52 protein-coding genes and 3 pseudogenes (2 of these 55 running past the window's edge) are annotated in these 56,335 nt (G+C 61.1%); 28 read left to right on the forward strand and 27 right to left on the reverse strand.

The genetic code is table 11. The features are described 5' to 3' along the window. Together tusC and tusD are read right to left on the reverse strand one after the other, a co-directional pair. A protein-coding gene (gene tusC / locus GV819_RS18410) for a sulfurtransferase complex subunit TusC (RefSeq protein ID WP_161757473.1) crosses the window boundary here: on the reverse strand, positions 1-78 show its 5' portion. It extends 285 nt beyond the left edge of the window; only the first 78 of its 363 coding nucleotides appear in the window; it begins with the start codon at positions 76-78; its stop codon lies off the left edge, out of view. Between the two features lies 1 nt (position 79). Next, a complete protein-coding gene (tusD, locus tag GV819_RS18415) occupies positions 80-472 on the reverse strand; it encodes a sulfurtransferase complex subunit TusD (protein WP_161757474.1) in 393 nt (130 codons plus the stop codon). Between the two features lie 182 nt (positions 473-654). Between tusD and GV819_RS18420 the strand changes: the two genes are divergently transcribed. After that, the gene (locus GV819_RS18420) at positions 655-1,404 is read left to right on the forward strand and encodes an SDR family oxidoreductase (protein ID WP_161757475.1); all 750 of its coding nucleotides are present in this window, start codon (positions 655-657) and stop codon (positions 1,402-1,404) included. Positions 1,405-1,415: 11 nt separating this feature from the next. Here the strand turns inward: GV819_RS18420 and GV819_RS18425 are convergent, their stop codons facing one another. The 4 genes from GV819_RS18425 to GV819_RS18440 all read right to left on the reverse strand — a co-directional run bounded on the left by GV819_RS18425 (position 1,416) and on the right by GV819_RS18440 (position 4,063). Next, a complete protein-coding gene (locus GV819_RS18425) occupies positions 1,416-2,120 on the reverse strand; it encodes a YoaK family protein (protein ID WP_161757476.1) in 705 nt (234 codons plus the stop codon). 56 nt (positions 2,121-2,176) lie between these two features. After that, positions 2,177-2,512, reverse strand: coding sequence for a DUF6388 family protein (locus GV819_RS18430; protein WP_161757477.1), 336 nt, complete (start codon positions 2,510-2,512; stop codon positions 2,177-2,179). 68 nt (positions 2,513-2,580) lie between these two features. Further along, the gene (locus GV819_RS18435; protein ID WP_161757478.1) at positions 2,581-3,018 is read right to left on the reverse strand and encodes an RDD family protein; all 438 of its coding nucleotides are present in this window, start codon (positions 3,016-3,018) and stop codon (positions 2,581-2,583) included. Positions 3,019-3,154: 136 nt separating this feature from the next. Beyond that, positions 3,155-4,063, reverse strand: a complete 909-nt coding sequence (locus GV819_RS18440) for a LysR family transcriptional regulator (RefSeq protein ID WP_161757479.1) — start codon at positions 4,061-4,063, stop codon at positions 3,155-3,157. Positions 4,064-4,188: 125 nt separating this feature from the next. Here GV819_RS18440 and GV819_RS18445 point away from each other — a divergent pair, with 125 nt between their 5' ends. The 10 genes from GV819_RS18445 (at position 4,189) to GV819_RS18490 (ending at position 15,067) form a co-directional block, all read left to right on the forward strand. Further along, a complete protein-coding gene (locus GV819_RS18445; RefSeq protein ID WP_178124922.1) occupies positions 4,189-5,337 on the forward strand; it encodes a muconate cycloisomerase family protein in 1,149 nt (382 codons plus the stop codon). 10 nt (positions 5,338-5,347) lie between these two features. Next, entirely contained in the window at positions 5,348-5,638 is a 291-nt protein-coding gene (gene catC / locus GV819_RS18450) for a muconolactone Delta-isomerase (RefSeq protein ID WP_011062149.1), read from the forward strand. Positions 5,639-5,690: 52 nt separating this feature from the next. Continuing rightward, complete coding sequence (gene catA, locus GV819_RS18455; RefSeq protein WP_161757481.1) at positions 5,691-6,620, forward strand: catechol 1,2-dioxygenase; 930 nt, start codon at positions 5,691-5,693, stop codon at positions 6,618-6,620. 153 nt (positions 6,621-6,773) lie between these two features. Further along, entirely contained in the window at positions 6,774-7,730 is a 957-nt protein-coding gene (locus GV819_RS18460) for an AraC family transcriptional regulator (RefSeq protein WP_161757482.1), read from the forward strand. A 645-nt stretch (positions 7,731-8,375) separates the two neighbouring features. Beyond that, complete coding sequence (gene benA / locus GV819_RS18465; protein ID WP_161757483.1) at positions 8,376-9,740, forward strand: benzoate 1,2-dioxygenase large subunit; 1,365 nt, start codon at positions 8,376-8,378, stop codon at positions 9,738-9,740. Beyond that, positions 9,737-10,225: a benzoate 1,2-dioxygenase small subunit gene (gene benB, locus GV819_RS18470; RefSeq protein WP_161757484.1), complete on the forward strand. Its 489-nt coding sequence runs from the start codon at positions 9,737-9,739 to the stop codon at positions 10,223-10,225. The genes benA and benB overlap by 4 nt, the downstream gene beginning before the upstream one ends. A gap of 10 nt (positions 10,226-10,235) precedes the next feature. Further along, on the forward strand, positions 10,236-11,249 hold the full coding sequence (gene benC, locus GV819_RS18475) for a benzoate 1,2-dioxygenase electron transfer component BenC (protein WP_161757485.1): 1,014 nt from the start codon (positions 10,236-10,238) through the stop codon (positions 11,247-11,249). 251 nt (positions 11,250-11,500) lie between these two features. Next, on the forward strand, positions 11,501-12,274 hold the full coding sequence (locus GV819_RS18480) for a 1,6-dihydroxycyclohexa-2,4-diene-1-carboxylate dehydrogenase (protein WP_161757486.1): 774 nt from the start codon (positions 11,501-11,503) through the stop codon (positions 12,272-12,274). 198 nt (positions 12,275-12,472) lie between these two features. Continuing rightward, a complete protein-coding gene (locus tag GV819_RS18485; protein ID WP_161757487.1) occupies positions 12,473-13,798 on the forward strand; it encodes an MFS transporter in 1,326 nt (441 codons plus the stop codon). A 63-nt stretch (positions 13,799-13,861) separates the two neighbouring features. After that, the gene (locus GV819_RS18490) at positions 13,862-15,067 is read left to right on the forward strand and encodes a benzoate/H(+) symporter BenE family transporter (protein ID WP_161757488.1); all 1,206 of its coding nucleotides are present in this window, start codon (positions 13,862-13,864) and stop codon (positions 15,065-15,067) included. 222 nt (positions 15,068-15,289) lie between these two features. Here GV819_RS18490 and GV819_RS33270 read toward each other — a convergent pair whose 3' ends face one another. The 4 genes and pseudogenes from GV819_RS33270 to GV819_RS18510 all read right to left on the reverse strand — a co-directional run. Further along, the gene (locus GV819_RS33270; protein ID WP_256667532.1) at positions 15,290-15,562 is read right to left on the reverse strand and encodes a hypothetical protein; all 273 of its coding nucleotides are present in this window, start codon (positions 15,560-15,562) and stop codon (positions 15,290-15,292) included. 419 nt (positions 15,563-15,981) lie between these two features. Continuing rightward, positions 15,982-17,013, reverse strand: coding sequence for a hypothetical protein (locus GV819_RS18500; protein WP_161757489.1), 1,032 nt, complete (start codon positions 17,011-17,013; stop codon positions 15,982-15,984). Between the two features lie 92 nt (positions 17,014-17,105). Beyond that, a complete protein-coding gene (locus GV819_RS18505) occupies positions 17,106-17,591 on the reverse strand; it encodes a hypothetical protein (protein WP_256667533.1) in 486 nt (161 codons plus the stop codon). Between the two features lie 253 nt (positions 17,592-17,844). After that, positions 17,845-18,069, reverse strand: a pseudogene (locus tag GV819_RS18510) (ATP-binding protein); the annotation flags it as partial. On the opposite strand from GV819_RS18510, the pseudogene GV819_RS18515 reads away from it, so the two are divergent. After that, positions 18,052-18,786 (forward strand): annotated as a pseudogene (locus tag GV819_RS18515) (LTA synthase family protein); the annotation flags it as partial. The pseudogenes GV819_RS18510 and GV819_RS18515 overlap by 18 nt on opposite strands. Before the next feature lie 123 nt (positions 18,787-18,909). On the opposite strand, the gene GV819_RS18520 reads toward GV819_RS18515, so the two are convergent. From GV819_RS18520 to GV819_RS18540, 5 genes and pseudogenes are all read right to left on the reverse strand, one after another. Beyond that, positions 18,910-19,287 (reverse strand): DUF6124 family protein, encoded by a 378-nt coding sequence (locus tag GV819_RS18520; protein ID WP_161757491.1) that lies wholly within the window; start codon positions 19,285-19,287, stop codon positions 18,910-18,912. 443 nt (positions 19,288-19,730) lie between these two features. Continuing rightward, positions 19,731-19,859 (reverse strand): annotated as a pseudogene (locus GV819_RS18525) (DNA/RNA helicase domain-containing protein); the annotation flags it as partial. An 85-nt stretch (positions 19,860-19,944) separates the two neighbouring features. Continuing rightward, entirely contained in the window at positions 19,945-21,927 is a 1,983-nt protein-coding gene (locus GV819_RS18530; protein ID WP_161757492.1) for a DUF3732 domain-containing protein, read from the reverse strand. Beyond that, positions 21,911-22,414, reverse strand: coding sequence for a three component ABC system middle component (locus GV819_RS18535; RefSeq protein ID WP_161757493.1), 504 nt, complete (start codon positions 22,412-22,414; stop codon positions 21,911-21,913). The genes GV819_RS18530 and GV819_RS18535 overlap by 17 nt, the downstream gene beginning before the upstream one ends. Beyond that, positions 22,411-23,601, reverse strand: coding sequence for an ABC-three component system protein (locus GV819_RS18540; protein WP_161757494.1), 1,191 nt, complete (start codon positions 23,599-23,601; stop codon positions 22,411-22,413). Before GV819_RS18540 ends, GV819_RS18535 begins: the two co-directional genes overlap by 4 nt. A 450-nt stretch (positions 23,602-24,051) precedes the next feature. Between GV819_RS18540 and GV819_RS18545 the strand changes: the two genes are divergently transcribed. The 3 genes from GV819_RS18545 to GV819_RS18555 all read left to right on the forward strand — a co-directional run bounded on the left by GV819_RS18545 (position 24,052) and on the right by GV819_RS18555 (position 26,269). After that, positions 24,052-25,017: a hypothetical protein gene (locus tag GV819_RS18545; protein WP_161757495.1), complete on the forward strand. Its 966-nt coding sequence runs from the start codon at positions 24,052-24,054 to the stop codon at positions 25,015-25,017. Beyond that, entirely contained in the window at positions 25,017-25,703 is a 687-nt protein-coding gene (locus GV819_RS18550; protein WP_161757496.1) for a hypothetical protein, read from the forward strand. Before GV819_RS18545 ends, GV819_RS18550 begins: the two co-directional genes overlap by 1 nt. Positions 25,704-25,789: 86 nt before the next feature. Next, positions 25,790-26,269, forward strand: a complete 480-nt coding sequence (locus GV819_RS18555; protein ID WP_161757497.1) for a DUF4265 domain-containing protein — start codon at positions 25,790-25,792, stop codon at positions 26,267-26,269. Between the two features lie 409 nt (positions 26,270-26,678). On the opposite strand, the gene GV819_RS18560 is transcribed toward GV819_RS18555, so the two are convergent. From GV819_RS18560 to GV819_RS18580, 5 genes are all read right to left on the reverse strand, one after another. Further along, positions 26,679-27,446 (reverse strand): amino acid ABC transporter ATP-binding protein, encoded by a 768-nt coding sequence (locus GV819_RS18560; RefSeq protein ID WP_161757498.1) that lies wholly within the window; start codon positions 27,444-27,446, stop codon positions 26,679-26,681. Further along, on the reverse strand, positions 27,443-28,102 hold the full coding sequence (locus tag GV819_RS18565) for an amino acid ABC transporter permease (RefSeq protein ID WP_161757499.1): 660 nt from the start codon (positions 28,100-28,102) through the stop codon (positions 27,443-27,445). The genes GV819_RS18560 and GV819_RS18565 overlap by 4 nt, the downstream gene beginning before the upstream one ends. A 10-nt stretch (positions 28,103-28,112) precedes the next feature. Continuing rightward, complete coding sequence (locus tag GV819_RS18570) at positions 28,113-28,760, reverse strand: amino acid ABC transporter permease (RefSeq protein WP_161757500.1); 648 nt, start codon at positions 28,758-28,760, stop codon at positions 28,113-28,115. A gap of 63 nt (positions 28,761-28,823) precedes the next feature. Next, on the reverse strand, positions 28,824-29,612 hold the full coding sequence (locus tag GV819_RS18575) for an ABC transporter substrate-binding protein (protein ID WP_161757501.1): 789 nt from the start codon (positions 29,610-29,612) through the stop codon (positions 28,824-28,826). 278 nt (positions 29,613-29,890) lie between these two features. Next, positions 29,891-32,938: an aminotransferase class III-fold pyridoxal phosphate-dependent enzyme gene (locus GV819_RS18580; RefSeq protein ID WP_161757502.1), complete on the reverse strand. Its 3,048-nt coding sequence runs from the start codon at positions 32,936-32,938 to the stop codon at positions 29,891-29,893. A 137-nt stretch (positions 32,939-33,075) separates the two neighbouring features. Here GV819_RS18580 and GV819_RS18585 point away from each other — a divergent pair, with 137 nt between their 5' ends. Further along, positions 33,076-33,516, forward strand: a complete 441-nt coding sequence (locus GV819_RS18585; protein ID WP_161757503.1) for an Lrp/AsnC family transcriptional regulator — start codon at positions 33,076-33,078, stop codon at positions 33,514-33,516. A 340-nt stretch (positions 33,517-33,856) separates the two neighbouring features. Here GV819_RS18585 and GV819_RS18590 read toward each other — a convergent pair whose 3' ends face one another. Continuing rightward, positions 33,857-36,037, reverse strand: a complete 2,181-nt coding sequence (locus GV819_RS18590) for a TonB-dependent siderophore receptor (protein ID WP_161757504.1) — start codon at positions 36,035-36,037, stop codon at positions 33,857-33,859. A gap of 278 nt (positions 36,038-36,315) precedes the next feature. Further along, positions 36,316-36,564, reverse strand: a complete 249-nt coding sequence (locus tag GV819_RS18595) for an Arc family DNA-binding protein (RefSeq protein ID WP_161757505.1) — start codon at positions 36,562-36,564, stop codon at positions 36,316-36,318. 316 nt (positions 36,565-36,880) lie between these two features. Here GV819_RS18595 and GV819_RS18600 point away from each other — a divergent pair, with 316 nt between their 5' ends. After that, entirely contained in the window at positions 36,881-38,533 is a 1,653-nt protein-coding gene (locus GV819_RS18600) for an alpha/beta fold hydrolase (protein ID WP_161757506.1), read from the forward strand. Positions 38,534-38,638: 105 nt separating this feature from the next. Here the strand turns inward: GV819_RS18600 and GV819_RS18605 are convergent, their stop codons facing one another. Further along, positions 38,639-40,030 carry an aldehyde dehydrogenase family protein gene (locus GV819_RS18605; RefSeq protein ID WP_161757507.1) on the reverse strand — a complete coding sequence of 464 codons (1,392 nt, stop codon included), beginning with the start codon at positions 40,028-40,030 and terminating at the stop codon, positions 38,639-38,641. A gap of 101 nt (positions 40,031-40,131) precedes the next feature. On the opposite strand from GV819_RS18605, the gene ptrR reads away from it, so the two are divergent. Further along, positions 40,132-41,010: a putrescine utilization regulator PtrR gene (gene ptrR / locus GV819_RS18610; protein ID WP_161757508.1), complete on the forward strand. Its 879-nt coding sequence runs from the start codon at positions 40,132-40,134 to the stop codon at positions 41,008-41,010. A 32-nt stretch (positions 41,011-41,042) separates the two neighbouring features. Here the strand turns inward: ptrR and GV819_RS18615 are convergent, their stop codons facing one another. The 3 genes from GV819_RS18615 to GV819_RS18625 all read right to left on the reverse strand — a co-directional run bounded on the left by GV819_RS18615 (position 41,043) and on the right by GV819_RS18625 (position 42,884). After that, positions 41,043-41,405, reverse strand: coding sequence for a hypothetical protein (locus GV819_RS18615; RefSeq protein ID WP_161757509.1), 363 nt, complete (start codon positions 41,403-41,405; stop codon positions 41,043-41,045). Positions 41,406-41,467: 62 nt separating this feature from the next. Further along, complete coding sequence (locus GV819_RS18620; RefSeq protein ID WP_161757510.1) at positions 41,468-42,088, reverse strand: LysE family translocator; 621 nt, start codon at positions 42,086-42,088, stop codon at positions 41,468-41,470. Between the two features lie 70 nt (positions 42,089-42,158). Continuing rightward, complete coding sequence (locus tag GV819_RS18625) at positions 42,159-42,884, reverse strand: lysostaphin resistance A-like protein (protein ID WP_368668910.1); 726 nt, start codon at positions 42,882-42,884, stop codon at positions 42,159-42,161. 192 nt (positions 42,885-43,076) lie between these two features. On the opposite strand from GV819_RS18625, the gene GV819_RS18630 reads away from it, so the two are divergent. From GV819_RS18630 to GV819_RS18675, 10 genes are all read left to right on the forward strand, one after another. Further along, on the forward strand, positions 43,077-43,595 hold the full coding sequence (locus tag GV819_RS18630) for a sigma-70 family RNA polymerase sigma factor (RefSeq protein WP_161757511.1): 519 nt from the start codon (positions 43,077-43,079) through the stop codon (positions 43,593-43,595). Positions 43,596-43,604: 9 nt separating this feature from the next. Then, entirely contained in the window at positions 43,605-44,606 is a 1,002-nt protein-coding gene (locus tag GV819_RS18635) for a FecR domain-containing protein (protein WP_161757512.1), read from the forward strand. A gap of 230 nt (positions 44,607-44,836) precedes the next feature. Then, positions 44,837-46,645 (forward strand): ABC transporter ATP-binding protein, encoded by a 1,809-nt coding sequence (locus tag GV819_RS18640; protein ID WP_161757513.1) that lies wholly within the window; start codon positions 44,837-44,839, stop codon positions 46,643-46,645. Then, on the forward strand, positions 46,639-48,399 hold the full coding sequence (locus GV819_RS18645) for an ABC transporter ATP-binding protein (RefSeq protein ID WP_161757514.1): 1,761 nt from the start codon (positions 46,639-46,641) through the stop codon (positions 48,397-48,399). The genes GV819_RS18640 and GV819_RS18645 overlap by 7 nt, the downstream gene beginning before the upstream one ends. 15 nt (positions 48,400-48,414) lie before the next feature. Further along, the gene (locus tag GV819_RS18650) at positions 48,415-49,356 is read left to right on the forward strand and encodes an ABC transporter permease (RefSeq protein WP_161757515.1); all 942 of its coding nucleotides are present in this window, start codon (positions 48,415-48,417) and stop codon (positions 49,354-49,356) included. Beyond that, positions 49,353-50,303 carry an iron chelate uptake ABC transporter family permease subunit gene (locus tag GV819_RS18655; RefSeq protein WP_161757516.1) on the forward strand — a complete coding sequence of 317 codons (951 nt, stop codon included), beginning with the start codon at positions 49,353-49,355 and terminating at the stop codon, positions 50,301-50,303. The genes GV819_RS18650 and GV819_RS18655 overlap by 4 nt, the downstream gene beginning before the upstream one ends. Beyond that, a complete protein-coding gene (locus GV819_RS18660) occupies positions 50,300-51,091 on the forward strand; it encodes an iron ABC transporter ATP-binding protein (protein WP_161757517.1) in 792 nt (263 codons plus the stop codon). The genes GV819_RS18655 and GV819_RS18660 overlap by 4 nt, the downstream gene beginning before the upstream one ends. After that, complete coding sequence (locus GV819_RS18665; RefSeq protein WP_218579764.1) at positions 51,078-52,082, forward strand: siderophore ABC transporter substrate-binding protein; 1,005 nt, start codon at positions 51,078-51,080, stop codon at positions 52,080-52,082. The genes GV819_RS18660 and GV819_RS18665 overlap by 14 nt, the downstream gene beginning before the upstream one ends. A 198-nt stretch (positions 52,083-52,280) precedes the next feature. Continuing rightward, positions 52,281-54,788: a TonB-dependent receptor gene (locus GV819_RS18670; protein WP_256667534.1), complete on the forward strand. Its 2,508-nt coding sequence runs from the start codon at positions 52,281-52,283 to the stop codon at positions 54,786-54,788. Positions 54,789-55,088: 300 nt separating this feature from the next. After that, on the forward strand, positions 55,089-56,006 hold the full coding sequence (locus GV819_RS18675; RefSeq protein ID WP_161757518.1) for an arginase family protein: 918 nt from the start codon (positions 55,089-55,091) through the stop codon (positions 56,004-56,006). Between the two features lie 97 nt (positions 56,007-56,103). On the opposite strand, the gene GV819_RS18680 is transcribed toward GV819_RS18675, so the two are convergent. Continuing rightward, a protein-coding gene (locus GV819_RS18680) for a hypothetical protein (protein WP_161757519.1) crosses the window boundary here: on the reverse strand, positions 56,104-56,335 show its 3' end. 263 nt of this gene lie beyond the right edge of the window; 232 of the gene's 495 nt are visible here — the last part of the coding sequence; its start codon lies off the right edge, out of view — the gene reads right to left on this strand; it ends in the stop codon at positions 56,104-56,106.

Here is a 56,335-nt window from a genome sequence, read left to right on the forward strand (position 1 = left end):
CACGATGTCCAGTGCCTCGCGGGCACCGGGGCCGGACCAGGGCGCCTGGCGGCTGATCAACAACAGTGACTTGGCCATCTCACGACCCTCCAAAACAGATCAAGCGGTCGGCGGCCTGTACCGCGTCGTGCAACTGGCCGAGCCCGGACAATTCCCAGGGGGCCTCGACATTCACCGCCCCACGCTGATAACGCTTGGCTTCATCGCCGTTCAACACGCCGCGACGCAGGGCTGCAGCGATGCACACCACGCCGTCGAGCTGGTGCTGGCTGACGAACTCGCGCCATTGCCGGGGCAGGTCCTGTTCGTCCTGGGGCGTGACGACGCTGTTCGAGGCGTTGTGCACGCCGTCCTGGTAAAAGAACAGCCGGACAATTTCATGCCCGCCGGCCAGCGCCGCCTGGGCGAACAGCAGGGCACGGCGCGAGGAGGGCGCATGGGCGGCAGAGAACAGGGCGATGGCGAACTTCATGACGGACTCTTCGGGTAAACCTGGGCGCCATGATAAAGCTTTAGCGCCGCCGCGGCTAAACCCCTTTGCGTACAGGCTGTTGCCGGGCTGGCGGGACATATCGGGTAACGCTTGTCCGGACCGCTCGCCAACATCGGGGGATAGACTCACGCCCTCAATCTATCTCGGACAAGGAGCAAGGGATGTTGGATCTGAAATCAGCGGTAGTCGTGGTCACCGGTGCCGGTCGCGGCCTGGGAGCGGCGCTGGCCATCAGCCTGGCGGACTTGGGCTGCAAGCTGATCCTCTGTGGACGCAATGCCGCGGCCCTGGCGGATGTCGGCGCGCAAATCCTGGCACGCACCGGCAACTCGGCCGAGCAAGTGGTGGTGGACCTGGCCAACATGGACAGCGTCAAGGCCGCGCTGGCCGAGATCCACGTACGCCAGCCCCAGGTCGATGTTCTGATCAACAACGGCGCCATGTGGCTGGAGGCCAGCGAACAGCCCCACAGCTCCAGTGAGGTGCTGGGGGTAATCGATGCCGCGCTGAGCGGCACCTACCTGCTGACCCAAGGCCTGCTGCCCGCGCTCAAGGCGTCGAAGCGCCCGGACATCGTCACCATCGGCTCCATCAGCGGTTTGCCCAATGCACCGCTGCACAGCGTGTCGTTGCCGTTCTACGCGGCCAAGCACGGGCAACTGGCCCTGGCTGACGGTCTGCGCCAGGTGCTCAAGGGCACGCCGGTGCGCTCTCTGTGCGTGCACCCGCCGTACCTGGAAGACATCTCGCCGCTGGATGAACAATGGCAACAGGTGCCCGACCGGCAGAAAGGCCAGAAGGGTACTAACCGCGATGTAGTGGAAGCGGTGGTCTTCGCTCTGACCCGGCCACGGCATATCAGCCTGTCGTCGATCGTCATCGACACCGACGACGGTGGCTTGTTCAGTTGATGGCGTTGGGCTCAACGACCGCTGTACTGGCGCTGCCAGCGCCTTGGAATACGCAGTGACACCAGCCCCAGCAAGGCCGAAATCACCGCGCTGACATACAGCGCCTGCAAGCCCAGGCGCTGTTCCAGCAAGGCTCCCAGTACCGCGCCGGCGAACATGCCGGCCCAGGGCACCAGTTGCACCCGCCAGCCGTTACGCCGCTCGCCGAGCAACCAGCGTCCGAAGCCGCGGCCGAAGCGCGACAGCGCGCCGGTAACGTAGGTCAGGCCAATCGGCAGTCCGTTCACTTCCTCCACCGCAGCATTGAGCATGCCCATGGCGATGATTGCCGCCAGTATTGCCGGCAACTGGCTGTCGGTGGACCCACTGGCCGCGATGCACAGCAACGCGGCGATACACAGCAGCAGGGGCAGGGCGCGGTGCCCACCCAGGCGGCTGACCATCACCCCCAGCGCGTTACCGGCGACAAAGGTCGCCACCAACAGGCTCAGGCGCAGGATCAAGCCCAGGTCGCCGTCGCTGATGGCCACCGCCAGGCGTGTGGTGTTGCCGCTCATGAAGGAGACGAAATCCCCCGTGGCCATGAAGCCGATGGCGTCGGTCATGCCGGCCAGTACCGAGAGGCAGGCCACGAGGGCGAGGCCGATCCGGCCGCGCCATTTTTGCGCGTGTTGCAGGGCCGGATCATTAGCTGGGCGGGCGGTGGAAGGCAGCATCGTCGAATTCTCCTGGTCAGGGACTGCGGGGGACGTGTGCGGGTCAATGCACGAGATCAGGCTTCAGGGTCGAGGCCGTGCAGCGTGCAGTACTCCAGCCATGGCAGGCCGGCCATTTCCGCCACCTCCTTATGTACCGCCTGGCGTCGGACCTGATACTCCTCGGCGCTGGTCGCGGTCATTTGCAGGCTCAGCTCCCAGGCGAACAGACCCTGGCGTTCGGCCTCTGCTTCGAATGCCTCGTGCAGGCGCTCTTCACGATACTGCTCCGGGGTTTCGCCACGGGCCCGGGCTTCGAGGGGATTGAGGTGGTCGAGTTGCTGGGCCAGTTCGGGCCGTTGTTCGAGGAATTTACGCAGGGCCAGTTCATGGGGTTGATCGTTGCTTGCCATTGAGACTCCTGGAAAGTGCGCCCGTGTTCAGGCGCGATGCTGGATGCGGTACAGGTGATGCCAAACGCTCAAGGCTGGACGGGCAGAGGTGTCGATAAACCACGCAACTGCGCCAGGTCCTTGCGCGGGATGACATAGGTGCGCGCCAGCATATCGCCTACGCGTTGGCAGCGGCGCGAATTGGCGCAGACCAGCAAGGTGATAAGGCTGATGGCCGCCTCGATCTGGCGGGTCGCCGAACGGATCAGCACCTGCAACAGTGACGGCGCCTGGCCGACGCCATTGATCACCTGCAGGCCGCACAGGGTTTTGCCCAGCGTGCGGCCGCGCAACAGGTATTCGCTGAGGAGGAAGTACAGGTTCCAGATCGCCATCATGGCCAGGTCCGTATGGTAGAAGCCGCCTACAGCCAGGCTCAAGACCAGCCACAGCAGCACCGTCAGCGCGCTGTCCAGCAGGTAGGCCAGAATGCGCCGGGTGATCAGGCCGGTTCTCGATACTTCCATGTACTGCTCCACAAATTACGTCATGTATTGAGCCGCGTATTGTACGGTCTAAAGACCCGGTGGCAGCGGCAAGTTTCAATTTACCAGCGACCAGCCACGACTTGGCCGCGTTTCGATGCGGCCGGAGGTTGTGCTTTCAGATGCTGGCAGAATCTTCGCGGCCGATCTCGCTGCGCAGCTGGGCGATCAGGTGCAAGCAGTGGGTGAGGCCCGGTGACGGCTCGCCGACCCGGCGGCTGAGGATGATCGGTGACGTGGCCTTGGGCTCCAGCAGTGGGCTGAAGCCAATGTCGTCGCGGTGCAACACCTGCACCGAGGCAGGCACCAGGGTGATGCCCAGGCCTGCGCCCACCAGGCCGATGGCGGTCTGCAGTTCATTGGTCCACTGCGCCACCTTCAATTGCAGGCCATGGCCGGCGAACAGCGCGATCACATGGTCGGCATAGCTCGGGCGCGGGTTGGCGGGATAGAGCACGAACGGCTCGGCGGCCAGTTGTTCAAGGCTCACCGGTTGCCCCAGCAACGGATGCCCGGCGGGCAGGGCGGCCACCAGCCGGTCCTCGGTCAGCACCTTTTGCACGATGGCCGGGTCGTCGATATGGATGCGTCCGAAGCCGATGTCGATGCGTCCCGCCTTCAGTGCTTCCACCTGCTGCAAGGTGGTCATCTCCGACAGCCCCAGTTCCAGCTCCAGGGTCTCGCTGCTGCGCAGGCGGCGGATCAGTTGCGGCAGCACCCCGTATAGGGTCGACGGAGCAAAGCCGATGCCCAGCCAGGTCTTGTGCCCGAGGCCAATGCGCCGGGTGTTGTCGCAGACCTTGCCCAACTGCTCCAGCACCCGGTTGGAGTGCTCATAGAAAAACCGTCCGGCGGCGGTCAGGCGCAGCGGCCGGGCACGTTCCAGCAGCAACACCCCCAACTCGTCTTCCAGTTGCTGGATCTGCCGGCTCAGGGGGGGCTGGGCGATGTGCAGGCGCTCGGCGGCACGGGTGAAATTAAGGGTTTCTCCCAGCACCTGGAAGTAACGCAGGTGACGCAGCTCCATGGGACCTCCGTGGACGATAGTTGAATACCTATTAGGTATCGAGTCAGACCAATTCTATATTGGCCCCCCGTAAAAAGCCGGGACAGAATCGATCGTAGAACTTCAAGAACCTGACGGGTATGGAAATGCACGCTTCTGCCATTGAATCGATCGAGACGATCATCGTCGATCTGCCGACCATCCGCCCCCACAAACTGGCCATGCACACCATGCAGAACCAGACCCTGGTGCTGATTCGCCTGCGCTGCGCCGACGGCATCGAAGGCCTGGGGGAGTCCACCACCATCGGTGGCCTGGCCTATGGCAATGAAAGCCCGGACAGCATCAAGACCAATATCGATCGCTTCTTCGCGCCGCTGCTGGTCGGCCAGGATGCCAGCAACATCAACGCCGCCATGCTGCGTCTGGAGCAGAGCATCCGCGGCAATACCTTCGCCAAGTCCGGGATCGAAAGCGCCTTGCTCGACGCCCAGGGCAAGCGCCTCGGGCTGCCGGTCAGCGAACTGCTGGGCGGCCGCGTGCGCGATGCCTTGCCGGTGGCCTGGACCCTGGCCAGCGGCGACACCGCCAAGGACATCGCTGAGGCAGAACAGATGCTCGACCTGCGCCGCCACCGCATCTTCAAGCTGAAGATCGGCGCCGGTGAAGTGGACCGCGACCTGGCCCACGTGATTGCGATCAAGAAGGCCCTGGGTGACCGCGCCAGCGTGCGGGTCGACGTCAACCAGGCCTGGGACGAATCGGTGGCGCTGCGTGCTTGCCGGATTCTCGGCGGTAATGGCATCGACCTGATCGAGCAACCGATCTCGCGCAACAACCGCGCCGGCATGGTGCGCCTCAACGCCATCAGCCCGGCACCGATCATGGCTGACGAATCCATTGAGTGCGTGGAAGACGCCTTCAACCTGGCCCGGGAAGGTGCGGCTTCGGTGTTCGCCCTGAAGATCGCCAAGAACGGCGGCCCTCGCGCCACCCTGCGCACCGCGGCGATTGCCGAAGCGGCGGGCATCGGCCTGTACGGCGGCACCATGCTCGAAGGCGGCATCGGCACCCTGGCTTCGGCCCACGCTTTCCTGACCCTGAACAAACTCAGCTGGGACACCGAACTGTTCGGCCCATTGCTGCTGACCGAGGACATCCTCGCCGAGCCGCCGGTATACCGGGATTTCCACCTGCATGTCTCAAGGGCGCCGGGCCTCGGCCTGAGCCTGGACGAAGAGCGCCTGGCGTTCTTCCGTCGCGACAAAACCACCCCCGTGCTGCATCACACCTGAGGAGGGCACCATGCTATTCCACGTCAAGATGACCGTGAACCTGCCGGTCGACATGAACCCCGAGCGCGCTGCGCAACTCAAGGCCGACGAGAAAGCCCTGGCCCAGCGCCTGCAGGCCGAGGGCAAGTGGCGTCACCTGTGGCGCATTGCCGGGCTGTACGCCAACTACAGCGTGTTCGACGTCGACAGCGTGCAGGAACTGCACGACACCCTGATGCAATTACCGCTGTATCCGTACATGGCTATCGAAGTTGACGCCATGTGCAGGCATCCTTCCTCGATTCATGAGGATGACCGCTGAGTCCGTTGCCAGAGCGTTAGCCACTCTAATAAATACAAGATGAGGATCGATCATGAACGTGCGTATTTCCCACACTGCCAGCGCCCAGCAGTTTCTCGAAGAAGCCAGCGGCCAGTTCACTGAAGGCGGCAACCCACGGGCCAAGGCCATCATCTACCGGATCCTGCGGGACTCGGTGAACATCATCGAAGACCTGGAAGTGACCCCGGAGGAGTTCTGGAAGGCGGTCAACTACCTCAACGTCCTCGGTGCCCGCCAGGAAGCCGGATTGCTGGCCGCCGGCCTGGGCCTGGAGCACTACCTGGACCTGCTGATGGACGCCGCCGATGAGCAGGTGGGCAAGACCGGCGGCACCCCGCGTACCATCGAAGGCCCTCTGTACGTGGCCGGCGCGCCGCTGTCCCAAAGCGAAGCGCGCCTCGACGATGGCATCGACCCGGGCGTGGTGCTGTTCATGCAGGGCCAGGTCACCAACACCGCAGGCCAGCCCCTGGCCGGGGCCATCGTCGACGTCTGGCACGCCAACACCGGCGGCACCTATTCCTACTTCGACGGCACCCAGTCGGAGTTCAACCTGCGCCGGCGCATTGTCACCGACGCCGATGGCCGCTACCGTTTCCGTAGCATCGTGCCGTCCGGCTACGGCTGCCCACCGGACGGTCCTACTCAACAACTGCTCAATCAACTGGGTCGTCACGGCCAGCGTCCGGCGCACATCCACTTCTTCATTTCGGCGGACGACCATCGCCACCTGACCACCCAGATCAACCTGGATGGCGATGAATACCTGCACGACGACTTTGCCTACGCCACCCGCGATGAACTGATCGCCAAGATCACCTTCAGCGAAGACCAGGCCCGGGCCAAGGCTCTGGGCGTCAGCGGACGCTTTGCCGAGATCGAGTTCGATTTCACCCTGCAATCTTCGGCGCAACCCGATGAGCAGCAACGCCACGAGCGGGTGCGCGCCCTGGAGGCCTGACCCCATCGTGCTGCACCGAGCCACGGGCTCCCTTCGGGGCTCGTGGCTTTTGCCGTTGTGTGCGAGTTGTTTGTGCCTTGCGTGATCTGCCTGCATTGGCGGCGCTGGTGCCGTGAAATGCGCCCCTATAAGAACAATCAGAGTGACCCGGTTATGCAAATGCATCTGTTGACTGAGCGCAGTAGCGTGTTTGTCCAAGCCGATCCTTATGCCGTGTCCGGCTACGTCAACCAGCACGTGGGCAGCCACTGCATCCGCCTGCCGCGGGCCGGCCATCCCCAGGCCAGCCTCAACCACCGTTCCCTGGCCAGCCTTGACCTGTGCAGCATCAGTTACGGCGGCAGTGTGCGCGTTACCTCGCCGGCGCTGGAAAGCATCTACCACCTGCAAGTGCTGCTGCGCGGGCATTGCCTGTGGCGCGGCCCGGGCGAGGAACACTACTTCGCGCCCGGCGAACTGCTGCTGATCAACCCCGACGATCCGGTGGACCTGACCTATTCCGATGACTGCGAAAAATTCATCATCAAGATCCCCACCCGCCTGCTGGAAGCGGCATGCGAGGAACAGCGCTGGCAGTACCCGGGGCAGGGCGTGCGCTTTCTCCAGCAGCGTTACCAGTTGCAGGACCTGGAAGGCTTTATCCAGTTGCTGAGCCTGCTGTGCGGCGAAGCCGAAGCCCGGGAAAGCATGCCCAAGGTCCAGGAGCACTACGCGCAGATCCTGGTCAGCAAGTTGCTGGGGCTGATGCAGACCAACGTCCAGCGCGGTGCCTTGGGTGCTTCGGCGGCGACCTTCGAACGCATTGCCGACTACATCGAGCGCAATCTCAAGCAGGACATCGGCTGCGCAGAGCTGGCGCAACAGGCGCGCATGAGCCTGCGCTCGCTGTACGGCCTGTTCGAGCGCAACGCCGGCACCACGCCGAAAAACTACATCCGCCAGAAGAAACTGCAACGGGTCCACGCTTGCCTCAACGACCCTGAGAGCCCGGTGCGCAACGTCACCGAACTGGCCCTGGATTTCGGCTTCCTGCACCTGGGTCGCTTCGCCCAGAGCTACCGCCAGCAATTCGGCGAACTGCCCTCCGACACCCTCAAGCGTCGCCACTGATCCCAGGCATCGGCCTCTTGTAGGAGCTGGCTTGCCAGCGAAGGCGTGCGTGAGGGCGATGCAAGGCTTGAGGGCTTCTTCGCCGGCAAGCCGGCTCCTACACACGACCATTTCAGATCCGGCCCGTAGGAGCTGGCTTGCCAGCGAAGGCGCGCGTGGGGGCGATGCAAGGCCTGAGGGCCTCTTCGCCGGCAAGCCGGCTCCTACACACGACCCTTTCAGATCCGGCCTGTAGGAGCTGGCTTGCCAGCGAAGGCGCGCGTGAGGGCGATGCAAGGCTTGAGGGCCTCTTCGCCGGCAAGCCGGCTCCTACACACGACCATTTCAGATCCGGCCCGTAGGAGCTGGCTTGCCAGCGAAGGCGCGCGTGAGGGCGATGCAAGGCTTGAGGGCCTCTTCGCCGGCAAGCCGGCTCCTACACATGACCATTTCAGATCCGGCCCGTAGGAGCTGGCTTGCCAGCGAAGGCGCGCGTGGGGGCGATGCAGGGCTTGAGGGCCTCTTCGCCGGCAAGCCGGCTCCTACACAGTTCGCCGTCGGGGCCTTTGCAGAAAACGGATACAGGTCTGCACGCAACGGCTATTGCCCGCCCAACCCCCGCCCTAGCATGGAGCTGCCTGAACAAAAACAATGGAGGCGGTGGCCATGACCCTGCGACCCGAATACCTGCACTCCCTGCTTGAAGAAGACCGCGACCAGGGCGTCTACCGCTGCAAGCGCGAGATGTTCACCGACCCCCGGCTGTTCGATCTGGAGATGCAGCACATCTTCGAGGGCAACTGGCTGTACCTGGCCCACGAAAGCCAGATCCCCAACCCCAACGACTACTACAGCACCACCATGGGCCGCCAGTCGGTGTTCATTGCCCGCAACAAGAACGGCGAACTCAACGCCTTTATCAACGCCTGCAGCCATCGCGGTGCCATGCTCTGCCGGCACAAGACCGGCAACAAGGCCTCGTTCACCTGCCCATTCCACGGCTGGACCTTCAACAACTCTGGCAAGCTGCTCAAGGTCAAGGACCCGGCCGCCGCGGGCTACCCGGCCAGCTTCAACTGCGAAGGCTCCCACGACCTGACCCGCGTGGCGCGTTTCGAGTCTTACCGCGGCTTCCTGTTCGCCAGCCTCAACCCCGACGTGCGGCCCCTGGCCGAGCACCTGGGGGAGTCGGCGAAGATCATCGACATGATCGTCGATCAGTCCGCCGACGGCCTGGAAGTACTGCGCGGTTCCTCCAGCTACATCTACGAAGGCAACTGGAAACTCACCGCGGAGAACGGCGCCGATGGCTACCACGTCAGTTCGGTGCACTGGAACTACGCCGCGACCCAGAACCAGCGCAAGCAGCGCGAGGCCGGGGAAGACATCCGCACCATGAGCGCCGGCAGCTGGGCCAAGCAGGGCGGTGGTTTCTACTCCTTCGACAAGGGCCACATGCTGCTCTGGACCCGCTGGTCCAACCCCGAGGACCGGCCGCTGTACGAGCGCCGCGACGAATTGGCCCAGGACTTCGGCCAGGCCCGTGCCGACTGGATGATCGAGAACTCGCGCAACCTGTGCCTGTACCCCAACGTCTACCTGATGGACCAGTTCAGCTCGCAGATCCGCATCGCCCGGCCGATTTCCGTGGATCGCACCGAAATCACCATCTACTGCATCGCCCCCAAGGGCGAGAGTGACGCAGCCCGGGCCCAGCGCATTCGCCAGTACGAAGACTTCTTCAACGTCAGCGGCATGGCCACCCCGGATGACCTGGAGGAGTTCCGCTCCTGCCAGATGGGCTACCAGGGCAGCACCACGGCGTGGAACGACATGTCTCGCGGTGCCGAGCACTGGGTCGAGGGCGCTGATGAGGCGGCCAGGGAAATCGACCTGCATCCGCTCCTCAGCGGCGTGCGCACCGAGGACGAAGGGCTGTTCGTGATGCAGCACAAGTACTGGCAGCAGACCATGCTCGCGGCGCTGGAGCTTGAAGCCTCACGCCGGATTGACGTGGAGGCTGTGCAATGAATATTTCCTACGACGCCGTACGGGATTTCCTCTATCGCGAAGCACGCTACCTGGACGACAAGGACTGGGACAGCTGGCTGGAGCTCTACGCCCCGGACGCCACCTTCTGGATGCCTTCCTGGGACGACAGCGACCAGTTGACCGAAGACCCGCAGCGGGAAATCTCGCTGATCTGGTACGGCAACCGCAGCGGCCTGGAAGACCGGGTGTTCCGGATCAAGACCGAGCGCTCCAGCGCCAGCATTCCCGACACCCGCACCTCGCACAACCTGAGCAATATCGAGTTGCTGGAACACGGCGACGGCTGCTGCAAGCTGCGCTTCAACTGGCACACCCTGAGCTTTCGCTACAAGACCGTGGACAGCTACTTCGGCAGCAGTTTCTACACCCTGGACATGCGGGGGGAAAACCCGCTGATCCAGGCCAAGAAAGTCATCCTGAAGAACGACTACGTTCGCCAGGTCGTCGATATCTACCACCTCTGAGGCGACTGCCATGAGCCATCAAATCGCACTCAATTTCGAAGACGGCGTGACCCGTTTCGTCAGCGCCAATGCCGGTGAAACCGTGGCCGACGCCGCCTACCGCCAGGGCATCAACATCCCCCTGGACTGCCGCGACGGCGCTTGCGGCACCTGCAAGTGCTTTGCCGAAGCCGGGCGTTACGAGCTGGGCGAGGACTACATCGAAGACGCCCTGAGCGCCGACGAAGCCGAGCAGGGTTTTGTCCTCACCTGCCAGATGCGCGCCTTGAGCGACTGCGTGGTGCGGGTGCCTGCTTCTTCTGCGGTATGTCGCGCCGGGCAGGCCAGCTTCGACGCGCAGATCAGCCGCCTGCAGCAACTCTCCGACAGCACCATTGCCTTGTCGATCAAGGGCGAGGCCCTGAGCCGGCTGGCGTTCCTGCCGGGGCAGTACGTCAACCTCGGGGTGCCCGGCAGCGGGCAGACCCGGGCCTATTCCTTCAGCTCGCTGCAGCGCGATGGCGAGGTCAGCTTCCTTATTCGCAACGTGCCTGGCGGGCTGATGAGCAGCTTCCTCACCGGGCGGGCCTTGGCCGGCGACAGCATGACCCTGGCCGGCCCCTTGGGCAGCTTCTACTTGCGGGACATCCGCCGGCCCTTGCTGTTACTGGCTGGCGGTACCGGGCTGGCGCCGTTCACCGCCATGCTGGAGAAAATTGCCGAGCAGGGCAGTGAACACCCGCTGCATTTGATTTATGGCGTGACCAACGACTTCGATCTGGTGGAGCTGGATCGCCTGGAGGACTTTGCTGCGCGCATCCCCCACTTCAGCTTCAGCGCCTGCGTGGCCAGCCCCGAGAGCCAGTACCCGCGCAAGGGCTACGTGACCCAGCACATCGAGCCGGCGCACTTGAACCAGGGTGATGTCGATGTCTACCTGTGCGGCCCGCCGCCGATGGTCGAAGCGGTGAGCCGGTACATCCGCGAGCAGGGCATCGTCCCGGCGAACTTCTACTTCGAAAAATTCGCCGCCAGCGCCGCCTGAAGAACGCCTCGCGCTGTAGGAGCTGGCTTGCCAGCGAAGGCGTCTCCAAGAGCGCTGCAAGGCTCAAGGGCCACTTCGCCGGCAAGCCGGCTCCTACGGAATCCCGTACGGCAAGGCATAGCGTTGTAGGAGCTGGCTTGCCAGCGAAGGCGTCTCCAAGAGCGCTGCAAGGCTCAAGGGCCTCTTCGCCGGCAAGCCGGCTCCTACGTTGAGCAGCGTCCTTGCCATCCTTTTGCACTCACGAGGTCTGCATGAACCGTTTCCACAATCAAGTCGCCCTGGTTACCGGCGCCGCCCAAGGCATCGGCCGTCGCGTTGCCGAACGCCTGGCCGAAGAAGGCGCCCGGGTGGTGCTGGTGGACCGCTCGGAACTGGTCTTCGAACTGGTCGCCGAACTCAGTCCGCAGTACCCGGTGCTGGCCCTCACTGCCGACCTGGAGCAGTACCCCGAATGCAGCCGGATCATGGCGGCGGCCATCGCCCACTTCGGCCGCCTCGACATCCTCATCAACAACGTCGGCGGCACCATCTGGGCCAAGCCTTTCGAGCACTACGAGGCCGAGCAGATCGAGGCCGAAGTGCGCCGCTCGCTGTTCCCGACCCTGTGGTGCTGCCACGCCGCCTTGCCCTACATGCTGGAGCAGGGCAGCGGCGCTATCGTCAATGTCTCGTCCATCGCCACCCGCAGCCTCAACCGCGTGCCCTATGGCGCCGCCAAGGGTGGGGTCAATGCACTTACCGCCTGCCTGGCGTTCGAAACCGCCGGGCGTGGAGTGCGGGTCAACGCCACCGCTCCCGGCGGCACCGAAGCGCCGCCGCGGCGCATCCCGCGCAACAGCGCGGAGCAGAGCGCAGAGGAAAAAGTCTGGTACCAGCAGATCGTCGACCAGACCCTCGACAGCAGCCTGATGAAACGCTACGGCAGCGTCGATGAACAGGCCGCAGCGATTCTGTTCCTGGCTTCCGATGAGGCTTCCTACATCACTGGGATGGTGATGCCGGTGGGCGGAGGAGATCAGGGCTGAGGGTGCATTGATTAACCGCCACGGGCACAGGCTCAGTCAGGCCAACAGCAGAGCGAGCCGGCAGGTCGAATCCGTGCGCGGCCCGGCTGCGTCGCGCTGACTGGCAGGGTAATCCCTGGGTCATGCCCCTGGAGTAGGTTCTACCGGCACACCGTGCGAATGCGATTTCTAAAACAACAACAATAAGAGTCAGATGCCATGCGCAATATAGATTGCAACACCTTGATCGATGAGGCCCGCTTCAACCCTTTCCACTGGCGCGTGCTGTTCTGGTGCGCGCTGATCATCATCTTCGACGGCTACGACCTGGTGATCTACGGCGTGGTGCTGCCGGTGCTGATGCGTGAGTGGGGACTGACCCCGCTGCAGGCCGGGGCCCTGGGCAGCTACGCACTGTTCGGCATGATGCTCGGCGCGCTGTTTTTTGGTTCGCTGTCGGACCGTATCGGACGCAAGAGAGTCATCGCCGTCTGCGTGATCCTGTTCAGCGGCTTCACCGTGCTCAACGGCTTTGCCCGCAACCCCACGGAGTTCGGCCTGTGCCGCTTTATCGCCGGCCTGGGCATCGGCGGAGTGATGCCCAATGTGGTGGCGCTGATGAGCGAGTACGCGCCGAAGAAGATCCGCAGCACCCTGGTGGCGATCATGTTCAGCGGCTACTCGGTGGGCGGCATGCTCTCGGCCGGGCTGGGCATTGTGCTGCTGCCGAACTTCGGCTGGCAGTCGGTGTTTTATGTGGCGGCGATTCCCTTGCTGCTGTTGCCGCTGATCCTCAAGTACTTGCCGGAATCGGTGGGCTTCATGCTGCGCCAGGGGCGTGAGCAGGAAGCCCGCGAAGTTCTACAGCGCATCGAGCCGGGTTTTGTCCCGCAGGCGGGTGATCGCTTTGTCCAGGCCTTGCCCCAGGCCGCCGGTGCGCCGGTGCTGCAATTGTTTCGCCAAGGCCGTGCGCTGAGCACGCTGATGCTCTGGGTCGCGTTTTTTTGCTGCTTGCTGATGGTCTATGCCTTGAACTCCTGGCTGCCCAAGCTGATGACCAGCGCCGGTTATGGCCTGGGTTCGAGCCTGACGTTCCTGCTGGTACTGAACTTCGGGGCGATTTTCGGCGCCGTGGGCGGCGGCTGGATCGGCGACCGCCTGGCGCTGCACAAGGTCCTGGTGGGGTTCTTCCTGATCGCGGCGCTGTCCATCAGCCTGCTGGGCTTCAAGAGCCCGATCCTGGTGCTGTATCTGTTGATTGCGGTCGCGGGCGCCAGCACTATCGGCACGCAGATCCTCGCCTATGCCTGTGTCGCCCAGTTCTATCCGATGGCCATGCGCTCCACCGGCTTGGGCTGGGCTTCGGGCGTGGGCCGCAGCGGCGCGATTGTCGGGCCGCTCCTCGGCGGGGCACTGGTGGGTATCGAGTTGCCGTTGCACTACAACTTCATGGCCTTCGCCGTTCCCGGCGCCGTGGCGGCCCTGGCCATGTGCTTCGTTTACTCACGCGAGCCCAAGGTGCTGCCACTGGCTGCCAGCGCCTAGCGATTGAATGGACGCAGCGCCGGCGCTCATGCCGGTGCTCACTTATCAGCTTTCGGAGCGAGCATGCACAGCCTGTTCAAGGACTTTTCCCTGTCCGCCGTGGTGGCCGGTTTTATAGCCACCTTGATCTCCTACGCCGGCCCCCTGGTGATCGTGTTCCAGGCCGCCAAGGCGGCGGGCCTGCCCCAGGAGGTGCTGTCGTCCTGGGTCTGGGCCATCTCCATCGGCAGCGGGGTACTGGGCATCGTCCTCAGCCTGCGCTTCAAGGTGCCGGTGGTGATTGCCTGGTCGGCGCCGGGTTCGGCGCTGCTGGTGGGGCTGCTGCCGGGCATCGGCCTGAACGAGGCGGTGGGCGCCTACCTGGTGGCCAGCGCGATCATTGTGCTGGTGGGCCTGTGCGGCATCTTTGACAAACTCATCGGCAGACTGCCAGCGGCGATTTCCGCGGCAATGCTGGCGGGTATCCTGTTCAGCTTCGGCACCCAATTGTTCCGCTCGATCCAGGACAAGCCGCTGCTGGTGGGAGCAATGTTCGCCACCTACCTGCTGTTCAAGCGCCTGTGGCCACGCTACGCGGTCCTGGCGGTGCTGCTGGTGGGCTGCGTGCTGTCCCTGGGCAGCGGCGAGATCGACCGCTCGGCCCTGGTCATCGGCCTGGCCGCGCCCCACTGGATCACTCCGGCCTTCAGTTGGCACGCAGTGTTCAACGTCGCCTTGCCGCTGGTAGTGGTGGCCTTGACCGGGCAATTCGTGCCGGGCATCGCCGTACTGCGCAATGACGGCTACTCGACGCCAGCCAGCCCGATCCTCGCCAGCAGCGGCCTGGCCAGCCTGTTGCTGGCCCCGTTCGGCTGCCACGGCCTGAACCTCGCGGCGATCACCGCAGCCATCTGCACCGGCCGCGAGTCCCATCAAGACCCGGACAAACGTTATGTCGCCGGAGTCATGGGCGGGGTGTTCTACCTGCTGCTGGGGATCTTCGGCGCGACCCTGGTCTCGCTGTTCAGCGCCTTTCCCCGAGAGCTGATCGCGGCCCTGGCGGGGCTGGCGCTGTTTGCCGCGATTGGTGGTTCACTGACCCATGCCATGGCCGTGCCGGCTGATCGCGAAGCCGCGCTGATCACCTTCCTGGTTAGCGCCTCGGGTATGTCTTTGTTTGGCTTGTCGGCGGCGTTCTGGGGGCTGATCTTTGGTCTTGCGGCCCACGCGGTGCTCAGTTGGCGCCGAGCGCCAGTCAGGGTTGGCGAAGTCGCTCAGGGCCGGAACTGATCCACCAATCGCAGCTACTGGCTGGCGAGTTGATTAAGCGGGTTGCTGACCTGGGCCGACTCGTCGGCCTGGGCGCTCAAGGTTTCGGCGACCCGGCGGCTCGCCGTGACATCGCGGTTGACCTCTTCGGCCACCACGCTTTTCAGGTGTGCAGGGGAATGGCATAGGGGGCAGGGTGATCGGCGGAGCATCGGCCAATGGCCGCGATGATTTGGCCATCAGCTAAGCGACGATCTCTGCTGTGCTCATATCCACGTGCAGCATGTCTGGATCGCCAAACCACTCCTCGGGCCAGAAGATCAGGTCCGAGGCATTGGCATCCGCGAAGTTGGTCTCCAGCAGCCCCAGGGCGTAGCCCACATCCGATTCTGTGCCCTCGCACTTGCAGATGAATTCTGTCAGCGCACAGGCTGCTTCGAAGCTTAGATCGTCGACGTACTTTTCCTGGTGAAACGCCGTGCGGATAAAGTTCTGCGCATCGGTGTGGCTGTGCATAACGCGAAATTCGTGGAACTCAAAAGCGGCGGTTAGCGTGGCTGCTCCACTGCTGGATCAGCGCGCTGATCTCGGGACTTTCTCGTTCCTGGTTGTCCCAGGTCTTGTCCAGAATGTCGCTCAGTAGCGCCTTCATCAACGCGCACTTTTTTGGCGTTGGGCGTAGGGGTTTCATCCGGTCCGGGATGGGCATGTCCTTCTCCCTGATAGTCATTTCTTGTCGATACCGGCTTGCCGACGGAAGCGTCCGTGAGGGGGCTGCCTTTTTACACTTGACGATTATTATCGTTCCTTCCCCTCACCTGGGGCGTCACTGTCGATCCAGCGTTCAATCTGCACGGCGTCTGCAACGATCAGCCCCCTTTCAGTGTGCATCGCGTGAGTGATGCCGGTTTTTTTCAGCGTTGGCCTGGCAGCCGCTAAGGCAACTTCAAACTGGCCAATGCCGCCTTGCCTTGTGGCGACAGCACCGGCGCCAGCTGTTCCCAGGTGAAACTCAGCTCATTGTCGCAACTGTCACCGTAGGCGGGGGTCGAGAGTTGCAGGCCCTGGGTGTTGAAGCTCAGGTCGTAGTTCGAATAGCTGCTGACGGCCGGGCAGTCGGCGTCCTTGGTGGTCTGCTTTTCGAGCCACATGGCGAAGCCGGGGGCCAGTTTCACCTGGCCGGAGTAGGCGTCGTACCACTGCTGGCGGCCGCCTAGCCAGGTCCAGGGATCGACGCTTTCGCCGGTCTTAAGGTTCCAGCTGTGCAGGCCCCAGCTGATGCCATTGCGTCCGGTACCGGCGGCCCAGCGATAGAACCTGACGGTGATCCACTGTGACGACCAATAGTGGGGCTCGACCGTGATTTCGCTGGTGTAGCCGGAGCCGTTGCGGCCCAGGTATTCGCGGCGCTCGCTGAAAAACTCCTCCTGGCCCTCGGGGCTGATCGCCAGGCGCTCCAGCTGCCGGTTGATGTTCTTCAGCGCCGGGCTGTCACCCTCCAGTCGGAGGCTGACCTGGGCGCCTTGGGTCCTGAGCTGGTAGCGGTGTTCGCCGAAGCTTTTGTTCACCACCTTGAGCGCCAGCGGCGCAGCCTCCATGGGCCCGTTATAGGCGTCGCCGCCACAGCCTTCGGTACTGATGCGGGTCAGTGCCAAGGGTAACGGCGCAGCGCCCGGAGCCTTACTCCAGGTGCCGCTGAGGCGATCGCCCTGGGGCGCATCGAGCTGCCAGAAGCCAGTCTTGCGGTCCTCGACCCAGGGCTCGCCGGCCTGGGCCTGAGTCAGCTGGATCGGCGTGACAAAACGCTGGTAGTAGTAGCTGCCGTTGCTGTTGGGGGCAGCGTTGAAACAGGCGGTAATCGCCGATTTTCCCAGGGTGCCTTGCCACACCCCGGCGAGGTCGGTGGACGCGGCGCTGGCGTAAGCTGAAATGCCGGCCAGGGCCAGAATGGACAAGGGCTTGAGCATGGGGATCGGACTTCCAGTTGTCTGACGGGCGCGCATCATAGCTGAAACCTCGCGACGGCTGATGCCCCGGCCCTGAACAGCCCGCAGCGCGCCTAGCCTTCTTGGGGAAGGGCGTAGGGCAGAGTGATCAGCGGGGCATCGGCCAATGGCCGCGAGGATTTCGCCATCAGGTAAGCGACTATCTCTGGCGAGCTGATTTCCACGTGCAGCATGTCCGGATCGCCAAACCATTCGTTGGGCCAGAAGATCAGGTCCGAGGCATTGGCCTCGGGGAAGTTGGTTTCCAGCAGACTCAAGGCGTAGTCCACGTCCGACTCCGTGCCCTCGCACTTGCAGATGAAATCCGTCAGGGCGCAGGCCTCTTCGAAGCTCAAATCCTCTACGTACTTCTCTCGATGAAAGGCCGTACGCAGAAAGTTCGCCGCGCTGGTATGGCTGTGCATATCGCGAAATTCGTGGAACTCGAAAGGCCGTCCGGCGTGGCAGTTCCATTGCTGGATCAGCGCGCTGATCGCGGGGCTTTCCCGTTCCTGGTTGTCCCAGATCGTGTCGAGGATCTGCTTGAGCAAGGCCTTCATCAACGCGCGTATTTTCGGCGTCGGTGGTGTTGGTTTCAGCCGTTCCGGCATGGCCATGTGTGTCTCCCTGATGGTCATTTCATGTTGCTGGCGAATCGGGCCGCAAGATCGCCTTCGCCGGCAAGCCGGCTCCTACGGGGATGCAGCGATTGTGATGGCGGGCCCGTGTAGGAGCTGGCTTGCCAGCGAAGAGGCCCGCAATATCACCCCCTTTTCCCGAGCGGCGCACAGAATAGTCCCTGCGCGCCGCCGACTAAAGCGCCGACCCCAGCCGCAACAGCGCGCACAACCCACCCTCAGGCCGATTGCGCAGTTCCAGGCGGCCACCGATCTTGCCAACAATCATCTGCACAATCGCCAGCCCCAGCCCGGCGCCATTGGCGTTGCCCTGGCTGTAGAAACGCTCCAGCAAGCGCTCGCGCTGCTGCTCGTCGATACCGGGCCCGGCATCTTCCACGCACAGCTGCGTCGCGCCATCCCCCAGGACCAACCCTTCTTCGCCTACCTGCAAACCTCCGGCAACCACCGCCCGTTCACCATCCCCAAGGACAACGACGGCTTCCAAACTCAGAACCTGCCCCTGGAACAAGTCCAGGCCGCAGGCTCCCGCAGCCTGGAGCAATACAACGCCGTACGCCTGCTGGACTTCAACATCGGCCGCCTGCTGGACATCGCTAAGGCGGGTGGCTACTACGACAACACGATTTTCGTGTTCTTCGGCGACCACAACACCCGCATCAGCCAGATCCCCCACATGGCTCCTGCGTTTGAACAGCTAGGGCTGGAAAGCAACAACGTACCGCTGCTGATTCATGCGCCGGGGATGCTGCAGCCCAAGGTGATCGAAGAAGCCGTCGGCCTCGCCGACCTGCTACCCACCGTAGCCGGCATGGCAGGGATGCCCTTCACCAATGGCGCCATGGGGCGGGATATTCAACAGCCCGCACCGGAAGGCGAGCGCGTGGTGCTGCTGGTATTGAGGGAAGGGTCCTTTCCAGTGATTGGCGGCGTGACCAAGGATTTTTTGTTGCAGATGCAGCACGACGGCAGTGGCGCGACCTTGCATGACCTAGCGTCAAACACCCCGCGTGAGGATGTGGCGCAGGAGCATCCGCAAGAGTTTGAGCGGTTGCTGGAATTGACGCGGGGGATGCATGAGGGGGCGCGGTTGATGTTGTATCGGAATGTGCGGTGACACCGCACAGCCATCGGTTGACGCCGGCCCGTGTAGGAGCTGGCTTGCCAGCGAAGGCGGCCTAAAAGACACGGGGTAAATCGGCCTTTACCCCGTGCTCTTCTTTCTCGTACTTCTGATTGTTTAGCCCGCTGGCTTATTGGCATCCAGCAACGAATCCACCACCGCTCTAGCCATTTCCACCGAATGAATCATCGACCAAATCAACCCACGCTCCACACCGCTGGCGCGCTCGGTAATTTCATCGCTGACCTGTACCGCGCAGTCCAGCAGCAACGACACATGCACCAACGCTTCTTCAGCATTGATGCCGGGGCGGACATTAAACATGGATTGATGACCTACGGACGTAGGCACGGTGTCTTTCAGGCTATTGAGGATCGAACTCTCAGCGTTACTCGCCGCCAAGGCCAAGCGAATGCGCTGAGTATCGATATCGTGCTCGGTGTTTCTGAATTGTCCGGGCAAGGACAGGGGCGGATCGGGAACGAGCTTTTTCATGGTGCATCTCCAATGTGAATGGAGCTGCCAGCTATCGCTGCTAAACGAAGGAGTGGCAGCTGTACGCAGGTTAGCAGACCGGTCACATTGGAAACCGGCGCACCCGAAGGTGCCCTGCGCACAGCCACCATAAAAAGCAGAAGAAAAATTCTGCCAACAGGTGACGTCGATGCGCCCAATGTGATGTTTCGAGCTGCTAAACCCGATCACTGATATGCAGTGATGAACCGAGCCTAGCCAGCCGGAGTATCAGGCGCAAGCGGGTGGGATTCTCTAGGAAAAGTCGCTCAATAGAAAGGGACTAGCCTTACGTGGAGTTGTGAATTGGGTGGTGAATATGGCTCCTGAAGGGCAGAGAGGACAGTGTTTAGTCTTCGCTAGCCTTCCAGTGATGGCTGGATTGAGTACGCCATCACCGGAATTGGAAACGTGACTAACGGCACCTACAAAGCTGACTCGCCCTCTGCCAGTCGGTTGGCAAAATATGGCGCCATCTCTGAGTCGGTACAGTACAGGTAGCAGCCCTTCATTCCTCGGGTCATCAAGGTCCGGTAGGTGTTCTTGATGATGAGTTACGATTCCCTGGGCATGCTGACTGCCGGCGCGGGAAGCGGGCTACAGTCAGCATTATTTGAAAGTCGTTAGGAGTTGTGTCAGTCAAATCCAGGATGCTGGAATTAGACCATCTCCTTTGACGTTCCAATTCTCCACGGAATGGGTGAGTGGGATGTCTTTCCAGATCTCTTTGCCTGCGTGTTCCAGAACAATGATCTGGAGATGAAACTTCGAGCGCGTTAATCCTTCTGATAAGACTTTGAAAATTCGCTGAGTTGCAAGAACGTCTGTAGGGCGTTTTTTCTTCAGCTCCTGAACATCGTCGTCAAGGCTGTTATCGCCGCTGTTGCTGCTTGGGAAATACACTTGGCTTGGCTGGTCGACCACTAGGAAACTGAAGGGCGGCAAGTGCGTATTTTGTTCAAGCGACAGGTACTCGTGGATTGCGAGGAACGCTGCAATGTGATACCCCATCCAGTTGGCGCCGCTACCAACTTCCCACAGATAATCTTTTCGATTCCCATGGCTGTCAAAACGGAGCGTCAATTCTTTTCTATCGAGTTTGATTTGCGATCCTTCTGGAGCCTCTAGACCTCCGAAGGCATCAGCATAGTCACCAATCAACTCTCCAATTGTGTGATCGACCCTACGTTCTTGCTCGGTACGATCCGTCAAGCTGAGTGTGTTGTCGAAGTCCCGGATGATCTTATCTAACTCCTTCAGGCGCGCTAGGATTTTAGCATCGACGGAAGTTGGGCCGATGCGTTTAAGTAGTCCAGATATATTGCCTGCGAGAAAATAAATCTGGCCGATCGCGCTTTTTAGCTTTTCATCCCTGGCCAGGATTTCATTCTTTTCAGTGCGCAGTTTGGATAACGTTTTCTCTTCTGCGGACAGCTTGCGCTTTAGACTGGAAAGTCGGTTATCGACCACAGGGTTTTCCTGTAGCACATCGGATATCTGAGTGATCTTATTGACCTTTGCCTCAAGGTTTTGGATGACTGCGGGAAGAACTGACGTGGTTGAGCCGCATGCCACACACTCTCCTTTCGGCTGAATGTTCTTTTTTAGCCAGTCAAGACCGATTACGTGCGATCTTTCAATATCGATAGCATCAACGAATTTTTTGCTGCTTTGGGAAAGGCTGCTGTACCCGCTGATGTCGGTAGCGAGGTTTTCTACTATTTCCTGCTGAGCAACTTCTTTAGCTAGGGCGGTCTCAAAAGTTTGGTTTGCGTGCAGGCGATTGGGCTGTAAGAGTGTGTGTTCGAGTCTGTTCTCGTTATAGGCATCAACCACGGATCGTAATAGGGAGATTTTGCTTTCAATGGCTTCGGGTACTTGGGTGGCTAACAAACCAATTTCGATGCAGTTGTGTAGCATCTTATTTACTTCGTGATTCCAATTATTTTTTGTGCGTTCAAGAACGGTAAGTTCCTTTTGGAGAGCTTCCCTCTCTTTAGCCGCCTCTTCACGTCGACGCTCAGTCATTACGTAGTCGGCATTCACGATGCCTAGAGCGTAAGGCATTGCTCGAGTAAGGCGCTCCTTGTGCGTCCACGAATCGGTTTTGAAAAACAAAGTATTTGGGTTTGCAACGATGTGCTGGGGCAAATAGTTGAAGGCCGCCATGTCCCGGAAAGAACTTCTGCTGTCCAGTTTGGATGGCTGATCTTCATCCGAGTGTGGTAGATCGCTTACCCTGACCAGACTGTTGAATTTTTCCTTAAACGCCGTCACATTTAAGTTGCAAGGCAAAATTTCTGGTAGCACTCCGATATAACGTGCGAGATAGTAGTCGCTGGATGTTTGTTTTGCCCCTGGAGTTCTTCTCGCGACAAGCCAGGTTTCGTGGTGAATAGTAATTTTTAGTCCGAACCATTCGACTTTGTTTCTGATGAATCCAATTGGGATCTGGCACTTACTTGAGCCGAGTGCGTAGTCAATGATGTGAACAATCGATGACTTGCCAGTGCCGCTCAGACCATGAAGTATGTTGATTTTTCCAGGTTCAAACTTTATTTCCCTGATAGGGTTTGCCTGATTCTGAGGCCACAGTAATACTGCATTAATCTCGAATTTCATTGGGGATCCCGAATAGCAATTTATAGATTTGAGGCGTTGAGACGCTAGCTAACCAACTGGACAGCTGTTTGGTAGTTTTGAGCATCTCAGCAGGTATCGACGTTTTTGTGCCCTTCGGCCATCGGGTAATAAGGCTTGTGAATACATCACCGTCTTCGCCTGACCATTTTTCTACCAGTTTGCTTGCAATTGCGAGGTTCAGTCCCTGTAGAGTTGAGGCGGTGTACTCCTGAACGCGACGTTCTAGATCAATCTTCAGAACCGGAGAGTCACGAAGAACGCTATCTATAGCAGAGCTAGTGTATTTCTTAGAGAGCGCTGCACTGCTAGATGGACTCCAGATAATAGGGAGTAACAATAAAAGTTTGGGCAGGTCAATAGGATGATCGCTTCCTGAATATTCGTATTCGTATATGAAATAAGCAAGTAAGAAACAGGCAAGAGAGCTGTTGTGGATCAGGTGTCGATCCATATACAGGGCATTCACTCATCACACTCCTGAGTCTGGTGCCAATGAATTGGATAGTCAGTGTCGACACCATTTGCCTGGTGGTGGTATATGCCCATAAACAAATAGCGGAAATTTGATTTGACACGGCCAATGGTCAGGGAGAACGTGGGTGGGGTAGATGTTTGCAAGAAAATCTCCCTAAAGTCTTCTTCTCCAAAATTTTCAGGTTCTTTGCCTGATCTGATACTTTGAGCATCGCAGTTTGCCTTCCACCGATCACTCAGCTCTGATTCAACCTCGCACAGGTTGCTCGGGAGTATACGATTGGAATTTAACAGTCGAGTTCGTTCGGAGTAAGCAGCCCAGTAATGGCCCAACTCAGCCTGGATAGGTCTTTGTGGGAGTTTTATTTTTTTAAGCTGTTCTATGAATGGAAGTTCTAGTGCTTCGTACTCGTCAATCAATTGTATGAAGTCAGTCTGCTCTTGAGTCAGTGGCTTCCAAGCTTCCTCAAAGAATTTTTCAAATAGCATGTGTTTTCGGGTGAAGAAAGGTTTTGAGGTTGTCCAGAAGGGAATGCTTTTTTTCCACGAGGCCTGGCATTCGGCGAAAAGTTGCCCCAACAAACTTTGATAAATAGTCTCGTGACAATGATCAAGCCCGTCTGGAAACTGAAGGGCTGCGTAGATGGCCTCTTTGAGAGTCTCGTCATCCATGGCGTCGGCGACGTGGAAGCGAGTGATGACAAAGGCGAGGTCTTCATCACTGAAACTAGTCACTTCTGCGGCTATTTCTGCGACTGAACCGGACATACTATGTGCATGCTGGCGCAAAGCTTCGATTGCCTTGGTCACCGAGTTAGGGCAGCTAGCATTTGAGAGAGTACTGACCAGCGTTCCCTCGGGCACAATGCGGTTTGTCACAAGTACGAATTCAAGAGAAGCGAATTCATTTTTTGCGACCGCCAGTCCATTGAGCCAGTTTCGAAATGTGTTCCAGACGTTCTTGCTACTGTCCTGGAGCGAATGGTTCACGCCGGTAGTCAGCTTATCCTGCTCTCGAATTGCTTTTGTCCCAATGGAGAGAGGTATCTGCTCTTCAACATCGTCAGCTGTTTCAATGCCAAAGCGCGTCTCTGTGTGAGTGCTATGAAAAATCCTGTGTAGTGCTCGCTCATACTGGAAGCCAAAGCCCGCCGCGCTTGCGCTTGCATTGCTATTCATAGTTCCTTCTCTCGGCATTGTTCGCTGTTAGCAATCAGTGGCGCGGAATCCAATCCGCAGAGGTAGTGAATTTACCCCGTAATGATGTCGTGTGGCTACTATCAGCGTATCCATTCGGCCAAGTCATCTAGCCAGCCTCGTAAAGCCACGATATGGCAGGCCCTTATATTTAAGTGGGTGCCAGCTCTAGTCTTGTGAGCGGGTATTTCATACAGCCACAACGTCGTTCTTACTCCAAGCCTAAGTCATTCAGGAGTGTGCCCATTCTGACGCTTCTAGTGCCAGAGTCGTACTTAGCTATAGTTTCAACGTAGGCTTCGACCATAGCTGCAATTGATCAGTGTTGCCTTCCGCCCTCCGTGTTTCAATTACCATTAACCCATCCCGCACATCTACCCCAACCTTCTTTGCTATCCTGCGCCCCTTTTCCCCACCGCAAGGAGCGCAGGCATGACCCAGCCCATTGGCAGTCGTAAGCAAACAAGGGCTGGCAAACAGCGTCACCTGCAACACCTCCTGTTCCGCCTGATCCCAGCACTCTTGCTCGGCATCGTGCTAATCACCCCAACCGCCCAAGCCAACCCCACCACCACCTACCGCGGCACCCTCGGCGACACCCCGGTTGAACTGGCCCTAACCTACGACTCCCAATACGGCGGCATGTCCGGCTATTGGTTTTCTGACTCCGAGCGCCTGCCAATGGCCTTGGAATCCACCCCCTTCCATCCCGGCTCTGGGCTCTTGATCAACATCATGGACAACCCAACCCTCCCCGCAGCAGCCGTGTCGTTGCAGCCGTTCGCCGAGGGGGCAGAGGCGCTGCAGGGCAGTCTGGTGGATTTGCGCACGGGCACGCAGCAGCCGTTGCAGTTGCAGCGGGTGACGCGCTTTGGTGGCAGTCAGCGGGAGGCGTTTGAGGGGGAGTTATTGCAGCCGGTGTTCGATCGAGATTTCTATTTCACCGTGCATGCCGCGCGCAAGGCCGGGGAGGAGATTGCCCGGGTGGACAGTATCCGGGTGATGAGCCGTGTAACGGGGCGGCGGGTGCAGGAGATCAGTGGGCAGTGGTGCATGTCGTCGGTCGGCACCAGGACGCTGACCTTCGGGCATTTTCATGATGAAGCGCGGATGGATTTCCAGGTCATGGGCTATCGCGTGGGTGAAGCCGATGGCCGTGTGGGGTGCACGCCGGTTCAGTATTACCTGTACCACCGGGAGGGCCGGGAATACCTGCGCCATCCGCAGTTGGAGCAGTTCGCGGTGGACGGTACGTTGCGCTTTTCCCCCAGTGGTCAGATGGAGTTCAGCAAGCAGGACTTTGTCAATTACGACAAGCGCACTCAGCGTTGGGATTATTACCGGGTGATCACTCCTGAGCGTTTGGAATATCTGTCGTCGGGCGAGGAGCGTTTCTGATGCGCGGGTTTGATGTTGCTCGGGGGTTGGCGGTGCTGGTGTTGGCGTTGTGGCTGTTGCCGGCGCAGGCGTCTCATGGGGTGTATGAGGGGACGCTGGGCAAGCAGGCGATTGTCTTGACCCTGGGCAGCCAGAACGCGGTGTACCAGGGTACCTATGCCTATCAGCGCTATCGCACGCCGATTCGTCTCAAGCCGACCTTCAACTTCAGCAACAAGGTGCTGGCCATGGATGAGCTGGACGGACAGGGTTTGCCGGTGGCGCGTTTGCAGTTCAATGACTTGATGAACTACCGCCAGCAGGAGCAGGTGCGCGGCACCTGGACCAGTTATCGCACGGGCAAGACTTTGCCGATTGCGCTGAAGCTGGTGGGCCTGGTGGATTCAGATCGTTCGTGGCCGCAGCCGGTCACCACGTTGTTGCAGAGCGCTTCCACCAAACGCTGGTATTTCCAGGTGCCGATGCCGGGCAGTGATCGGTGGATCACGACGGTGGAGGTGATGGACAAGGCCACCGGCAAGTTGTTGGTGAGCCTGGCGATCGCGGCACCGGGCTGCCCGAATCAGGGGGTGGATACCTTGCAGTTGCAGGGTGAGGGGGAGCAACTGCGAATTGCTTTCAAGGACTGCACGTTTCCGGGGTTTCGCTGGAATGAGGGCGGTGGGAGCTTTGCACCGTTGCCTTGAGGACCGTTGGTTGGCGCCCTTTGGGGACGTGGCGGCTAGTGGATTGGATGAGTCTGGTGTTGAACCTGGAAGTTGTGGAGCCTCGTATGGATGACAAGCAATCGCCTGTGCTGATTCAGGTGTACATGGCCGATGATGATGGCGCCGTTCGCGAGGAGCTACTGGCGCGGCAGATCGATGAGGATATTTACGAGTTGCTGTCCTCACCGGGGCTGGCGCAAAACCTGGCGCGGGGCGATATCGTTTCCATCCGTAATCCCGATGCCCCGGCAGAAGTGCTGAAGCGGGGCGGGAATTTCTGTATTCAGATCTATGCCGATTACATTGATCCGGCAGTGATTACGGCACTGGAAAGCGATGTCATTGGTGAGTTGAATGGGACTCTGGATGGGGTGTGCGGGGGGACGCTAGCGTTGGCGGTCCCGGCAAAAAACGGGATGGAGAACATCAATAGGTTTTTCGATGGCTTTCGCGAAAAGACTGGGATCCAGTGGTATTACGCGAACGTCTATCAGAACCTCGATGATGATGAGGATGAGACGCTGTTGAACTGGTGGCTGGACTGATTCAAGTGGTCCGCGATGGTGTTGCTCTTGGGGGTGGCGGGGTGGCGTAGATGGTTTCGATATTTTGTGCCTGCGAGGGCGGGCTTGAGGGCGCCTTCGCCGGCAAGCCGGCTCCTACAGGGAGGGCGGCGTCAGGCAGTTTGTAGTCGTGCTGTCTTGCGTACGTGATTGAGCATCAGGCCGGGTGCGCCGCCGATCAGCAGGATGGCGGTCATGAAGTACATCGCGGCTTGGGTGGTTCCGTTACCTGGGGCAGCCAGCCCACCACGATGGTGCTGAAGAAGGCCGGCGGGCGGGGCAGTTGGCGTATTTACCCGATTACGCGGCGCCAATCTTGATCAGTAGATGCACCCAGTGAGTAATCGAAGGTTGCCCACAGGGTGCAGATAAGGCGCTCGGGAAGCGCACCTTATCGATCGTGCAAATGTTTTTTCAAGAACGAGCGGGTTCGTTCCTGAACCGGGTTTTGCAGAATCTCCCGCGGCGGCCCTTCCTCCACGACAACCCCGCCATCCATAAAGACAATCCGGTCGGCAACTTCGCCAGCAAAGCGCATTTCGTGAGTGACGATCAACATGGTCATGTGCTCTGCCGCCAGTTGTTTCATGACCAGGTTGACCTCTTCGACCAGCTCTGGGTCAAGTGCTGATGTGGCTTCATCGAACAGCATGACTTTCGGCTGCATCGCCAGTGCCCTGGCGATAGCAACGCGTTGCTTCTGTCCGCCGGACAGGCGAGAGGGATACTCATCGACTTTGTTGTCCAGGCCGACTTTCAACAAATATTCCATCGCCAATTCACGAGCCGCTTTTTTCGTCAGCCCCTTTAGTTTTATCGGGCCAAGTGCAATGTTTTCGTACACGGTCAAGTGCGGGAACAGATTGAAGTGCTGGAACACCATGCCCATCTGCTGGCGCACGGCATTTATATGCTGTTCAAACGCGCGCCCTTTCAATGGCCGATTGACTTGGTCACCGTCCAGCCAGACCTCACCATCGTTAAGCACTTCCAGCTGATTAATTGATCGCAGAAGTGTGCTTTTGCCAGATCCGCTGGGGCCGATGATGGCAATGATTTGTCCGCGAGAGACCGAGAGATCGATGCCCTTGAGTACTTCAAGGGCTCCGTAAGCCTTGCGGGCGCCCTTTACCTCAACCATGAACTTTTCGCTGATCATCGTGACATCTCTACCTTTTTTTCAAGAAGGTGCAGGCCGGCTTCGAGAACAAGATTGGCTGCATAGTAAATAACCGCAACAGTCAGATAAAACTCAAAGGGGCTATAGGTATCGCTCACTGCAAGTTGTGCGCTGTACACCAACTCGGCAATACCAATGATGGAAACCAGGGAGGTGTCCTTCAACAGCACAATCAGGTTGTTGCCAAGCGGCGCAATGGTGCGGCGAAGCGCTTGCGGCACGACGATGTAGCGCTGGGTCTGTCCACGGCTGAGGCCGATAGACCGCGCACCTTCAATCTGGCCAGGGTCTACCGACATCACGCCTGCCCGAATGACGTCGGCGTTGTAGACGGCGAAGTGCAGGCTAAGGCCGATGATGCCCGCCGCCAGTGCGGGTATATCAATCCCGACTTGCACCAGCCCGTAATAAATCAGGTACAGCTGAAGCAGCAGGGGAGTCCCCATTAGCAACCAGGTCAGAAAGCGCACGGGCAAGGCCAGAACCTTGGGTGCGTAAAGAACGATAAGGGTAAAGGCTACACCGGCAATCAAACTCAATACGCTGGAGCTTAAGAACATCACGATCGTCCACCAAAGACCGGTCATGAGCAGCTCGTAATAGGGGGTGACAATACTAAAGTCCAGGCTTTGCATGTGAATGCTCTCACCTTGCCGCGAAGCGGTTATCGAGATAGTCAATAATGAACCTGACCGAGTAGACCATCACAATGTAAAGCAGGGCCGATACTGTGAAGATTTCAAAAGGCTTGTAGGTTGAACTGATAAAGCGCTGTGCCGTGTAGGAGAGCTCAACAACAGAGATTGTCGACACCAAGGCAGAACCCTTGATCAGCGCGACAGCGTTAACTCCCAGTGGTCTTATCATCAACTTTGCCGCTTGTGGCAGGGTGATCAGCCACAAGGTTTGTCGGCGGCCGAAGCCAATTGAACGCGCCGCCTCTTCCTGGCCCGGGTCAACGTTGCTGATTGCGCCACGAATGGATTCCGCCATGTAGGCCGCGATGTTGAGACCCAAGCCAATGACCCCGGCAGCAAACGGCTCCAGTTCCAGTCCGATCTGTGGTCCGCCGAAGTAGATGATGAACAGCTGAACCAGGCAGGGTGTGCCACGAAAGACGCTTATGTAGAGTCTTGCCAGACATCGAAAGATGAAGACGGTGGACAACCGTCCGGCAACCAGCACGATCGCGACCAGGAAGCCCAGTAGCAGTGCCAATGCAGAGATCTGCAGCGTAATCCAGGCCGCTTCCAGGAAAAATGGGAATATGCGCTGTATCAATGTCAGATCCATGGGGACCCTCGGAAAAGTCAGGTCGTCTGGCCCGAGGTCAAGTCGAGCCAGACTCAAGGTGAATTAGCGGATATCGCGGCCAATCCACTTCATCGAGATCTTTTCGTAGGTGCCATTGGCGAGGATGTCTTCCAGCGCCTTCTGTATCGCCGCCTTGAGCTCGGGGTTATTTTTGCGCAGGGCAATGCCCAGGCCTTCAGCTCCCCCCTGGTCTTCAGGGGTACTGATCAGGCGTACCTGCTGTCCTGTTTCCTTGACGGCGACCATCACGGGAACACTGTCCATCACCAGTGCATCGATGCGCCCGGCGTCCAAGTCCACCAGCATTTCGGGAAGGCCTTTGTAGCTTCTGACCTTCAGGTTGCCACGGGCCCGGGCCCATTTGTCGTGGATGTCCCCGAGCGTCACCCCGACCGTCACATCCTTCAGATCATCAAAGCTTTTGATCGAAGAACTGTCCTTCACCACGATCGTACGGCCGGCATGGTAATAGGGACCGACGAAGTCCACGGCCTTCTGGCGTTCCGGGGTAATGGACATGGACGCGATAATGGCGTCGTATTTTTTCGCCAGCAGGCCGGCGATGATCCCGTCGAATGGCGTGGTGATGATCGTCACTTTGACCCCCATCTGCTGCGCAATCGCCTCGCTGATGGACGCGTCGAAGCCGACAATCTGGTTCTGTGCGTTGGCAAAGCTGAAGGGTGCGTATTGGCCACTCATTGCGATACGGATCTCTTTGGATTCCTGGATCGACTTCAATTCATCGGCGTGAACAGCGGTGGTGGAGAGTAGCGTCGCAGCCGTTACGGCGCAGGCAACAACCAGGCCCTTGAGCTTTTTAGTGAGCATTCGATAGCACCTTAGAAATATTATTATTTGGTTTTTGGGCTATGCACCCAGCCGTCACGAAAAGTCTTGCATAGGCGCTTTTGGAAAGCACCAGGCAATGTGACAGCCTGCCTGACAGATTGCCGGAGTTGGCCGGCACTCTGTCAGGTAGGCTTTGAGGCTCGCTGCAAAACACTGTCGGGCGTGCGGTTTTGAATTGCAGATAACGTGCGACAAGGTTGACCAGATCGTGAGTCTCCAGTCTCCAGTCTCTTGTCGCACGCCACCATATCGATGATTTACTGGAGTGCGGCCTTGAAGCTTTCGTCCAGGACCTCAAGCAAGAAGTCAGCATTGGTTTTACTGAAAATCATCGAAGGGCGCATTTTTAGAACATTGTCATGGGGGCCTTCAGTGCCGATCAAAATGCCTCGCTCCCTGGCACCGTCGGCGACTTTCTTGGCCAAGCCTGTGGCTGGGATTTTCGTTTGGCGATCAGTAACCAGTTCGATCCCAAGGAACAGACCGAGCCCACGCACATCACCGATTGCATCGTAGCGCTGCTGCAGCTTGCGCAAACCGTCGAGCAGATAGTTACCCACGGTCAGGGCGTTGAGTTTCAGGTTGTCGCGCTCGATCACATCCAGTACGGACAACCCGACAGCGCATGAAACCGGGCTGCCGGCAAAGGTATTGAAGTACTCCATGCCGTTGTTGAAGCTGTCTGCGAGCTCACGGCTGGTCACCACCGCTGACAGGGGATGGCCATTGCCAATGGGTTTGCCCATGGACACTGCATCGGGAACCACCCCCTGGGTTTCAAACGCCCACCAGTGGCTACCGACACGGCCAAAGCCGACCTGGACTTCGTCCGCCAGGCACAGACCGCCCTCTGCACGCACCATGGCATAGACTTCTTTCAAGTAGTTTTGGGGGAAGAACAGTTGCCCGGCGACACTGGGAATGGACTCCGCCAAAAACAAAGCTGGAGACCTGCCTTGCTTGCGCATGCTCTCGATCTGCTCCGCCACGCTTTCGGCATAACGCTTGCCAAGCTCCTCGAACGACCAGTCTTCAGGCGCACGGTAAGCATCCGGGACGACCGCCTCAAACACGTGTTCTGCACGCCCTTTACCGGCCTTGCGCTTGTATTTGTAAGGGCTGAGGTCAATCAGTTCCTGGGTGGTGCCGTGGTAAGCCCAATCCAGCACGATGGCGTCGTTACGCCCCGTGTGGTTGCGCGCCATGCGCAGCATCAGGCTATTGGCTTCACTGCCTGAGCAGCCGAAGGACGCTACCGCCAAACCTTCCGGCAACGTAGCGGTGAGCCGTTCGGCATATTCGACAATATTGTCGTGGAGGTAACGGGTGTTGGTATTCAGGCGTGCTGCTTGCCGCGAAAGCGCCTCCACCACATCGGGATGGCAGTGGCCGAGGTGGCACACGTTATTGAAGCAGTCCAGGTAGGCCCTACCAAAGTTGTCGATCAACCAGACCCCGTCACCGCGAACGAATTTGATCGGGTCCGAGTAGGAAATCGACAGGTTTGGCAGCAACAGCTCTTTACGCTTCGCCACGATCTCTGATTTGGTGCGCCCCTCCTGGCTGTAGGTTTCTGGAGGAATGCCGGCGAGGGCTGATGCGTCGGGGAACAAGTCGGCCCAGACCTGAAAATAAGCCACTTCACCTACGCCGATGAACTCGTTCGCCTTCAACTCGGTGTCAGTCGACATTTGCAAATGCAGATGCGGGATCCATCCGCCGTTTTCTTTATCCGTCCCCATGTAGCCCACCAGCGCGCCAGCCTCCAGGCGGTCGCCGGGCTTGAGGCGTGCCAGTGCTTCGTGAGCCATGTGACCCCACAAGGTCAGGAATGGCGGGCAACCTTCAGGCGCATGCTCAAGCATGATCAAACCGCCATAACCCAGTGGCTCGCGCTCGACTTCGACACTGCGCACTACACCGGCAACCGGGGTATAAAGCGGCGTTCCAGCGGGCATGATCAAGTCAACGCCGACGTGAAGAACCCGGCGCTGTCCTTCGATGAATCGCGATTCGAATGCGCTGTCGGTGTAGATGATTCTTGCCTCGCCCCATGGCCCGATGCCGAGCTTTACGTTGTGCTCAGTTGCAAACTCATTCCACCATTTGCTCGCTTGCACTGGGCGCTGCTCGGCTGAAGCGATGGTCATTACATGGGAGGCATCGCCGAACGGCGCGATCATCTTGCTCATGGTCGCCGCAGAAGGACGCACGATCTGCGCAAAGGACCGGTGGTGCTCGGCCACCCAGCGCCGGACTGCTCCGGCGCCTTCGATCGCGTCAAAACCGCAGGCTTTGCGCAGGATCGCCGTCGCCAGTCGCGGGTTCATGCGGTCCATCTTCTCCAGCAGGCGCCAGGCCGGCGCTTCACTGATGGCCAGGTAGGGATTGTCTTCGGTCTGTGCATAGCGCGATGCAGACAACGTGACGCTGGTGACCAGGCGCATCGCAATCAGGTTGAACAGCACATCAAGCTCCTCCGGCTGCAGAGGATATTTCTCATGGAAACCGGCAGCCAGAGCGGCGGCGGCGCCAATCGGATCTTCCATGTCGAGAATGGAATAGGCGCAGGTGATGGCGACTTCGGCAATCAGGATCGTATGCACGGCATCGCCAAAATCAATGATGCCTGAGACTTTCCGATGATCCTGGGAGTCGACGAGGATGTTCCAGTCATTGCCGTCGTTGTGAATGATCTGTGCACGCAGACGGGAAAGTTTCGGCTGCACGTTTTTTTCGAAGCCATCCATGAAACGCTGCAGAATTGCTCTTTTGCCAGGGTCTTTGACGAAGTGCAGGCGTGAGCGCGAGCGCGCGGCATGCCGCAAATCCCAGTCCAGGTCACGTACCGCTCCCGGGTGCATGAAACCCTGGAGTGCCCGATCAATGTCACCGAACGCTTGGCCAAGGCTGCGCATCAATTCGAACGTGCGATCGACCTCGGCCAGCGGTGTGCCATGCAGCCAGCCGACCAAGCGCACCGCATGGGTTTCACCGGAGGGCGCTAGCGCCGAGGCGAGGAAATCACCTGCAAGGCTTTTCTTCAGAAAGGGCACGGCAAGTTCGGGATTGTTACTCGCCAGGTGGCTGAGAATCGCCGCTTGAAACTCGCTTTCAACCCGCGGTTCAGTCGAGTTGACGACTTTCAGAATCCACTCCGCATCGGTTCCGGTCTTCAACCGGTAGTTACGGTCGCGCTCGCCATCCAGTGGCGTGGCCGTGCCGATCACGTTGAAAAGCTGCTCACTGAGCTTTTCGGCATCCCCTGTCGAGAACTGGGGCACAGGATGGGAAAGATTTGTCATAGTTATTATTTTCCAGGCGATTTTTCAGATAGCTTGGCATGCGAAATCCTGGATGACAGTAGGTATACGGTCGGCGTTAGCCGGCATATTGTCGGAATCGACCGGCATAATTTCAGTAGCAAACTTGAGGGGGTCTGATGCGCGACTTGGACGTGAAAGATCGCGAAATACTCGAAATTCTGTCTAAAGAGGCGCGGGTTGCACTGAAGACATTGGCGGCGCGAATCGGCCTTTCCAGAAGTGCTACCAGCGAGCGAGTGATCAACCTTGAACGCAATGGCGTGATCAGAGGCTACCGAGCGGATATCGGCGAAATCGATGCCAACGTGATTCGCGCCATCCTTCTGGTGAGCCTCAAGCGCACACCGGCAGTGAGCCTGCTAGACCTGCTGGCGCAAAACTCGCAGGTACGACGTGTCTCCTCGGTAAGTGGCCAGCTTGATCTGGTGATTGAGGTCGAAGCCCGGACTATTGACGATCTGAATCGAGTGAGAGATTTGGTAGCGAGTCACGAAACCGTTGAAGACATCACCACCGCCGTGGTTCTTCGGCGTGACATTGATCGGCAGCCCTCTTGACGTAAGCACTCGGCGCTTGCGGCGTCGGGTTGTCCGAAGCATCGGGTGGATATGTAGCAGGTGCTGGCAGAGGGGGAGCCGTTGCGTAGCCGCCTGAGCAACTGCAAGTTGCCCGGGGGCAGCGCAATGAAGACCGTGGGCGTTGTGCTGCGTTGCCTTGCAGTAAGGCGTGCGTCACCCCGAATGCCAGGGATCAACGCCGCGAGGCTGTGCCCTTGGTGCATTCATGTTGCTGGCGTGTCACCAAGACTTGCTCAATGGCCGCCAAAGCGCCCAAGTATGCGATCAAGCAATCGGCCTGGTAGCCCGACTGCTTGAAGTCCAGGACCGCTAGCGGGCATCAGAAGTTGATCGACGCACTCAACCGCGCCGTCAACGGCGGGCCCTGGAACAGATAATCGTCCCCCAGGTACTCGCCGACATCGCGCCAGTAGCGCTTGTCGAACAGGTTGTCCACGGTCAGGCGCAACACCGTGTCGTAGCCGTCGATACGGGTGCTGTAGCGGCTACCAATGTTGAACACCGCATAGGCGCCGGTCTCGACATTACCCACGCGGTCCGCGTATTTGCGGGCGCTGTATTGCACGCCACCCAGCAGCGCCAGGCCGTCGAACCCGGGCAGGGCGTAGTCGCCCTGCAGGCTGGCGCGCAGCTTGGGCACGTTGAGGGCCTGGTGACCTTCGTAGGACGGGGTGTCGGTGCCGCTGACCCGCGCGCGGATCGCGGCGACGCTGGCGGCAATCTGCAGGCGTTCGGTGGCCCAGCCATTGGCCGAGAGTTCCAGGCCGGTGTTTTTCTGCTGGCCTTGCTGGATGTAGGTGAACTTGCCATCGGCATTGGGGCGCGAGTACTGGTTGGCCTGGCGCATCTGGAACAGCGCGGTGGTGAAGCTCATGCGTTGCCAGTCGTATTTGATGCCGGCCTCGATCTGTCGCGAAACACTCGGTTCGAGAATTGCACCCTTGTTGGTGGCAAACCACGGCGCTTCGCCTCCCAGGGACAGGCCCTTGCTGTAACGGGTATACAGCGACAGATTGGCCATGGGTTTATAGATCAGCGCCGCTTGAGGCAGGAGCACATAGCGCTGGGTATGCCGGGCGCTATTGCCGTCCTGGTCGAAGCTCTCTTCATCGAGACGCACTTCGCGCCCGCCGAGCACGGTCTGCCACTGTTCGTTGAAGCTGATCCGGTCATTGAGGAACAGGCCGTACTGGCGACTGTCGAGGCGTCGATGGGAATCTTTGAGTGGGCCAGCGTAGCGGGCAACAGTCGCCGGCTCGCTGTTGATATTACCGTTGCCGATCCATTCATTGATCGACTCGCGCTTGTCCACCACCCGCCGAAACGCGCTGGTTCCGACGCTCAGTTCATGCCCGAGGCGGCCGGTCTGGAAACGACCATTGAGCACTGCCTGAACGTCGTCATTGCGCCGGGTATCGTCAGGGCTGCGGAAGTCATAGATGTCATAGGTTCCATCGGGTCCGAAGGCGTTCTCTGGAGCGGGCCCACCACAGCCATAACAGCCCCACGCAAACGAGCTGTAATCATCAATCACCACCCGGCTACGTGATGCACTGATATTGCCTTTCCAGTCATCGTTGAAGCGGTACTCGAAGTTGCCACTGATGTTCAGCGCCTCACTGCTCACCGGCTTGGTACCACTCTGGTGCCCCAGCAGCTTTTTCGGCGAGGCGTGATGGGGCAGGGCGCTGCCGCCAAGCAGTTGATAACCCGGGGCCGAGCGCTGCTCCTTGGTCTGATATTCCACGTCCAGTTGCAGCAACGCATCAGGGCTGATGTTCCAGTCAAAGGCCAGGGAGGCAAAGTCGCGCTGGCCATTGGTGTGTTCCACATAGGAATGCAGGTCTTCATGGGCCAGGTTGGCCCGCAGGCCGAACTGCTGTTCGCTGCCGAACCAGCCACCGACATCGGTGGCGACATAACCGCTGCCACGGTCGTCAGTGGACAGGGTGACCGAGCGCACATCGGTCGGGCGCTTGGTCACGTAGTTGATCAGCCCACCCGGTTCGCTGATGCCGCTCTCCAGGCCGGACAGGCCCTTGAGCACTTCCACCCGTTCCTTGTTTTCCAGGCCGACGTTCTGCTCCCCGGCAATGCTCCGGCCATTGATCCGGTAGCTGTTGGCGGCATTCAGCGAGAAGCCGCGCAGCATGAAGTTTTCGTAGTAGCCCACCGGCGCATAACTCTGGCCCACCGAGGCATCATTGCGCAGCACCTCGCTGAGCAGCCGTGCCTGCTGGTCCTTGATCAACGCTTCGTTGAACACGCTGATGGAGGCCGGGGTATCGAGCAGCGGCGCTTCTTCGAAGCTGCCCACCGAGGCCGTCTGTGCCTGGTAGCCGGACTGCCCTTCGCCGGTCACGGTCTGGGTGGGCAATTCGGTGCTTGCGGCATTGGCCGCGGATGCGCTGCTGGCCAGCAGCAGGCCAAGGCTCAGGCGATTGAAGGTCAAGCCGGTGCTGCAGGCTTGCAGGCGGGAGGATGGGTAAATCCGGTTCATGAACATTCCTTGAGGGCGACCCTGCCGGTTGGCAAAAACCTGGGTCGGGCTCCTGGGGCTGGCGATGGGCAACCTGCACGTGCGTCGGGGAACCGCAGGGTAGTCCTGAGGGGGTCAGGCCTGTAGATGACAGTGGGCGGGCGTGGGTGTTTTTTGCCAGGCGCCATCATACAAGCTGTGGCGCAGCGGTAAAGACGAAGGAGGAGGCGAGGTTGTCGGGGAGCAATGGCTCAGGTGTGGGAGGCGATGCGGCAGGGGCCGGCAGAGGGGTGACCGTACTACAGGTCAGCCTCCTGGTTTTTGGGTTGCAGGCATTCGAGTTGCTGTTCCAGTGACTCGACCTTTTGCAGCAGCAGGGCCACGATCTTTTCAGACAGCTCACGGGACTCGTCGTCGACCAGGGACTTTTCCAGGCGATTGACGATTTCATGGTTCATGCTGCGGTTCTGTTCTTTGGCGATGCTTTTGACTTGTGAGTGAAGATCATCCGGGAGACGAACAATGAACTTCTGAACGGGGGCGTGCATGCATAACCTCTGATCGTGGCAAAAGAAACATCATATGAATGTCACTCCGTGGATTTCTTTAGGAAAACTCTGAAAAGTAAAAGGTGCGTGTCTGGTGCGTGCTACATGTTTTCCAGTAATGAGGTAGTCCCTTTCTCGGTAGGGCGATGAAATGAATTGGTCAGGCCGTTTCAGGAGTCTCTTGTCGAGGTGACGTCGCGATCCTGCGGCAAAGAATCTCAAGACTACAGGCCTTCGAAAAAGCACCTATACCTAGAGTGGCGCGATCCTGGCACTGCGGAGTGGCCTCGCGACTCAACTCACAGGGAGGTGCTCCATGCGCGACGAACCGCTCATCATTGTGGTCGGTGGCCTAGGCAATCACGCGGGCGCCTGGAAGCGGCTTGAGGCCAGGCTGCGCGAGCAGGGGATAACCGGCGACTGGCATCATCACGATACGCGTGGACTGAAGAACGTCTTTCGCGCCGCCCAGGTCCGGACGCTTACCTGCCAATTGCTGGAGAAAATCGATCACCTGGCCAAGGAGCGCAGCCGAATCATCCTGGTCGGGCACAGCGCCGGCGGCATGATCATCCGCGACACTTATCTGCTGGCCGCGGGTGCCTACCCGGATCACCCGCAGCGGCGAGACTGGTGGCACAAGGTCGAGTCGGTGCTGTTGTTCGCGTCCATCAACCGGGGCTTTCGACCTTACGCCACTACCTCCTGGGCGTTGAGCCTGGCGCTGATGAAACTCATCTCCCTGCAATGGCTAATGCTCAAGCCTCCTTCCTGGTTTGCCCTGGGCTGGCTCCTGGAGTTGGAAAAAGGCTCGTTTTTTGTCACCGACCTGCGCTTGGCCTGGATGCGCCATTTCCATGAACGTGACGATGAACATCGGCCCTTTGTCGTGCAGTTTCTCGGTGATATCGACGGCGTGGTGGCCCGTGAGGATGTACGTGATACCGAGGCGTTCGCCAATTCCTACACGGTCACTATCGAGGGGGCCGACCACAGCAATCTCTTCGATCCGGCTGCCGCTCCTGGTACGGCCGGGTTTGCCCGAATACTGCCAGTGTTCCAGGACCCGGACCCGCGGGATCGCGAACCCGAGAAGGCCCAGGAGCTGGCCGTCACCGGACCCAGGCTGGTGGTGTTTGTGCTGCACGGTATCCGTGACGGTAATTCGGGATGGGTCACCGACATCGCCGAGGCCATCGAGCAACAGTGCAGGAGCAGTGGCACCGGCCAACAGGGTGCGGAGCCGCCGGTGCTGGTGGACCGTTCCACCTATGGCTGGTTTTCCGCGATCAAGTTTGCCTTGCCCTGGGTGCGTCGCAGCAACCTTCCCTGGTTTCTCGATCGCTACAGCTACCATGTGGCGCGTAATCCGGATGTGAAGTTCCGCTTTATCGGCCACAGCAATGGCACCTACATTCTTGGCACCAGCCTGCTTCAGGTGTCGTCCCTGATGTTTGATCGGGTGTACCTGGCAGGTAGCGTTCTGCCTCGAGAGTTTCCCTGGAAGGACATGCTCGCGCGCCGAGTTGGCACGCTGGTGAACCAATGCAGCTCCGAGGATTGGCCCGTGGGCGGGTTATGCCGTGGCTTGCATCGGATCGGTTTTCACGACGTGGGCACTGGCGGCGTCGATGGTTTTGATGATCTGGATGGCTGCGCTTTCAGTACGCAGACCCGTTGGTTCAAGGGGGACCATGGCAAGCCGCTGCAACGGCCGAATCAACCGAAAATCATCGACTATGTGCTCGCCGAAACAACCGAAACGCCGTTGATGCCTGATCCGCCAGAGGTTGACTGGTGTCAACAGCCGTCGGCCCCGTTCAAGTTCAAGATGCAGGTGTTTGCCTCGGTCCTGGCGCTGGGCAGTGTCGTGCTGGGTTGCCTGGCGTGGTCGGGCATTGCCCATCACCATGAAGGACGGGTGATGGTTGCGGCGGTGTTGGTGTACTTCGTGATGGACACGATCTGAGATCGATTCCTTCCGGGTCAGGCACGCTGATGTTTGGCAAATAGAAACGGACCTGTTGCAGGTCCGTTTTTTGACCCCGGCACTCAGGCGCGGTTTGTTTCGCGATTAACGCCGATCCAGCCACACCGTCTGGGCGTTGCAGAACTCGCGCACGCCGAAGTGCGACAGCTCGCGACCAAAACCGCTTTTCTTCACCCCACCAAAGGTCACGCGCGGGTCGCTGGCGCTGTAGCCGTTGATGAACACGCCACCGGTCTCCAGCTCGTCGGTGAGTTGCCGGGCCAGTTCCAGGTCGCGAGTGTAGATCGTCGCGGTCAGGCCGAACTCGCTGTCGTTGGCCAGGGCCAGGGCGTGCCGGGCGTCGCGGGCGGTGATGATCGAGGCTACCGGGCCAAACAGCTCCTGCTTGAACGAGGTCATCTGGTCGGTGACGCCTGCCAGCACCGTCGGCGGGTAGTAGTTGCCGGCGCCTTCGGCCTTGTGCCCGCCCAGCAGCAGGCTTGCACCTTCGGCCAGGGTCGCTTGCACTTGCTGGTGCAGTTCGTCGCGCAGGTCGAAGCGGGCCATGGGGCCGATATAGGTGTCGTTGGCCAGTGGGTCGCCGATGACTAGGGCGCGGGTGGCCTCGACGAACTTGCGGGTGAATTGCTCAACCACCCCTTGTTCGATGATCAGGCGCTTGGCCGCAGCGCAGACCTGGCCGGTGTTCTGGTAGCGGCCGATGACCGCGGCTTTCACCGCTTCGTCGAGGTCGGCGTCGTTGAGCACGATGAACGGATCGGAACCGCCCAACTCCAGCACGCATTTCTTTAGCGCCGCGCCGGCCTGGGCGCCGATGGCCATGCCGGCACGCACGCTGCCGGTCAGGGTCACGGCGGCGATGCGGCGGTCGACGATGGCCCGGGACACGCCGTCCGGGGTGACGTTGATCAGCTCGAACACCCCCGCCGGGAAGCCGGCCTGCTTGAACGCTTCCAACAGCAGGTAGGCGCTGCCCATCACATTCGGTGCGTGCTTGAGCACATAGGTGTTGCCGGCGATCAGCGCCGGTACCGCGCCGCGCAGCACCTGCCAGATCGGGAAGTTCCACGGCATTACCGCGAGGATCGGGCCCAGGGGGCGGTACTCGATACGCGCCTTGTCGTGCTCTACCAGGGTCGCTTCAGGGGCGAGCATGGCCGGGCCATGTTCGGCGTACCACAGGCACAGCTGGGCGCATTTCTCGATCTCGCCGCGGGCCTGGGGCACCGGCTTGCCCATCTCCTGGGTGATCATCCGCGCCATGCCTTCGCTGTTGTCGCGCAGGGCCTGGGCCAGGGCCTTGAGCAGCGCGGCACGGGCGCCAGGGCTCTGGCGTTTCCATTGGGCGAAGCCTTCTGTGGCGCGGCCCAGGGCGGCATCCAGTGCGCTGTCGGACTCATAGGGGTAGGCGCCGATCTGCTCGCCAGTGGCAGGGTTGATCGACAAGGCATGGGTATGGCTGGAAACGCGGGTCATGGCACCGTCCTGCTCAGGTGGGAATGGCTGCAGGTTACGGGGCTGTTTCTTTGCTGAAAACTGAATAATATTGAGCGAATCGTTCACGTTTGGAGAATGAAGTGGATCTGGTCCAGCTGGAAATATTCAAGGCGGTTGCCGAGCAGGGCAGCATCAGCGCCGCCGCGCAGTTGATCCACCGGGTGCCGTCGAACCTGACCACGCGGATCAAGCAATTGGAGCAGGATCTGGGCGTGGAATTGTTCATCCGCGAGAAGAACCGCATGCGCCTGTCGCCTGCCGGCTGGAACTTCCTCGACTATGCCCGGCGCATTCTCGACCTGGTGGCCGAGGCGCGCCTGACCGTGGCCGGCGAAGAGCCCCAGGGGCCCTTTGCCCTGGGCTCATTGGAAAGTACCGCAGCGGTGCGCATTCCGGCCTTGCTCGCGGCCTACAACCAGCAATACGCCAAGGTCGAACTGGACCTGTCCACGGGGCCCTCGGGGACCATGATCGAAGGCGTGCTGTCGGGCCGGCTGGTGGCGGCCTTTGTCGACGGCCCGGTGCGCCACCCGGCCCTGGAAGGGTTGCCGGTGTTCGAGGAAGAGATGGTCTTGATCGCGCCCCTGGGGCACGCGCCTATCAGTCGGGCGCGGGAGGTCAATGGTGAAAGCATCTACGCCTTCCGCGCCAACTGTTCCTATCGCCATCACTTTGAAAGCTGGTTCACCCAGGACGCTGCGGTGCCGGGCAAGATCCACGAAATGGAGTCCTACCACGGCATGCTGGCCTGCGTCAGCGCCGGGGCCGGCCTGGCGCTGATGCCCCGCAGCATGCTCGAAAGCATGCCCGGTTGCGCCACGGTGAGTGTCTGGCCCTTGTCACCGCGCTTTCGTTTCCTGCAGACCTGGCTGGTCTGGCGGCGCGGCACGGTGTCCCAGAGCCTAAGCATGTTTGTGAAGTTGCTGGAGGAGCGAGGGGCGGTACTGGCCGAGGCTTGAAGGCCGCGGGCCTGATCAGCGGGCTGATGGACTCAGGGTGGCGATGGATAGAACTCGCCGTCATCGCCCTGCACCCTGGCGTCCAGCGCCTGTGCAATGCGCTGCAGTTTGCGCATGGCCTGCTGCGTCGGGTTCTTGGTATAGAGCTCGCCCAGTTGCGGGTTGTACCAGAGGGGAAAGGACTCGCCGGGCAGGGCAACCATGAAGTCCTCGCTGCTGTTGGCAAGATCCCTGGCGACTTGGGGGTCGTGCCGCAGGTAGGCCAGCCATTGTTCGAAGCTGACTTTCGGCCCGGACTCATCTGCCCAGAAGGGCTTGCGGGTGATATGCATGTCGTATCCGGCAACGGCCCAGCCGCTGGCGAGCAAAAGCAGGATTGAAATGACTGTACGCATGTAGACCTGCTGCAAAGTGTGTGGCGCACCCGAACTGAAACCCGAGGGGCCAGAGCTTGGCCTCAGCGCTTGCTCAAGGCCAGGCGAGCCGCAAACAGCACGAAGATCATGCCGGTAGTGCGGTCCATCCACTGGATCACGTGCTCGCGTTGCAGCACGCCCGCCAGGGGCCGGGTAGCGCCGATCAGCATTAACGACCAGAGCAGGCCGATCACCACGTGGATGCTCACCAAGCCGAAAGTCCAGGCCACCATCGGCTGGCCTTGAGGGATGAATTGCGGAAGAAAGGACACATAGAAAACCCCTACCTTGGGATTGAGCACGTTGCCCAGCATGCCTTTGAGAAACCAGTTGGCCCCGGGCTTGCCGTCCGTACCCACGGAGGAAAATGAGCGCCGTGGGCGCCGCAGCATGTTCAGCCCGAGCCAGGCGAGGTAGGCCGCGCCGCAGTATTTCAGCAGGCTGAACGCGAGCTCCGATAGGGCAATCAAGGCGCCCAGGCCAAACGCTACGGTGGCGCCCCAGATCAGGCAGCCGGCATTGATGCCCAGGGCGGCGCGCAACGCCTGTTGCTTGCCTTCCACCGTGGCGGTGCGTAGCACCAGGGCGGTATCCAGGCCCGGGGTCAGGGTCAGCAGGGTGGCGGCGAAGGTGAAGGCCAGGAGGTTGTCAGTGAGCGACATGGCGTAGCACTTCAAGATGAGGGTGCGGGCACGTTAGCACAGGGCCCAGACGCTGCCGATGGTCCTGCGCTCAGACGTACATTCCTGTCAGTCTTAGCAGCGTATCCAGGGATATCGCGAAAACCTCCGCCAGGGCGTGCAGGGCGATCGGGACCAGCAGGCCGCCGCTGACTATTCTGGCCACGGCGAAAATGCAGCCACTGGCGAAGATCAGGGCGAATGTCGATGCGTTGCCGTACTGGCTATGGAGGCCGGAGAAGATGGCCGCGCTGGTGATGATAGCGACCCATTTCCAGACCTGGCTGTTCTCGTAGGGAAACAGGCGCAGCAGGTAGTGGCGGAAAAACAGTTCCTCGGCAATCGGCGGCACGACGATCAGCGAGGCAACCTTGATCAGCGTTTGCCAAGTCGTGAGGCCGGCCAGCAACTCGGTCATGAAGGCTTCTTCAGGCAAGCCCAGAGTGGCGACGGCCACTCCGCATAGCGCATAGGCTGCAAACATGCACAAGGCGCCAATCCGCAGGGGGGTGCGGACCCTGTGCCCACGCAGTGCGGCGCTGAACCCTGCGCGGTATTGCATCAGCAAGAGCGCGAGCAAGAGCAGCATGCTCAAGCCCTCCATGGAGATGAATACCAGGTAGGCCTGCATCTGGGCCGGGATCAGCAAGATCCCGGGAACCGCCGCCAGGAAGAACACCAGGGTGGCCAGAATGAACATTCCCAGCCGAGGCAAGAAGCGATAGGGGGAAGGCGTTGGGGCGGACAGTTGCAGAGGGATGGCAGACGGATGAATCACAGTCACTCCATGAATGTGCGGGAAAAGAGGCATTATGCCATCACTCAATTCTGAGCGTCACTTGACCGTGGATGTTTCTGGCAGAAGTGGCGAAGCGATTGCGCGGCCTTTGTCCACTCGATATTATTGCAAACAGTTATCAATTACCCTTTGTGTCCACCTTCCCCTGGCCATCGGGCACAGGAGAGGTCCGTGAGCATCGGAGAGTTTGTATTTCAGCGCCAGGTTGAAACGCTATACGTCGATCACAACAGTTGGTTGCGCAGCCTGTTGCGGCGCAAGCTCGGCAATGCCTTCGATGCCGCGGACCTGGCCCACGATGTGTATGTCCAGCTCATGAGAAAGGGCCAGTTGCCTCCCGTCGATGAGTCGCGACGGCACCTCGCGCAGATTGCCAACGGCCTGGTGATCGACCTGTATCGCCGGCGCCGGATCGAATCGGCCTATCTGGAAGCCCTGGCCCTGCTGCCCGAACCCCTGGTCGCCTGTGAGGAAACCCGGGCCCTGGCCATCGAGGCATTGATCGAGATCGATGCCGCGCTGCAGAGCCTCTCGGCCAAGGCGCGCAAGGCGTTGCTGCTGTGCAAGCTGGACGGTATGAGCTATCGCCAGATCGCCGTCGAACTGCAGGTGTCGGTGTCGTCGGTGGAGAAGTACATTGCCGCCGGCCTGTTGGCCTGCTATCAGGCCCTGCACGGATCGGAGTTCTGAGCTTTTCCCATGCCCATTGGCCAACCTACTGACCGCGCTGCGGAACCTGGCGAGATCGCCACTGAAGTCGTCGAGCAGGCAGTGCTGTGGATGGCCCGCTTGTGGGCCGACGATGCCAGTGCCGAAGACCAGGCCGCATGCCTGCATTGGCGTGGCGAACACCCGCATCACGAACTCGCCTGGAACCGCCTCAAGGCCTTCGAGGAAAAGTTCTCCAGCGTGCCCGCTGAAGTGGCCCGCCATACCTTGCGTGAGCCGGCCTCCGGCGCCTACTTGAACCGCCGAAGAACCTTGCAGCTATTGAGCCTGATGTTCAGCGCCGGTGGCCTGGCCTATGTCATGCGCGGCACCGACGCGTGGCAGATGACGATGGCCGCCCACAGTTCCGGCACCGGTGAGATTCGCCAGGTTACGCTGCCGGATGGCACCCAGGTGGTGCTGGCCTCGGCCTCGGCCATCGATGTGCAATTCGATGAGTTGCAACGGCTGGTGCTGCTGCGCGCCGGTGAAATCCTGGTCACTACCGCGCCCGATCCGGCCAGCTCGCCCCGGCCGTTCCGGGTGCAGGGCCGCGACGGCAAGGTCCGCGCGCTGGGCACGCGTTTCAGTCTGCGCCAGAGTGACGACAGCTCTCAGGTGGCGGTGTTCGAGGGCGCGGTGGAAGTCCAGCCCGACTACGCCGCCGGTGCCCTGCTGCGGGTGGATGCCGGTCACGGCGCGACGTTCTCGAAAGGCGCGGTGCAGGCCTCGGGGGCGGTCACCGAGAGCAGCGCGGCCTGGGTCCGGGGGGTATTGGTGGCAGACAGCATGCGCCTGGACCAACTGCTCGCCGAGCTGGGCCGCTATCGCAGCGGCGTGCTGCGTTGCGCCGACGAGGTGGCGATGCTGCAAGTCAGTGGCGTGTTCTCGCTGCTGGACACCGACCGCGCGCTGCACAACCTGACCCTGGCACTGCCCGTGGAAGTGATCAGGCGCACCCGCTACTGGGTCACGGTGCGCGCTGCGGTCTGAACGCTCATCGGTCATCCCCCTGGATGAAATCCCTCGATGCGGCTACCGGCAATCGACAGTGAACATTCGTCGCAATTTCGATTGAGGGTTTTGCCTTCTCGTTCGGAAGACAGGTAAGAGCGAACCCATTCTCGGTGTTCGCGGCGTCGGGCAGTGCGCGTCCGCGGGCTGATCGAGCCGGCGATGGCGGCCCATGGCAACGCCGATGCAGATTCCGTCAGGGAGACTCCATGAGTAACAGTGATGCGCCCGCGACCCCGCCTCAGGGGCGTGCTGCAGTCTCGCAGGTCTTGCAGCCGATACGCGGGCGCCTGATGGCGGCGGCGCTGCTGGCGGCCATCGGTAGCATGCTGACCCTGGTGCCCCTGGCCGGCATTGCGCATATCGCCGGCCTCGTCTTGGCCGACGGGACCTCCCTGAGCACGGCCCTGGCTCAAGTGCAGCGCGAGCTGTGGTGGACCGTCGGTCTCAGCGTGCTGAGCCTGTTCCTCGGCATGCTGCTGATGTCCGCGGCCGAAACCGTGGCGCACCTGGCCGACAATCATATGACCCGCCACCTGCGCCTGGCGATTACCCAGCGTTTGTCCCAGGTGCCGCTGGGCTGGTTCACCGAGCGGGCCTCGGGCGAGGTCAAGCAGGCACTGCAGGACGACATCGGCACCCTGCACAGCCTGACCGCGCATTTCTACACCACCGTGGGCCGCTGCGCCGGGGCGATCCTGGTGTCGGTGCTCTATCTGTTTGCACTGGACTGGCGCATGGCACTGGTGTCGCTGTTGCCGTTCCCGGGGTTTTTCCTGTTCTTCGCCAAGACGCTGAAAGCCAGCGCCCGCAACATGCAGGGGTTTGTCGCGCGGCTGACGCGGATCAACAACGCGGTGGTCGAGTTCATCCACGGCATTCCCGTGGTCAAGGCCTTTGGCGCCACCGGCAAGGCTCATACCAGCTACCGCGAGGCGGTGGATGAATTCGGCGAAGCCTTCATTGATTTCACCCGGCCGCTGGTGGGCAGCATGGCCAACGCCAACGCGATGATTGCCCCGGTCACGGTGCTGGGACTGGTGCTGGCGTTCGGCATATTGTTCGTCAGCCTCGGCTGGATGACCGCGGTCGAGGTGCTGCCCTTTGCCCTGGTCACGCCGGGGATTTGCGCGCCGCTGTTGCTGCTGAACTACATCACCCACGACCTGGACAACGCCGCCGGCGCTGCCCAGCGTGTGCAGGCGCTGCTGCAAACCCCGGTGCTGGCGCCGCTCGCCCCCGGCCAGCCGCTGTTGCCCAAGGATGCTGAAGTGCGGGTGGAACAGCTCGGTTATGCCTACGACCCGCAGCACCCGGTGCTGGCGGACATCAGCTTCACCCTCAAGCCCGGTACGGTGACCGCCATCGTCGGCGCTTCCGGCTCGGGCAAATCGACCCTGGCTCGGCTGCTGCTGCGTTTTTTCGATCCCACCGAGGGGCGCATCACCCTGGGGGGCGTCGACCTGCGCGCCATCGAGGCCGCGGAGCTGTACCGGCGCATCGGTTTTGTCCTGCAGGAAGTCCGGCTGATCCACGCCAGCATCGCCGAGAACATCGCCCTGGGCCGGCCCGATGCCAGCCAGGAGGAGATCGAGGCGGCTGCTCGTGCGGCGAACATTCATGAATGCATCCAGCGCCTGCCCCGTGGTTACCACTCGGTGGTGGGCGAGGACGCGCAACTTTCCGGTGGTGAGCAGCAGCGGGTGAGCATCGCCCGGGCAGTGTTGCTGGCGCCGCCACTGCTGGTGCTGGATGAAGCCACCGCAGCCGCCGACGCCGAGAACGAGGTGGCGATCCAGGAGGCGCTGTCGCGGTTTGCCCAGGGCCGCACGCTGCTGGTGATCGCGCACCGGCTCGACACGGTGATGCACGCCGATCGCATCATCGTGCTGGAACACGGGCGGATTCATGAGCAGGGCAGCCATGCCCAACTGCTCGCCCTCAATGGCCGCTATGCACGCCTGTGGGCGCAGGGCGGCTATGCACAGACCGGTAAACAGGCGCTACCGACATGCTGAAGACCTTTATCCAATTGTTGGGCGATGACGCGCCGATCTTCCGCCGGTATGTGGCCATGGCGCTGGTCTATGGGCTGCTCTGTGGGCTGACCATTACCACGCTGGTGCCGGTGCTCAGCCACCTGCTGGGCGGCGATCGCGGTGCGGCGCTGCAATGGCTGTCGGTATTCCTGTTGGCGGTGCTGGGCTGCTGGGCCTTGCGCCGGCGCCTGGACAAAGCCGGGGTCGCCGTCGGCGTGGCGCTGTTGCAAGGCGGGCGCCAGCGCCTCGGCGAGCATGTGGCGCGTTTGCCTATCGGTTGGTTCGACCCGCAGAACACTGCGCGGCTCAGCCACCTGTTGTCCCAGGGCATGATGGCCGTGGCGCAGTTGCCGGCCCATGTCTTCACCCCGGTGCTCTGTGGCATCACCACGCCGCTGGTGATGGTCGTGGCGTTGTTCATGCTGCAGTGGCAGATGGGCCTGATTGCCTTGCTGGCGCTGCCGCTCCTCGCTGCTGCGTTCTGGCTCAGCAGCCGGCTCGGGCGCAACACCGACCAGGCCTTCCAGCACAGCAGCGCCGCAGCCAGCCAACGGATGATCGAGTTCGCCCAGGCGCAGTCGGTGCTGCGGGCGTTCAACGGTGCCGGCAGTGCGCGCTTCCTGCAGCAGGCGATTGAACAGCAGCATGAGTCGGGTACGCGCCTGATTCACCTCTCCACCGCCGCGGTGGTGCTCAACCTGTGGCTGGTGCAGGCGGTCTTCGCGGCGCTGTTGATCGCCGCCGCGCTGTGGCTCGATGCACAACTGGGCAGCGGCCTGGATCAGGGTTCGCTAATCGCCCTGGTCGTTGCGCTGGTGCTGGTCAATCGCTTTATCGACCCGTTGCAGGACGTCGCCGGCTATGGCGAAACCCTGCGCGGTGTTGCGGTTCAGTTGCAGGCTGTGCGCGAGGTCCTGGCGGCAGCACCGCTGGCGCAAGCCAGCCCGGGGCAAGCGCCGCGGGATGCCTCGGTGGAACTGTTTGATGTCGGTTTTCGCTATGACCCGCAACGGCCGGCGGTGGTACAGGGCGTCAGCCTGCGCGTCGAGCCGGGCAGTATGACTGCGCTGGTCGGCGCGTCCGGCTCGGGCAAGACCACACTGATGCGCCTGATCGCGCGTTTCTTCGATGTCCAGGAGGGCAGCGTGCGGGTCGGTGGGGTGGACGTGCGGCAGATGTCCGAGGAGCAACTGGCCGGGCAGATCAGCCAGATATTCCAGGACAATTACCTGTTCCAGGGCAGCATCGGCGACAACATTCGCCTCGGCAGACCTGGGGCCAGTGATGATGAAGTGCTGGATGCCGTGCGCCAAGCCGGGGTCGAGGAGATCATCGCGCGCTTGCCGCAAGGGCTGGCGACGCCGGTGGGTGAGGGCGGGGCGCGCTTGTCCGGCGGCGAGCGCCAGCGCATCTCGATTGCCCGGGCGTTGATCAAGAACGCGCCGATCCTGCTGGTGGACGAGGCCACGGCCGCGCTGGATGCGCAAAACCAGGTCGCTATCGCCGCCACCCTGGCGCGCTTGCGCGGCCGCTGCACCTTGATCGTCATCGCTCACCAGTTGTCGACGGTGGAGATGGCCGATCAGGTGCTGGTGCTGGACCAGGGGCGGATCTGCGAGCAGGGCAGCCATCAGCAACTGGCTGCGCGCCAGGGCGTCTATGCGCATTACCTGGCCCAGCGCCGGGCCGCGAAGGGTTGGCGCATTGCCCAGCCATCGCGGACAGATAGCTGAGCAGGGAATGTGTCAATGCGTTTAGCCCTACCGTGCCTGTTCCTTGTGTTATGCGTGCTGTCCCTGCTGGTGGGGGCCAAGCAGGTGGCCTGGAGCGAGCTGCTGAGTTTTTCCGACGACGCCTGGCTGACCCTCACCGCGAGCCGTCTGCCGCGCCTGGCGGCACTGGTGCTGACCGGTGCCGGGCTGTCGCTGTGCGGGGTGATCCTGCAGCAGATCGTGCGCAACAAGTTTGTCGAGCCGGCCACGTGCGGCGGCCTTGATGCGGCCAAGCTCGGCATCCTCCTGGCGCTGACCCTGGTGCCCGGCGCCGGTGCCACCGGGCGCATGCTGTTCGCCCTGGGTTTCTGCCTGGCGGCCAGCCTGCTGTTCGTGGCGATCATCCGCCGCATCCGCTTCCAGAACAGCGTGCTGGTGCCGGTGGTGGGGCTGATGTACGGCAGCGTGCTGAGTGCCATCGGCGAGTTCTACGCCTATCGACACAACATCCTGCAGAGCATGCAGGGCTGGCTGCTGGGGGATTTTTCGAAGATCGTCCAGGGCAACTACGAAATCATCTACCTGATCCTGCCGATCGTGCTGCTGACCTATTTGTATGCCCAGCGTTTCACCGTGGTCGGCATGGGCGAGGAGATGGCCAGCGGCCTGGGCCTGAGCTACGCGGCGACGGCGGCGCTGGGCCTGATGCTGGTGGCGGTCACGGTGTCGGCCACGGTGATCACCGTGGGCGCGATTCCCTTTGTCGGCTTGGTGGTGCCTAATCTGCTGGCCCTGCAGTGCGGTGAAAACCTGCGCCGCACGCTGCCGCTGATCGTCCTCTGCGGCGCGTCGTTGCTGCTGGTGTGCGACATCATCGGCCGCTTGCTGATCTACCCCTTCGAAGTGCCGATCGGCCTGACTGCCGGCAGTGTCGGCGGGGTGCTGTTCCTGGTACTGATCATCTGGAAGCACCGATGAACCGTGCCTTGATCCATTCCGGCGTGTGGCTGCTGGTGATCGTTCTGGCACTGGCTTTTGTGTTGCTGGGCGCCGATTTCGACTTCGACTACGTGATCCCCAAGCGCCTGGCGCGCCTGGGCGCCATCTGCCTGGGCGGAGTCTGCGTGGCCTGGTCGTCCCTGGTGTTCCAGAGCATCACCGGCAACCGCATCCTGACCCCGGCGATCATGGGCTACGAGGCGGTCTACCTGCTGTTGCAGGCGCTGTTGATCCTGCTCCTGGGCAGTGGCAGCCTGGCCCTGCTGGGGCCGAACGGCAATGTGCTGATCTCGCTGCTGTGCATGTTCGGCTACTCCTGGGCCCTGCATCGTTGGCTGCTGCGCGATGCGCGGAGCAACCTGTACTTCCTGCTGCTGTTCGGGCTGGTGCTGAGCGTGGTGCTGGGCACCTTCACCCAGTTCATCCAACTGAGCATCAGCCCCGGTGAGTTCTCGGTGCTCCAGGGTTTCAGCTACACCTCGTTCAACCGCATCCAGCCCCAGCAGTTGCTCTATTCGGCCGTGCTGGTGGCGCTGGTCGGTCTGCTGGGCTTGAAGACTCTGGCGAGCCTCGATGTGCTTGCCCTGGGGCGTGATCAGGCACTGTCCCTGGGGGTCGATTACCGGCGCTATGTGCGTCTGTATCTGGCGTTGATCGCGGTGCTGGTGGCGGTGTCCACCAGCCTGCTGGGGCCCACCGCCTTCATGGGCATCTTCGTCGCCAACCTCACCTATGCCCTGGCCGGAACCAGCCGCCATCGGCTGACGCTGCCCATGGGCAGCGCGCTCGCCATCGCGATGTTCATCATTGCGCAGTTCCTGGTGGAGCAGGTGTTCAACTACAAGACCACGGTCGGGATCCTCGTCAACCTGGTGTGTGGCGGGTATTTCCTGGCCCTGATGATTCGCTCCCGAGGTCGCACATGATCAGCGTCAACAACCTGCACAAGGCGTATGGCCGCAAGACCGTGCTGGAGGACGTCAGCGTGCAGTTCCCCGCGCGCCGGATGACCTCGCTGATCGGCCCCAACGGTGCCGGCAAGAGCACTCTGCTGATGTTGATGGCGCGGCTGCTGGAGCCGACCCGCGGCGAGATCCTGATCGGCGGGCAACCGGTGGCGCAGTTGCCGGTCAGTGCCTACGCCAAGCAAGTTGCGACCCTGCGCCAGGCCCCGGATTTCAACCTGCGGCTCAAGGTTGAGGAGCTGGTGGCCTTTGGGCGCTTTCCCTACAGCCGTGGCCGGCTGACCCGCGAAGACCAGCGGCTGATCGATGAGGCCATCAGCTTCCTGTCCCTGGACCGTTTGCGCGGTGCCTACATCGATGAACTCAGCGGCGGCCAGCGGCAAATGGTCTTCCTGGCAATGACCATCGCCCAGCAGACCGATTGCCTACTGCTCGACGAGCCGCTCAACAACCTCGACATGAAGCACGCGGTGCAGATCATGCGCGCCTTGCGCCGGCTGTGTGACGAGCAGGGGCGCACGGTGATCCTGGTGGTGCATGACATCAATTTCGCCGCCAGCTATTCGGATCACATCGTGGCCATGAAGGACGGTGCGGTGCGTTTTAGCGGCGCGGTGGAGGAGGTGGTGACCCGGGCGCGGCTGGAGGAACTGTATGAACTGGATTTCGAAATGCTGCGCAGCGAGCGTGGCCTGTTGTGCAACTACTTCAACCCATCGGATCAGGAGCGTGAACATGCGCGGGGATAATCTCAACGGCCGCTGGGCCATGGCCTTGTTGCTGGCCATCGGCGCGGCCGTGCAAGGCTGCGACCAGCAGGCCGGCTCATCGGCGGCCGCCGGTGCGCCAACTGCTGCCACGCCGCCGGCCCAGGCCGGCTTCGAGCCGCGGAGCATCAAGCACGAACTGGGGACCACGCTGATCAGCCGGCGCCCCGAGCGGGTGGTGGCGTTCGACATGAGCGAGCTCGATACCCTGGACCAGTTGGGGGTGCCGGTGGTGGGCATCGCCAAGGACTATGTCGCGCCGTTCCTCAGCCGCTACAAGGACGACCCGAACGTTGAGGATGTCGGCGCCACGGTGCAGCCGAACCTGGAGCGGGTGCATCGGCTCAAGCCCGATCTGATACTGATTTCGCCGCTGCAGGCCCACAGTTATCCGCAGTTGTCGGAGATTGCGCCGACCCTGCATTTCGACGTCGACCTGAACAATAGCAACGGCAACTACATCGCCGCCGCCAAGGATCACCTGCTCACCCTGGGGCAGATCTTCGACAAGCAAGCCCTGGCACGGCAGAAGGCCGACGGCATCGACGCCAAGGTGCAAGAGGCCCGGCGGGTGACCGAAGGGCGCCCTGAAAAGGCGTTGATCGTGTTGCACAACAACGGTGCCTTCACCGCCTACGGGGTGAAGTCCCGCTACGGTTTCATCTTCGACACGCTGGGGGTGAAGTCCGCCAGCCAGGACATCGGCGCGGGCCTGCATGGCCAGCCGATCTCCAACGAGTTCATCCAGCAGGCCAACCCCGACATTCTCTATGTGGTGGACCGAACCGCAGTGATGGAACGGCGTCCGGCCCTCGATCGGCAGAGCCTGGACAACCCGCTGCTGCGCCAGACCACGGCCTGGAAGAACGGCCGGGTGGTCTTCGTCGATGCCCAGACCTGGTACCTCTGCACCGCCAGCGTGACCTGCCTGAACACAGTGATCGACGAGGTCATCAAAGGCTATCAGGGTTGATCCGCCTGCAGCCCCGTGGGCCTTGCAGAGACCGTGGGAACCGGTCACAGGGCCGTTGCCAGGGGAGGTCGCGTGGTTGCCAGCCCCGCCCATGGTCACTCCATGTAAAATGATTATTGTTTAGATTGAGGCTTTGGCTTTCTGGTTCGGAAGACAGAGTGAGCATCACTCATTCTTCCCCACTCAAAGGAGCCCAGCATGGTGCAACGCCGTTCCCGACATCCCGTCACGTTTCGTGTGTCGCAGGCTGTGCAAGACACTTGTGCGGTCTCCCCGCCGGGCACTCTTGCTGCCCTACCGATGGTCCTGTTGTTGGGGTTGAGCGCTGGTGCACTGGTCTCGGTCCCGTCGCCGGTGCTGGCGCAGAGTGCTGAACGGGCGGCGGATGCGCACCACAGCTTCAGCGTTGCGGCGGGTTCGCTGGGGCAGGTGCTCAATGCCTTTGCCACCCAGGCCGGGGTGGAACTGACGGTGAATGCCAGCTTGCTGCAGGGCAAGAGCAGCCGTGGCTTGTCCGGCACCTACAGCATCAGCCAGGGGTTCGCCGAGCTGTTGCAGGCGCACGGTTTGCAAGCCATGCGCCAGGCCAATGGCAGCTACACCCTGGCGCCGGCGGCCAACGCTGAAGACGGCGTGGCACTGCCAGAAACCCGGGTAGAAGGGCGCCAGGCCACGTCGACCAGCCTGGTGCCGGCCTATGCCGGTGGCCAGGTCGCCAGCGGCAGCCGGGTCGGGCTGTTGGGTAACAAGGACTTCATGGAGACACCGTTCAGCACCATCAGCTACACCGATGAATTCGTGCAGAACCGCCAGGCCCAGGACATTGGCTCGGTGATTGGCGCCACCGATCCCTCGGTGTACGTGCCGAGCAAGCGCAGCAACTACGAAACCTTCTACATTCGCGGTTTTTCCACCACCGCCAACGACATCACGTTCAACGGCTTGATCGGCATGGCGCCGAACATGCGCGGTTCCACCGAGCTGGCCGAGCGGGTGGAAGTGCTCAAGGGCCCGTCGGCACTGCTCGGTGGCATGCCGCCGGACGGCAGCGTTGCCGGCAGCATCAACATCGTGCCCAAGCGTGCGGGCGAGGCGCCTTTGGCGCGCCTGACCACGACCTATGAGTCCCGTGGCCTGGGCGGTGTGCATGCCGACCTTGGCGAGCGCTTCGGTGAGGACAAGCAGTGGGGGGTGCGCTTCAACGGCGTTTACCGCGATGGCGACACCGCGGTGGAGGACCAGCAGCACAAGATGCAGCTGTCGTCCCTCGGCCTGGACTGGCGGGGCGAGCGTGCGCGGCTGTCGGCCGATGTCTACAAACAGCGCGAGCGCATGGATGGCGTCAACTATTTCGGTATCAGCTCGATCGCCAGTGGGGTCAACCGCTTGCCCAACCCGAAGAAGGGCAATCATTCACTGGCACCAGACTGGGCCTACACCATCAATGACACGCAGACCGTGGTGCTGCGAGGCGAGTTCGACCTGAGCGATGCGATCACCGCCTATGCCGGTTGGGGACACCGCGAAGGTGGCTACAACGCCTTGATGACCCGCGACACGCTGCTCAATGACGCCGGTGACATTGATTCCACGGCCATTCGCTCGGTCAGGAAAGGGGCGCAGAAATCTGCCGAGGCCGGCCTCAAGGGCGTCTTCCAGACCGGCCAGGTGGAGCACGCCTGGTCGCTGGTCGCCACCCGTTTCACCTCGAACTGGCGCTTCAAGGATGCGGCTTTTTATGGTCACGCCCAGACCCACTATGAACACCTGGATTTCGGGCCCGCTCCGGACCTGAGTGGCTTCGGCGCCACCACCTCGAAAAGCCAGGCCGAACTCGGCAGCTACGCGCTGGCCGATACCTTGTCGTTTGCCCAGGGGCGGGTGCAGTGGACCGTCGGCGCCCGCCGCCAGAGCGTGCAGAGCCGCAACTATGGGGCCACGGGAGCGAGGACCTCGACGTACGATGAAAGCCGGGTGTCGCCGGCCAGCGCGCTGCTGATCAAGGTCACCGATGAAGTCTCGCTCTATGCCAACTACATTGAAGGCCTGAGCCAGGGCAACGAGGCCCCCGACACCGCGGCCAACGCCGGTGAAATCATGCAGCCGTACCAGACCAGGCAATACGAGGTTGGCACCAAGCTCGACCTGGGCAGCTTTGCCAGCACCCTGAGTCTGTTCCAGATCGAGAAGCCCAGTGCCTTTACCGATCCGGCGAGCAATGTCTTCGGGGTCTACGGTGAGCAGCGTAACCGTGGCGTGGAGTGGACCTTCTTCGGCGAATTGCAATCGAGCCTGCGGCTGATGGGCGGCGTGGCCTATACCCAGGCGGTACTGACCCAGTCGCTCAAGGGCGCCAATGCAGGCCGGCAGGTCACCGGCGTGCCCAAGGTGGTGGCCAAGCTGGGGGCCGAATATGACCTGGAGAGTATTTCCGGCCTGACCCTGACCGGCAACGTCAATCACACGGGCAAGCAATACGCCACCGACGACCATCGCCTGGCGCTGGCGTCCTACACCACCTTCGACCTGGGTAGCCGTTATGCCACCCAGGTGGCGACCAAACCGGTGACCTTGCGCGCCACGGTGCAGAACGTCGCCAACAAGGCCTACTGGTTCGGCTCCTGGATCGGCGGTGATGGCAGCGGATTGTCCGGTGGCCTGGGGGCGCCACGCACCTTGCTGCTGTCGGCAACAGTGGATTTCTGATCGGCAGCTTCGCAGCGTTGCCGCTTGATTGAAATCAGATCGGTTGCGGCCGCTCGGTGTTGTGTTTTCGTCGATGGGCTTTAGGTGATGCAGGGCCTGGGGGGAAACTTCCGCGCCTGGAAACGGCTGTGTATGATCGCTGCGGGCGGTTGCTGCCCGCCGCTCGTTCCTCGGGCAAGGTGCAAGCAATGTGCTTGCTTTCGGTCCCGTCGGCTTATTCGCGGGTCGAGGTCTGGCAAGGCATGCACCCCAAGGAGCAATGATGTTTTCACTCGCGCAAGCCCGGCAGAAGACCTTCCCATGCAACTGATCGCGGCGCCCTCGAACCTTGGGCTGAGCCCTTTGCGGCCCAATCACCAGCCCGGTACCTGGCGTGCGCCAGCGGCACTGATCGCGGCGGGCCTGCTCCAGGCCGTCAAGGCGCGGGCCTTTAAAGAGTTGCCGCGTCCGACCTATTCTGCCGAGGCGCAACCGGGAACCCGCTTGCGCAATGGCCATGCCATGCGCTCGTTCAATCTGGCATTGGCCGATCTGGTCGCCGAGGCGGGCCGGCAAGGCGACTTCGCGCTGGTCATTGGCGGCGACTGCTCGATTCTGCTCGGGGCGCTGGCCGGTGCCCGCCGCTCGGGGGCGCTTTCGCTGATTCATATCGACGGCCACAGCGATTTTCGCCATCCCGGCAATTATGATCCCGAGCAAAGCCTGGGCGCCGTGGCGGGCATGGACCTGGCGCTGGCGACGGGCCGTGGCGAGGCGCTGGCCACCGAGTGGCCGGGAATCAGCGGCCCGCTGGTTGCCGAGAACCAGGTGGTGCAACTGGGTGAGCGCGAGAACCGTGATGAAAATTTCCTCTGGCCCGATGTGAACCACACGGCAATCAACCGTATCGACGTTTTCCAAGCCCTCGGGATTGGCCCTGCGGCGGTGCTGCAACGGATCGCCGGCACACTCGATCAGGTACCCGGGCAAGGTTTCTGGTTACACCTGGATATCGATGTGCTCGACCAGGCGCTGATGCCTGCGGTGGATAGCCCCGGGTCGCCGGGCATCGCTCCCGACGACCTGGTGCAGATCATCAGCCCGTTGGTTGCGGATCAGCGCTGCCGTGGCATGACGGTCACGGTGTTCGATCCGGACCTCGATCCGGATGGCCGCTATGCCGCGACCATTGTCGGGATCCTGGCGCAGCTGCCATTTCCGAGGCGATTGAGCGAGTGACCTGCTCGGGAGCCCAAGTACAGGAGAGCGCGGTTTCTGCCGCCCAGCCGGCAGCAGCCGGTCAACGGTTGATGGCGGGTCGAGCGGCTTCGTCGCTTTAATCATGGGGGCGGTGAGCTTCAGCCCATGAGTCATTGCTTCGATAGCGGCCGAGGCCCAGCGCATCAAACTCATCCTCACCTGCTTGGGCGATGACTCCGATACGGCGTAATGCGCGACTGATCGGTGAATGTGGCCAGGCGGACATGTGCTCCTCCTCGTCACCAATGTTCAGAACCACCTCACCCTCAAGCCAAACGACGGCATCCTGCCCGCCAGTGCCGCCATGC

Origin of the sequence: Pseudomonas sp. Fl5BN2, assembly GCF_009908205.1 — a bacterium.
GTDB lineage: Bacteria > Pseudomonadota > Gammaproteobacteria > Pseudomonadales > Pseudomonadaceae > Aquipseudomonas.

What these genes read in the sequence shown, in the direction of transcription:
- tusD (WP_161757474.1), bottom strand. Translation starts at nt 472, where the DNA reads ATGAAGTTCGCCATCGCCCTGTTCTCTGCCGCCCATGCGCCCTCCTCG.
- GV819_RS18420 (WP_161757475.1), top strand. Translation starts at nt 655, where the DNA reads ATGTTGGATCTGAAATCAGCGGTAGTCGTGGTCACCGGTGCCGGTCGC.
- GV819_RS18425 (WP_161757476.1), bottom strand. Translation starts at nt 2,120, where the DNA reads ATGCTGCCTTCCACCGCCCGCCCAGCTAATGATCCGGCCCTGCAACAC.
- GV819_RS18430 (WP_161757477.1), bottom strand. Translation starts at nt 2,512, where the DNA reads ATGGCAAGCAACGATCAACCCCATGAACTGGCCCTGCGTAAATTCCTC.
- GV819_RS18435 (WP_161757478.1), bottom strand. Translation starts at nt 3,018, where the DNA reads ATGGAAGTATCGAGAACCGGCCTGATCACCCGGCGCATTCTGGCCTAC.
- GV819_RS18440 (WP_161757479.1), bottom strand. Translation starts at nt 4,063, where the DNA reads ATGGAGCTGCGTCACCTGCGTTACTTCCAGGTGCTGGGAGAAACCCTT.
- GV819_RS18445 (WP_178124922.1), top strand. Translation starts at nt 4,189, where the DNA reads ATGCACGCTTCTGCCATTGAATCGATCGAGACGATCATCGTCGATCTG.
- catC (WP_011062149.1), top strand. Translation starts at nt 5,348, where the DNA reads ATGCTATTCCACGTCAAGATGACCGTGAACCTGCCGGTCGACATGAAC.
- catA (WP_161757481.1), top strand. Translation starts at nt 5,691, where the DNA reads ATGAACGTGCGTATTTCCCACACTGCCAGCGCCCAGCAGTTTCTCGAA.
- GV819_RS18460 (WP_161757482.1), top strand. Translation starts at nt 6,774, where the DNA reads ATGCAAATGCATCTGTTGACTGAGCGCAGTAGCGTGTTTGTCCAAGCC.
- benA (WP_161757483.1), top strand. Translation starts at nt 8,376, where the DNA reads ATGACCCTGCGACCCGAATACCTGCACTCCCTGCTTGAAGAAGACCGC.
- benB (WP_161757484.1), top strand. Translation starts at nt 9,737, where the DNA reads ATGAATATTTCCTACGACGCCGTACGGGATTTCCTCTATCGCGAAGCA.
- benC (WP_161757485.1), top strand. Translation starts at nt 10,236, where the DNA reads ATGAGCCATCAAATCGCACTCAATTTCGAAGACGGCGTGACCCGTTTC.
- GV819_RS18480 (WP_161757486.1), top strand. Translation starts at nt 11,501, where the DNA reads ATGAACCGTTTCCACAATCAAGTCGCCCTGGTTACCGGCGCCGCCCAA.
- GV819_RS18485 (WP_161757487.1), top strand. Translation starts at nt 12,473, where the DNA reads ATGCGCAATATAGATTGCAACACCTTGATCGATGAGGCCCGCTTCAAC.
- GV819_RS18490 (WP_161757488.1), top strand. Translation starts at nt 13,862, where the DNA reads ATGCACAGCCTGTTCAAGGACTTTTCCCTGTCCGCCGTGGTGGCCGGT.
- GV819_RS33270 (WP_256667532.1), bottom strand. Translation starts at nt 15,562, where the DNA reads ATGCACAGCCACACCGATGCGCAGAACTTTATCCGCACGGCGTTTCAC.
- GV819_RS18500 (WP_161757489.1), bottom strand. Translation starts at nt 17,013, where the DNA reads ATGCTCAAGCCCTTGTCCATTCTGGCCCTGGCCGGCATTTCAGCTTAC.
- GV819_RS18505 (WP_256667533.1), bottom strand. Translation starts at nt 17,591, where the DNA reads ATGAAGGCCTTGCTCAAGCAGATCCTCGACACGATCTGGGACAACCAG.
- GV819_RS18520 (WP_161757491.1), bottom strand. Translation starts at nt 19,287, where the DNA reads ATGAAAAAGCTCGTTCCCGATCCGCCCCTGTCCTTGCCCGGACAATTC.
- GV819_RS18530 (WP_161757492.1), bottom strand. Translation starts at nt 21,927, where the DNA reads ATGAAATTCGAGATTAATGCAGTATTACTGTGGCCTCAGAATCAGGCA.
- GV819_RS18540 (WP_161757494.1), bottom strand. Translation starts at nt 23,601, where the DNA reads ATGAATAGCAATGCAAGCGCAAGCGCGGCGGGCTTTGGCTTCCAGTAT.
- GV819_RS18545 (WP_161757495.1), top strand. Translation starts at nt 24,052, where the DNA reads ATGACCCAGCCCATTGGCAGTCGTAAGCAAACAAGGGCTGGCAAACAG.
- GV819_RS18550 (WP_161757496.1), top strand. Translation starts at nt 25,017, where the DNA reads ATGCGCGGGTTTGATGTTGCTCGGGGGTTGGCGGTGCTGGTGTTGGCG.
- GV819_RS18555 (WP_161757497.1), top strand. Translation starts at nt 25,790, where the DNA reads ATGGATGACAAGCAATCGCCTGTGCTGATTCAGGTGTACATGGCCGAT.
- GV819_RS18560 (WP_161757498.1), bottom strand. Translation starts at nt 27,446, where the DNA reads ATGATCAGCGAAAAGTTCATGGTTGAGGTAAAGGGCGCCCGCAAGGCT.
- GV819_RS18565 (WP_161757499.1), bottom strand. Translation starts at nt 28,102, where the DNA reads ATGCAAAGCCTGGACTTTAGTATTGTCACCCCCTATTACGAGCTGCTC.
- GV819_RS18570 (WP_161757500.1), bottom strand. Translation starts at nt 28,760, where the DNA reads ATGGATCTGACATTGATACAGCGCATATTCCCATTTTTCCTGGAAGCG.
- GV819_RS18575 (WP_161757501.1), bottom strand. Translation starts at nt 29,612, where the DNA reads ATGCTCACTAAAAAGCTCAAGGGCCTGGTTGTTGCCTGCGCCGTAACG.
- GV819_RS18580 (WP_161757502.1), bottom strand. Translation starts at nt 32,938, where the DNA reads ATGACAAATCTTTCCCATCCTGTGCCCCAGTTCTCGACAGGGGATGCC.
- GV819_RS18585 (WP_161757503.1), top strand. Translation starts at nt 33,076, where the DNA reads ATGCGCGACTTGGACGTGAAAGATCGCGAAATACTCGAAATTCTGTCT.
- GV819_RS18590 (WP_161757504.1), bottom strand. Translation starts at nt 36,037, where the DNA reads ATGAACCGGATTTACCCATCCTCCCGCCTGCAAGCCTGCAGCACCGGC.
- GV819_RS18595 (WP_161757505.1), bottom strand. Translation starts at nt 36,564, where the DNA reads ATGCACGCCCCCGTTCAGAAGTTCATTGTTCGTCTCCCGGATGATCTT.
- GV819_RS18600 (WP_161757506.1), top strand. Translation starts at nt 36,881, where the DNA reads ATGCGCGACGAACCGCTCATCATTGTGGTCGGTGGCCTAGGCAATCAC.
- GV819_RS18605 (WP_161757507.1), bottom strand. Translation starts at nt 40,030, where the DNA reads ATGACCCGCGTTTCCAGCCATACCCATGCCTTGTCGATCAACCCTGCC.
- GV819_RS18615 (WP_161757509.1), bottom strand. Translation starts at nt 41,405, where the DNA reads ATGCGTACAGTCATTTCAATCCTGCTTTTGCTCGCCAGCGGCTGGGCC.
- GV819_RS18620 (WP_161757510.1), bottom strand. Translation starts at nt 42,088, where the DNA reads ATGTCGCTCACTGACAACCTCCTGGCCTTCACCTTCGCCGCCACCCTG.
- GV819_RS18635 (WP_161757512.1), top strand. Translation starts at nt 43,605, where the DNA reads ATGCCCATTGGCCAACCTACTGACCGCGCTGCGGAACCTGGCGAGATC.
- GV819_RS18640 (WP_161757513.1), top strand. Translation starts at nt 44,837, where the DNA reads ATGAGTAACAGTGATGCGCCCGCGACCCCGCCTCAGGGGCGTGCTGCA.
- GV819_RS18645 (WP_161757514.1), top strand. Translation starts at nt 46,639, where the DNA reads ATGCTGAAGACCTTTATCCAATTGTTGGGCGATGACGCGCCGATCTTC.
- GV819_RS18650 (WP_161757515.1), top strand. Translation starts at nt 48,415, where the DNA reads ATGCGTTTAGCCCTACCGTGCCTGTTCCTTGTGTTATGCGTGCTGTCC.
- GV819_RS18655 (WP_161757516.1), top strand. Translation starts at nt 49,353, where the DNA reads ATGAACCGTGCCTTGATCCATTCCGGCGTGTGGCTGCTGGTGATCGTT.
- GV819_RS18660 (WP_161757517.1), top strand. Translation starts at nt 50,300, where the DNA reads ATGATCAGCGTCAACAACCTGCACAAGGCGTATGGCCGCAAGACCGTG.
- GV819_RS18665 (WP_218579764.1), top strand. Translation starts at nt 51,078, where the DNA reads ATGCGCGGGGATAATCTCAACGGCCGCTGGGCCATGGCCTTGTTGCTG.
- GV819_RS18670 (WP_256667534.1), top strand. Translation starts at nt 52,281, where the DNA reads ATGGTGCAACGCCGTTCCCGACATCCCGTCACGTTTCGTGTGTCGCAG.
- GV819_RS18675 (WP_161757518.1), top strand. Translation starts at nt 55,089, where the DNA reads ATGCAACTGATCGCGGCGCCCTCGAACCTTGGGCTGAGCCCTTTGCGG.